The following is a 42,259-nucleotide window of genomic DNA, read 5'->3' as shown; positions in this document are numbered from 1 at the left end:
TACCGCAAATCTGAGCTGTACACACTGGCCTCTTCCCGGCTGAAGCCGGCCCCACTAAAAGCATGCGGTCTGTAGGACTGGCTTTAGCCGGGAAAGTGTCAGGCGACACACCGCGAATCTGGGCTGTACACACGGGCCTTTTCCCGGCTGAAGCCGGTCCCACTAAAAGCATCCGGTCTGTAGGACTGGCTTTAGCCGGGAAGGCGTCAGGCGGCACACCGCAAATCTGAGCTGTACACACTGGCCTCTTCCCGGCTGACGCCGGTCCCACTAAAAGCATGCGGTCTGTAGGACTGGCTTTAGCCGGGAAAGCGTCAGGCGGCATACCGCAAATCTGAGCTGTACACACTGGCCTCTTCCCGGCTGAAGCCGGTCCTACTAAAAGCATGCGCTGTGTCCGTAGGACTGGGTTTAGCCAATCACCACGCCACGGCACTCGCCAAACCCGATGCTCACTTCGCCCTCCTTGCGGCAGCGCGCTTTGAGGATCACCTCATCGCCGGCCTCCAGAAAGGTGCGGGTCTCACCATTGGGCAACTCGACGGCGCGCTTTCCGCCCTCGGTCATCTCCAGCAGGCTGCCGAGCTGGCCGGGCTGCGGGCCTGACAAGGTGCCGGTGCCGAACAGATCCCCCGCTTGCAGCTTGCAGCCGTTGACGCTGTGGTGCGCCACCATCTGCGCGACGGTCCAGTACATGTTCAGCGTGTTGCTCAGGGACAGACGCTGGGGCGCGATGTCCTGCGCTTTCATCTGCGCGGTGAGCAGCAGCACTTCCAGTTCGATGTCCAGCGCGCCGCCGGCCTGATCCTGCTCGTCGAACAGATAGGCCATCGGCTGCGGGTCACCCTCGGGACGCGCCGGTTGGGTCGCGCGGAATGGCGCCAGCGCTTCAGCCGTGACCACCCACGGCGAAATGCTCGTGGCAAAACTCTTCGACAGAAACGGCCCCAGTGGCTGGTATTCCCAGGCTTGCAGGTCGCGAGCCGACCAGTCGTTCAGCAGACAGAAACCGGCGATGTGCTCGCCCGCCTTGTCGATGGCGACAGGCTCGCCCGCCTCGTTGCCCTGCCCGATCCACACGCCCACTTCCAGTTCGTAATCCAGGCGCTTGCTCGGCCCGAAATCCGGCGTCTCGGCACCCGGCTTCAAGGTTTGCCCGTTGGGGCGCCTGACCGGCATGCCGGACACACCCAGCGTCGACGCCCGCCCGTGGTAGGCAATCGGCACGTACTTGTAGTTCGGCAGCAGCGGGTTGTCCGGGCGGAACAGCTTGCCGACGTTCATCGCGTGATGAATGCCGACGTAGAAGTCGGTGTAGTCGCCGACCTGCGCCGGCATGTGCATCTGGCAGTCAGCCATTGGCACCAGCAGACGCTCGCCCATGGCCTGCAAACGCTCACGCTGCAGGGTTTTTTCGTCAAGCAGGTGTAGCAATTCGTGACGCAGCGCCTGCCGGGACGATCCGCCCAAGGCGAAAAAGTCGTTCAACTGCCCGCGGCTGGCGGCCTCCACGGCCACGCGCGCGGCGCCGTTGAACAGGCTGGCTTCAAGGGCCGTTTGCAGGTCCAGAATGAAATCGCCGATGGCGACGCCGCCGCGCTTGCCGAAACCGGGGCGGCTGAACACACCCAGGGGCAGGTTTTGCAGGGGGAAGTCGGGATGGTCGTTGGCGCTGGCAACCCAGCTGCGCGGGTGGTGTGAAGTGCTCATCGTTGGCTGTCCGTGTCGAAAGGCTTGAACGTTCTGGCGATGCCATTCCAGCAGGCATCGTAGTCGCTTTGCAGCTGCGGGCATTCCAGCGCGTGATAGCTGGGGCGCAGGACTTTGCCGGTCTCGAACATGAACGCCATGGTCTGCTGAATCTTGTGCGGCGTGAGCTCGGCGGCGATGGCTTTCTCGGCGCTGGCGTTGTCCGGGCCGTGGGCGCTCATGCAGTTGTGCAGCGACGCGCCGCCGGGCATGAAACCTGCGGCCTTGGCGTCGTAGGCACCATCGATCAGGCCCATGAATTCGTTCATCAGGTTGCGGTGGAACCAGGGCGGTCGGAAGGTGTTTTCCGCCACCATCCAGCGCGGCGGGAAAATCACGAAATCGACGTTCGCCTGGCCGTCGACAGCGCCCGGCGAAGTCAGCACGGTGAAGATCGACGGATCAGGATGGTCGTAACTCACCGTGCCCAAGGTGTTAAACAGGCGCAGGTCGTATTTGTACGGGACGTTGTTGCCGTGCCACGCGACGACATCGAAGGGGGAATGACCCAGCGGGGTCGCCCACAGTTCGCCGAGGAATTTCTGCACCAGCACAGTGGGTTGGACGCTGTCTTCAAACTGCGCGCGGGGCACCTGGAAATCCCGGGGATTGGCCAGGCCGTTACTGCCGATGGGTCCGAGGTCAGGCAGGCGCAGGGCGCAGCCGTGGTTCTCGCAGATGTAGCCCCGCGCTGTGCCGTCGAGCAACTCGACGCTGAATTTCAAACCACGGGGCAGCACGGCGATTTCCTGCGGCTCAAGGTCGAGCAGGCCCAGTTCGGTGGTGATGCGCAGGCGACCCTGCTGGGGGACGATCAGCCACTCGCCGTCGGCGTTGAAGAACGCGCGCTGCATGGAGCGGTTGGCCGTGTAGACATAGATGCTCACGCCCTCGGCCTGCTCGGCAGACGAGGTGCTGGCCAGCGCGTGCAGGCCGTCGATGAAATCGGTCGGTTCGGCGGGGATGTCGAACGCATTCCAGCGCAGGCGATTGGGTGTGACGGGGCCTTGCTGTTGACCGGTAATCTGCCGCTCAAGGCGCTGAAAACGAGGGTGCGCGGCGGACGGTTGAATGCGGTAGAGCCAGGTGCGTCGGGCTTCGGCGCGGGGCACGGTGAACGCGGTCCCGGAGAATTGCTCGGCATAGAGGCCCAGCGGGTGACGCTGCGGCGAGTTCTGCCCGTGGGGCAAACCGCCCGGCATCGCCTCGCTGCTGAATTGATTGCCGAAGCCGCGCTGGTAGCGCAGGGGCTCGGACCGGGGTGCTGTCGACATGGCGACCTCTTATTGTTTTTTTCGTAAGCGCGTTACGCATAACGTAATTTGAGTTTGGGGAAGGGTCAAGCTATAAAGCAGCCTTTCCAGACCGGGGGCCTCCCTTGCCATGACCGACGATTCCACCCCCGCCACCGCGCCGCGCCAGCAGAAAGTCCAGTCGGCTGAGGTCGGCGTCGGCATCCTCAAGGCGCTGGCCGAACTGGCGCCCGCCACGTCACTGTCGAAACTCGCCGAATACGTCGGCATGCCGGCGAGCAAGGTGCATCGCTACCTGCAAGCGCTGGTGGACAGCGGGTTTGCCGAGCAGGACCCGACCAGCAATCACTACCGTCTGGGGCGCTCGGCGTTGCAGGTCGGCCTGGCGGCGTTGAGCCAGCTGGATGTGCTGAAGACATCCGCGCCGGCGCTGATCGCACTGCGCGACGAACTCAACGAAACCTGCTTTCTGGCGGTGTGGGGCAACAAAGGCCCGACGGTCGTCTACGTCGAGCAGTCGCTGGGGGCGGTCACCCTGGTCACGCAGATCGGTTCGGTGCTGCCGCTGCTCAGTTCATCCACCGGGCTGGTGTTCGAGACTTTTCTGTCGCCGACCGAAACCGCCGCGTTGAGAGAGGCGGAATCGGCCTCGTTGAACGCAACGCAGTTGACGGAGATCGATCGGCACCTCCACGAGATCCGCAGCACCGGGGTGCATCAGATTCATGGCTTGTTGATGGCCGGCGTCAACGCGGTGTCGTCGCCGGTGTTTGCCATGGGCAACAAGCTGGTGGGTGTGGTGACGGTGGTGGGCTCGGCGTCGGTGTTTACCGATCAGCGTCAGGCCCTCGCCGCGCAGGAACTGCTGCAGACGGCGCAGGCGATCAGCGTGCGGATGGGTGGGACAATGCCGCAGTTGGAATAATTGGTCAGGATCACAATGGTAGGACCGCGTGCATAGTGGGACCGGCTTTAGCCGGGAAAGCGTCGGCGGTTACACCACAAAATTGATGGTGTCCAAACCGGCCCCTTCCCGGCTGAAGCCGGTCCCACTAACGGACCGTGTGCATCTAGTGGGACCGGCTTTAGCCGGGAAAGCATCAGCGGTTACACCACAAAATTGATGGTGTCCAAACCGGCCCATTCCCGGCTGAAGCCGGTCCCACTAACAGCGCGCGTGCACCTACTTCAATCCACCGCCAACACGCCCCGCCGCACTTGATCCCGCTCGATCGACTCGAACAACGCCTTGAAATTGCCCTCGCCGAAGCCATCGTCGCCCTTGCGCTGGATGAATTCGAAGAACACCGGCCCCATCAGGGTTTCCGAGAAGATCTGCAGCAGCAGACGCTGGCTTCCCCCTTCGGAGTTGCCGTCCAGCAGGATCCCTCGCGCCTTCAGCTCCTGCTCCGGTTCACCGTGGTTGGGCAGCCGGCCATCGAGCATTTCGTAATAGGTTTCCGGCGGCGGGGTCATGAAGCGCATGCCCAGCGCCTTGAGCCGGTCCCAGGTATCGATGAGGTCTTCGGTGAAAAACGCGACGTGCTGAATCCCCTCGCCGTTGAACTTCATCAAAAATTCTTCGATCTGCCCGGCGCCCTTGGACGATTCCTCGTTCAGCGGGATGCGGATCATGCCGTCCGGCGCGGTCATCGCTTTCGAGGTCAGGCCGGTGTACTCGCCCTTGATGTCGAAATAGCGCAGCTCGCGGAAGTTGAACAGCTTCTCGTAGAAGTTCGCCCAATAAGCCATCCGCCCGCGATAGACGTTGTGGGTCAGGTGATCGATGAATTGCAGGCCAGCGCCTTTGGGGTGACGGTCGACGCCTTCGATGTACACGAAGTCGATGTCGTAGATCGAGGTGCCTTCACCGAAACGGTCGATCAGGTACAACGGCGCGCCGCCAATGCCCTTGATCGCTGGCAGGCGCAGCTCCATGGGCCCGGTGCCGATCTCGACAGGCTGCGCGCCGAGTTCCAGTGCGCGCTTGTAGGCCATTTGCGAATCCTTGACCCGGAATGCCATGCCGCACACGGAAGGACCGTGCTCCGCAGCGAAGTAGGACGCTTCGCTGTTGGGCTCGTTGTTGAGGATGATGTTGATTGCGCCCTGGCGGTACAGCGACACATTCTTGGAGCGATGATGGGCGACTTTGGTGAAGCCCATGATCTGGAACACCGGCTCCAGCACGTTCGGGGTGGGCGAGGCGAATTCGATGAATTCAAAGCCCATCAGGCCCATCGGGTTTTCGTAGAGATCAGTCACGGTCTTGCTCCTGCTAAATAGTGAGAGGCACAGCGGCTCGGATCACGATTCAGCGGGGGGCGCGCAGGAAATCCCCCGCACGCTGCGGGCGAGGAAGTCGCCGAAGATCAATTGCAGACCGAAGCTTTTCATGTGGGAAAGATTACTCCGGCTTGTCCGATTGCGCATCGGGATGGGCGGTCTGAAACGCTGGATGCTGCAACGCCAGCGCTTCGACCCGACAAATTCGCGGGTACGGGCTCATGTCGACGTTGAAGCGTCGCGCCGCATACACCTGGGGCAGCAGGTACACATCGGCCAGGCCCACGGCGCCGTAGCAAAATTCAGCGTCGCCAAGCAGGGCTTCCACTGCGGCGAAGCCTTGGCCGATCCAGTGGCCGATCCACGCGGTCACATCGCCTTCGTCGTGGCCCATGCCGCGCAAACGATTGAGCACCGCGACGTTGTGCAGCGGGTGAATGTCGCAACCGATCAGGGCGGCAATCTGCCGATGGCGCGCGCGGTCGAGCAGCGCGTCGGGGAGCAATGCAGGTTCGGGGGAGAATTCTTCGAGGTATTCGATGATCGCCATGGACTGGATGATCACCTCACCGTCGTCCAGCCTTAAAGAGGGAACGCGGCCCTGGGGGTTGATCGCACGGTAATCGGGCTGGTGGTGTTCACCGCCGTCGCGGATCAGGTTGACCGGTATGGCGTCGAACGCGAGACCTTTCAGCGCCAGGGCAATGCGCACCCGGTAGCTTGAGGTCGATCGGTAGTAGGTGAAAAGATCCACGGGAATGGCCTGTTATTGTTGTTTTGGTTTTCACTACGGCGTAAGCGACTTACGCAATGCGTAAACTGCGGCAATGCGGGATGGCTGTCAAGTTCAGCTCCGGACAGGCAAAGCGCTAGCGTGGCTCAGCGTGAGCCTGGCTTAAGCCCAACCCTCCAGCCGCAGGGTGGCGCGCACCAGGCGTTGCTCCTCGCTTTCTATCTCCCGCAGGTTGTCGCAGATGTTCTGGATGTGCGCCACAGCCGCCTTGCGCGCCTGCTCGGGCAAACGCCCGGTCACCGCGTTATAGAGCCGGGCGTGATGGCGGTCGATCTGACGCTTCTGGGCATCACGGTGATACAGGTTGTTGACCGAGGCGAACACCGTGTTCAGCAGCAGATCCGTCAACGAACGCAAGGTCTGCACCAGCACCGGGTTGTGGGACGCTTCGCAGATGGCCAGGTGAAAAGCATGGTCGAGCCGCGCGTGTTCGGACGCCGGCAACGGGTGGTCATGGGCGGCAACCAAGGCGTCGTAGGCGCGGGTGATCAGCACGAAATCCGCGTCGGTGCCGCGCAGCGCCGCCAGCCGCGCGGACTCCCCTTCCAGCAGGCTGCGCACTTCAAACAGGTCGTACAGCGTGCGTGGCTGGGAGGCGAACAAGTGCATCAGCGGCGAATTGGCGGTCAGCCCGAGGCCGCCCATTGGCGCGACGAAGGAGCCCTTGCCTTGTCGGGTTTCGATGATGCCCCTGGCGCGCAGCAACTGCAGGCCTTCGCGCAGGGCGGTGCGCGACACCCCGAGCTTTTCGGTCAGCCGCCGTTCGGAAGGCAACAGCTGACCGACCTTGAGCACTCCGTCGACAATCAGCCGCTCAATGCGCTCGCTGACGACATCGGCGACCTGCTGCGGGCGTTTGTTTTGGGTTTTAGGCTGGGTTTGGTGCTGGGTGGCTTCCATGGTTCAGTTTCCTCAGGGGTGGAACCGGGCCGGCTTGCCGAGGGCGAACCGAACAGCAGGTTCTGCGGCGGACCGGGATCCATCAATCACCGCAAAACCATTGTAGGAGCGCGCTTGCCCGCGAAAGCGTCGGCACATCCAACTCATCTTTGCCTGACAAATCGCTATCGCGGGCAAGCGCGCTCCTACACGAAATCCACGACGTCCATGAAAGCGGCATTCACGTATCACTGGTAGGACCTCCTGCCGACACGAAATGATCGAACAACCTGAACCTCGCTAAACCATTGATAAGCAAACCTATTAACGGATCGATCTCGGATCATACCGCGCGAAACTGGTTCGACCACTGCTCCACCCGGTAGACACTAAGCCCCGCTGAGCCAATGATGCAAGCCAGCCATTCACGTTCCGCCCCGGGACGGGCCTCCAATAAAAACAAGACAGGGTTGCGAACCCATCATGAATATTCTGTACGACGAACGCGTCGACGGCGTTCTGCCGGTTATCGACAAACAACAGCTGCTGCAAGCGCTGCAAACCCGCCTGCCTGATCTGGACATCCTCCACCGCGAGGAAGAACTGCGCCCCTACGAATGCGACGGCCTCTCCGCCTACCGCACGACGCCGATGCTGGTGGTGCTGCCCCAGCGCATCGAGCAGGTGCAGACGCTGCTCAAGGTCTGCCATGAGCGCGGCGTGCCGGTGGTGGCGCGCGGTGCCGGGACCGGACTGTCCGGCGGCGCCCTGCCCCTGGAAAAAGGCGTGCTGCTGGTGATGGCGCGGTTCAACAAAATCCTGCACATCGACCCCGCCGGGCGCTTTGCCCGCGTGCAGCCCGGCGTGCGCAACCTGGCTATCTCCCAGGCCGCCGCGCCCCACGACCTTTATTACGCGCCTGACCCCTCCTCGCAAATTGCCTGCTCCATCGGCGGCAACGTCGCGGAAAACGCCGGCGGTGTGCATTGCCTGAAATACGGCCTCACCGTGCACAACCTGCTCCAGGTCGACATCCTCACGGTCGAGGGCGAGCACATGGTGTTGGGCTCCGACGCGCTGGACTCGCCAGGCTTTGATCTGCTCGCACTGTTTACCGGCTCCGAAGGCATGCTCGGCGTGATCACTGAAGTCACGGTCAAACTGCTGCCCAAACCGCAGGTGGCGAGGGTGTTGCTGGCCGCCTTCGACTCGGTGGAAAAGGCCGGTCGCGCCGTCGGTGACATCATCGCCGAAGGCATCATCCCCGGCGGTCTGGAGATGATGGACAACCTCGCCATTCGCGCCGCCGAAGACTTCATTCATGCCGGCTATCCGGTCGACGCCGAAGCCATCCTGCTGTGCGAACTCGACGGCGTGGAAGCTGACGTTCACGCCGACTGCGACCGGGTTCGCGCCGTGCTGGAAAACGCCGGCGCGACCGAGATTCGTCAGGCGAAGGACGAAGCCGAACGCGTGCGCTTCTGGGCCGGGCGCAAGAACGCTTTCCCGGCAGTCGGTCGGCTGTCGCCGGATTACTACTGCATGGACGGCACCATCCCGCGTCGGGAATTGCCCGGCGTGCTGAAGGGTATTTCCGCGCTGTCGGAAGAATACGGCCTGCGCGTCGCCAACGTTTTCCACGCCGGCGACGGCAACATGCACCCGCTGATTCTCTTCGATGCCAATCAACCCGGTGAGCTCGACCGTGCCGAAGCGCTGGGCGGGAAGATTCTGGAGCTGTGCGTGAAAGTCGGCGGCAGCATCACCGGCGAGCACGGCGTGGGTCGCGAGAAGATCAATCAGATGTGCGCGCAATTCAACAGTGACGAGCTGACGTTGTTTCACGCCGTAAAAGCCGCGTTCGATCCGGCCGGCACCCTCAACCCCGGCAAGAACATCCCGACCCTGCACCGCTGCGCCGAATTCGGTGCCATGCACGTGCACATGGGCAAGCTGCCCTTCCCTGAACTGGAGCGTTTCTGATGGATGCCCAACGTCAGCCGCCCTTCGTGGCCCAGGAACGCGATGCCAGCGATGCGCTGCTGGAACAGGTCAACCGGGCGATTCAACTCGCCCTGCCGCTGCGCATCCAAGGCGCCAACAGCAAGGCATTTCTCGGTCGCGAGGTGGCCGGGGAAGCGCTGGATACACGCATCCACAGCGGCATCGTCACTTACGACCCGACCGAGCTGGTGATCACCGCCAGGGCGGGCACGCCGTTGTCGGTGCTGAACGCTGCGCTGGAGGAAGCCGGGCAGATGCTGCCGTGCGAACCGCCGAGCTATCGCCATGGTGATGCAGGCAATAGCGGCGCAGGCGATGCAACCGTCGGCGGGATGGTTGCAGCGGGCTTGTCCGGCCCGCGCAGGCCTTGGTCAGGCTCGGTGCGGGATTTCGTCTTGGGCACGCGGGTGATCACCGGCCTGGGCAAGCATTTGCGCTTCGGCGGCGAAGTGATGAAAAACGTTGCCGGCTACGACCTTTCTCGGCTGATGGCCGGCAGTTTTGGCTGCCTTGGCCTGATCACCGAAGTCTCGTTGAAAGTCCTGCCCAAGCCGCGACTGTGCACCAGCATTGCGCTCGAAATGGACAGCGCCACCGCCCTCGCCCGCCTGGCGCAATGGGGTCAGCAACCGCTGCCGATCAGCGCCGCCAGCCACGACGGCCGCGTGCTGCGCTTGCGTCTTGAAGGCGGCGAAGGCTCGGTCGCGGCGGCCCATGACCGGCTCGGCGGCGAATCCATCGACCCGGCTTACTGGCGCGCGCTCAACGAACACCGCCTGGATTTCTTCACCGATGGCCGTCCCCTGTGGCGCCTGTCATTGCCCATCAGCACGGCTGCGCTGGACCTGCCGGGAGATCAATTGATCGACTGGGCCGGTGCGCAACGCTGGTTGAAATCCGATGCCAGTGGCAGCGAGATTCGCCGCATCGTCAGCGCCGCGGGTGGTCACGCCACTTGCTACAGCCATGGCCTCGACGACAACCCGTTTCAGCCGTTGGCCACGCCGCTGCTGCGCTACCACCGCCAGCTTAAGGCGCAACTCGATCCGCACGGAATTTTCAATCCGGGCCGAATGTACGCGGAGATCTGACCATGCAGACGACCCTGAGCGAACACGCCAAAAGCCTGCCCCGTGGCGAAGAGGCGCAAAGCATTCTGCGCAGCTGCGTGCACTGCGGTTTCTGCAACGCCACCTGCCCGACCTATCAGCTGCTCGGCGACGAGCTGGATGGCCCGCGTGGGCGCATTTATCTCATCAAACAAGTGCTGGAAGGCAAGGAAGTCACCGAGAAAACCCAGCTGCACCTGGACCGCTGCCTGTCCTGCCGCAACTGTGAAACCACCTGCCCTTCCGGCGTCGACTACCACAACCTGCTGGACATTGGCCGCGAGGTGGTCGACGCCGCCGTGCCCCGCCCACTCGGCCAACGGTTGCTGCGCGACAGCCTGCGCGCCGTGGTCCCCAGCGCCGGGCTGTTCAAATCCCTGACCCAATTGGGCAACGCCTTCAGGCCGCTGCTGCCGGTTGCGCTCAAGACCAAGCTGCCGGGCAACATCCGTCCCGCCAAGGCTCGGCCGACCCGGCAGCATGCACGGCAGGTGTTGATTCTCGAAGGCTGTGTGCAACCCGGTTTGTCGCCCAACACCAACGCCGCCACGGCGAGGGTGCTCGACCGACTGGGCATCAGCGTCAAATCCATTGCCCAGGCCGGTTGCTGCGGCGCCGTGGATTACCACTTGAATGCGCAGGAACAGGGCCTGCAACGTGCCCGCCGGAACATCGACGCGTGGTGGCCGAGTATTCAGGCCGGCGCCGAAGCCATCGTACAGACCGCCAGCGGCTGCGGCGCCTTCGTCAAGGATTACGGCCACCTGCTGCGCAACGACCCGGCTTACGCGCAAAAAGCGGCGACGATCAGCGAACGCACCAAGGACCTGGTTGAAGTGCTGCGCGCCGAACCGCTGGAACAGCTCGGCGGTTGCACGCGCCAGACCCTGGCCTTCCATTGCCCGTGTACGCTGCAGCACGCGCAGAAACTCGGCGGCGCCGTCGAGTCCGTGTTGACCCGGCTGGGCTTCAATCTGACACCGGTGCCCGACAGTCACTTATGCTGCGGGTCGGCCGGCACCTATTCGATCACCCAGCCGGTGCTGGCGAAACAGTTGCGCGACAACAAGATGAACGCGCTGGAGAGCGGCAACCCGGACGTGATCGCGACGGCCAACATTGGCTGTCAGACCCATCTGGCCAGCGCCAACCGCACACCGGTCAAACACTGGATCGAACTCATCGAGGACGCCTTGCCTCCAAGTTGAATGCAGGCGCCCTCGCTCCCTATCAGACCGACACTCATGACACCCTTTGCCCTTCAGGAGAACTGCATGATAACCAAATCCGTACTGACCCAGACCGAAGTCACCCAGATCCTCGCCGCTGCACGCACCGAGGCTCAGAACAACGGCTGGGCAGTATCCATCGCCGTAACGGACGACGGCGGTCACCTGCTGGGCTTCGAGCGCCTTGACGGCTGCGCGCCGATTGGCGGCTACATCGCCATCGAAAAAGCCCGCACCTCGGCGCTGGGTCGTCGCGAATCCAAGGGCTATGAAGAGATGGTCAACGGCGGTCGCACTGCATTCGTCACTGCCCCGCTGCTGACCTCGCTGGAAGGCGGCGTGCCGGTGATCATCGATGGCCAGACCATCGGCGCGGTGGGCGTGTCAGGTGTGAAGGCCGACCAGGATGCGCAAGTGGCCAAGGCCGGGGTCGCGGCAGTGGGCGCCCAATAACGCCAACCGCGATAACCCTGTGGCGCCGCACCTGAGGGTGCTCAAAGGCGCCAATACAGCAATTGAGATGGAGACCCCAGATGACCGAGTTCGTCAATTGCCACAACCTCAAGGTGGCGGCCAACCTCAAGCGCTTTGTCGACGAGGAAGTGATTCCCGGGACAGGCCTGACCCCGGAACTGTTCTGGGCCGATTTTGATTCGCTGGTCCACGACCTCGCCCCCGTCAACCGCGAACTGTTGAAAGAGCGCGACCGCCTGCAGGCGCAGCTCGATAAATGGCATAAATCCAATCCCGGCCCTGTCACCGACATGCCGGCGTACATCGCGTTTCTCGACAGCATCGGCTATCTGAAGCAGGTACCGGCGCAGGTTCAGGTGTCCACCAACAAAGTGGATATCGAAGTCAGCGAACAGGCCGGCCCGCAACTGGTGGTGCCCGCCGCCAACGCCCGTTACGCCCTGAATGCGGCCAATGCGCGCTGGGGTTCGCTGTACGACGCGCTGTATGGCACCGATGCCATTTCCTCGGCCAATGGCGCCGAAATCAAGGCCGGCTACAACCCCCTGCGTGGCGAGAAAGTCATCGCCTTCGCTCGCGCCCTGCTGGATGAAGCCGCGCCCCTGGCGTCGGGTTCCCACGTCGGCGCCAAAGCCTACGCGGTGGACAGCGGCGAATTGCTGGTCACCCTCGCGGACGGCAGCCCGTCGCGCCTTGCCCAGCCCGAGAAATACATCGGCTATCAGGGCGAGCCGCGCCAGCCGAATGCAATCCTGCTGAAAAACAACGGCCTGCACATCGAAATCCAGATCGACCCCGCCAGCCCCATCGGTGGCACTGACCCGGCCGGGATCAAGGACCTGCTGCTGGAGGCCGCGCTGTCGACGATCATCGACTGCGAAGACTCGGTCGCCGCCGTCGATGCCGAGGACAAGCTGGTGATCTACCGCAACTGGCTGGGTCTGATGAAAGGTGACCTGACCGAAGCGCTGGTCAAGAACGGCAAGACCATCACCCGTCGCCTGAACGCCGACCGCCAATACACCGCCGCCGATGGCAGCGCGATCACCCTGCACGGGCGCTCGCTGCTGTTCATCCGCAACGTTGGTCACCTGATGACCAACCCGGCGATCCTCTACGACGGCAACAAGGAAATCCCGGAAGGCATTCTCGACGGTGTCCTCACCAGCCTGATCGCCTTGCACGACCTGCACAACCGCACCAATTCCCGCGCCGGCAGCGTCTACATCGTCAAACCGAAGATGCACGGCCCGGACGAAGTGGCCTTCGCCAACACGCTGTTCAGCCGCATCGAAGACGTGCTGAAAATCCCGCGCAACACCCTGAAGATGGGGATCATGGACGAGGAGCGGCGCACCAGCGTCAACCTCAAGGCGTGCATCGAAGCTGCATCGTCGCGGGTGGCGTTCATCAACACCGGCTTCCTCGACCGCACCGGCGACGAGATGCACAGCTCGATGGAAGCGGGGCCGATGCTGCGCAAGGGCGACATGAAAGCCACGCCGTGGATCAAGGCGTATGAGCGCAATAACGTGCTGGTCGGCCTGGCCTGCGGGCTGCGCGGCCGTGCGCAGATCGGCAAGGGCATGTGGGCGATGCCGGACCTGATGGCCGACATGCTGGAGCAAAAAATCGGGCACCCGAAATCCGGCGCGACCACGGCGTGGGTCCCTTCTCCTACGGCAGCCACCTTGCACGCGCTGCATTACCACAAAGTGGACGTGAAAGCGGTGCAGCAGGAGCTGGAACAGGTCGATCTGGACAGCATCAGCGAAGACATTTTGCTGGACCTGCTGAGCATCCCCGTCGTCGAAAAGGCAGAGTGGAGCGAGGATCAGATCCGCGAAGAAGTGGAAAACAACGCGCAGGGTCTGCTGGGTTATGTGGTGCGTTGGGTGGAGCAAGGCGTTGGCTGCTCAAAGGTGCCGGACATCCACAACGTCGGCCTGATGGAAGACCGGGCGACGCTGCGCATTTCCAGCCAGCACATCGCCAACTGGCTGCGCCACGGTGTGGTCAACGAGGACTACGTCAAGGACACGCTCAAGCGCATGGCCAAAGTGGTCGATCGGCAAAACGCCGGGGATGCGGCTTACACGCCAATGGCCGGCAATTTCGAGAAGTCAGTGGCCTTCCAGGCCGCCAGCGCGCTGGTGTTCAAAGGTCGCGAGCAGCCGAGCGGCTACACCGAACCGCTGTTGCACGAGTTCCGGCTGGCGTTCAAAAAGGAGCATTGATCGAGCGTAAGCGGTGCGGCGATGCAGAGGTGAGAGTGGGCTTGCTCACGAAAGCGCCTAAGTACTCTCCCGCACCACCAGTTCAAACCCCAGATCCACTTGCGCCTCGTGTACCGTGCCGTCCAGCAAGCCGAGCAATAATTGCGCGGCGCGCTGGCCGACCTGTTCGCGCGGGGTGCGAATGGAGGTCAGACGCGGCACCATGTGCGCCGAACCCGGCAGGTCGTTGAAGCCGATCAGCGACACCTGTTCCGGAATGCGAATGCCCCGCCGCAGGGCTTCCAGCGACGCGCCCTGGGCCAGGTCGTCATTGCAGAAAAACACCCCGTCAACATCCGGATGCGCTTCCAGCAATCGGGCAAACAGCTCGCTGCCCAGACCGATGGACGACGGCAGCGGCGACGCCATCTGCAGCGCCTCGTCATACAGCCCTTCCTGCTCCAGTACGCCGCGAAAGCCGACCCCGCGTTGAATCACCCGTGGGTCCAGCTGCGCCGCCACGTACGCCAGTCGCCGCCGACCACGGCTCAACAGATGCCGCGCGGCCTCGGCACCCGCCTGTTGCTGGGAAAACCCCACGCAAGGTTCGGCGCGGGTCGGGTCCAATTCCATCATGTGCACGCACGGTACGCCGCTGGACGCCAGCAACTGCTGCGCCGCCACGCTGCGGTCAAAGCCGGTCAGCAGAATGCCGCGCGGCCGGTGGGAAAGATGACTGCGCAGCAGGTTCTCTTCTTCTATAGGCGAGTAGTGGTAATTACCGATGACCACTTCCAGCCCGCGCGGACGCAGAACCGTCTGAATGGCTTCGAGCGTTTCGATGAACAACTGGTTGGACAGCGACGGCACCAGCACCACCACCGACTGACTTTGCGAGGACGCCAGCGCCCGTGCGGCAGGATTGGCGACATAGCCTAGACTCAGCGCAGCAGCGCGAACCTTTTCTACCAGTTCAGGCGCAACGGTGGCCACGCCACGCAGGGCCCGGGATGCGGTAATCGGCGAGACGGCAGCCAGTTTTGCGACTTCGTTGAGAGTAGGACGACCGGTGGAGCGGGAACCAATGCGTGTCATGCGTTGCCAACTGATTGGAAGAAAGCTGCGGGGGTTGCGATTGTGTGGGATGGGCTCTAAGGTAGCGCTATCTCACGGAGGCCCGCAACTTTTCGATCGTCTAAACGACTGGATTGATGCATCTCATGGATCAGCGAGATACCCATAACAATGACTACACCTGGAAACAGTCTCGCCGGACTTGCACACCATTCGGCGAAGACAGCGCTGTCTCCGGGAAGAGGTTTTTATGACTACTGCTCCACATGCTATTTCCGCCATCGTGGTAATGGGTGTTTCTGGCTGCGGCAAGAGTGCCGTCGGCGAGGCCATCGCTAAAAACAGCGGCGGCCGCCTGATCGAGGGTGATGCGTTCCATCCTCAGGCCAACATCGACAAGATGAGCGCGGGCCACCCGCTCGACGACAACGATCGCGCCGGCTGGCTGAGCCGCCTCGGCGAAGAAGTTGCCGCCGCTCTACAAAACGGCGAAAAGCCCGTTCTGACCTGCTCCTCCCTCAAACTCATCTACCGTGAACGTCTGCGTGCAGCCGTACCCGAGCTGGGCTTCGTGTTTCTGGAGCTGACCAAAGAACTCGCCACCGAACGCTGCTCCCATCGCCCGGGGCACTTCATGCCGGCCAGTCTGGTCGACAGCCAGTTCGCAACCCTCGAGCCTCCGTACAACGAAGACCGCACACTGGTGGTGGACGCGACTAAATCGATCGAGACCATCGGTAAGGAAGCGGCCACATGGTGGAGCGAGTCTGGCTCCGAATCTCAAACCCAATCTGTCACCGCGCACACCGGCTCGTGATCCTCGATCAGGCGTGAGCGGCAAAGGTAGCGCTGTCTCTGATGACGCTGCCCTCGCTTCACAGGGCAGAGAGCAACAGCGTCAAGCAGTAGCTCCAAAAAAACAAAATACAACGGAGAGACACCCCCATGTTCGGTATGACTCAAGACACGTATCTGCTGGTCGATGCGTTGGTGACCATCATTGGCCTTGTGCTTCTGATCACCAACTTCAAAGTCCACCCCTTTATTGCGTTGACGATCGCTGCCGGTTTTCTCGGGCTGACCTCCGGGATGCCGGTGGACAAAGTGATGAAATCGTTCCAGGACGGTTTCGGCGGCGTGCTGGGTTTCGTCGGCATCATCCTCGGCCTGGGCACCATGCTCGGCAAGCTGATGGCCGATTCCGGCGGTGCTGACCAGATCGCCCAGACGTTGATCCGTCGCTTCGGCAAGGACCGCGTGCACTGGGCCATGATGTTTTCGGCGTTTCTGGTGGGCATCCCGCTGTTCTTCGAAATCGGCTTCGTGCTGCTGATCCCGTTGGTGTTCATCGTTGCACGTCGCAGCGGCGTCTCCATCGTCAAGATCGGCATTCCGTTGCTGGCAGGTCTCTCGGCCGTACACGGTCTGGTGCCTCCGCATCCGGGTCCTTTGCTGGCCATCGGCATCTTCAGCGCAGACATCGGCAAGACCATTTTCTACGGTCTGATCGTAGCGTTCCCGACCGCGATCATCGCCGGCCCGATCTACGGTAAATGGATTGCCAAGCGCATTCCGGGCAACCCGTCGAAAGAGCTGATGGACCAGATTGCCAAAGAATCGACCAACGAAAACCTGCCGAGCTTTGCCATCACCCTGGTGACGATCCTGCTGCCGGTGTTCCTGATGCTGCTCAAGACGTTCGCCGACGTCGCGCTGCCAGCCGGTCACATCTTCCGCATCTGGATGGACTTCATCGGTCACCCTATCGCTGCCCTGTTGTTCGCCCTGCTGCTGGCGTTCTACACCTTCGGCTCGGCCCGTGGCTTCAGCCGCGACCACATCATCAAGCTGCTCGACCAGAGCCTGGCGCCCGTGGCCGCGATCGTGCTGATCGTCGGTGCCGGCGGTGGCTTCAAGCAGATGCTGGTGGACAGTGGTGTCGGTAACCTGATCGGCCACATGGCCGTGCAGGCGCAGATCTCACCAATTCTGCTGGCGTGGCTGGTGGCTGCGGTGATCCGTATCGCCACCGGTTCCGCGACCGTCGCCACCATCACCGGTGCCGGGATTGTCGCGCCGGTGGTTGGCATGGTGCCGGGCGTGAACCGCGAACTGCTGGTTCTGGCAACCGGTGCCGGTTCGCTGATCCTGTCCCACGTGAACGACGCGGGTTTCTGGCTGGTCAAGCAGTACTTCAACATGACCGTGGCCGAAACCCTGAAAACCTGGACCGTGATGGAAACCATCCTTTCGGTGGTAGGCATCATCCTGATCATGCTGTTGTCGCTGGTCGTCTGATGGATTGATCGCGGCCTATTGACGCGCGATCACCCTGTTGCATCCATGCCCACCCTCGCGGTGGGCATGTTATTTCAGAACCTCCCGCTCCCCTCGGTTCTTCTCCTGATGCTGACCTTTGGCTCTTCAGGTCTGGTCAATCGCGCCTGATACAAAACCGTTCACACATCCCGTCATCAATTCGATTAAAGTTACGGCGTTTTGCCGGTACTGATTTCAGAAGTCTCCTACACTCCTCTCAGAGAACTCGTACGGGGCAACCTAATGAAAATTTCATCGCCGCCCGGCATGAGTTCTTTGCAATAAAGGCCAAAGGAGTGTGGAATAGGCGCCGCCCGGAATCTGGCTATCGATGCGATAGCCGATTTGCACGGGAGTTTGCCGCCAGCATCAGGCAAGATTCGCATGCCGTTCCACCCAGGAGCGACGCTAACTGTGACGAGACGATGAACCTGGGGAATTAAAATCGTACCAATGGCGTCATACTGATGAACGCATTTGGATGCAATCGGCAATTACCACCACCCAAAGGCTCACGCCAGCCTCCCGGTAGAGGCGCTTCATGAGGCCATCAAGGAAAAGATTATGTTGATACTCACCCGCAAAGTCGGCGAAAGCATAAACATTGGTGACGACATCACCGTCACCATTCTGGGCGTTCAGGGCCTCCAAGTCCGTCTGGGCATCAACGCTCCGAAAGATGTTTCAGTGCACCGCGAAGAAATCTACAAGCGCATCAAGGCCGAGACTGCACCCGAGCAGGATCCGCAATAAACCCACCGGTTTATGCTATGCGATAACTGTCAGCGGCCACCCGGTGCTGACAGATCGGCGACGGCGACTGACCAGACGCCGTTTTTTTTCGCCTGAACTTTGGATCCATCGAAGTCGTCCCGCTGACAACTAAGCGTGAGCGACCACACAGATTCAGCGTATTGGACGATGCACTTCCGGATGCCGGGAAAAGTTGACGGACATCTGGTATCGCCAACTAAAAACGGCCGACCTCCATAAGAGATCGGCCGTTTTAGTTACTAAGCCGTTTAACCCAATCAGCCCGCTGTGTTCAGGTGACTGGCGATGGTGTCTTTTGCCTGCACCCGTTTTTCCTTGAGTTTCTTCAATTCATCGTCGGAGACATCGCCCGCCTGTTCGACGCTGACGATATGGGCGTCCAGCTCATCGTAATGATCGACCAGGGCATTGAGCTTCGGGTCGCTGCCTTTGCGCTTGGCGAGCTCTTCTTTGGTGATGCTCAGGTCCGCGTACAAATCGTGCTTAACCGGCATGGGATGCCTCTCCTCTGATGACTGACGTAGGAATGTTGAGGGTAGCCCAGCCTAAAGGTTCGGCGTTTTTGCCGATGTGAATAACGCGTTTTGACAGGCACGCTCCTGTGCAACGGGCTAGGGTGTCGGTCGACCCCCTTTCATGCCATTTAAAGGATCGACCATGACCTCGCCGTTTTCCCGTTCTCTTCTCGCCAGCGCGCTGGCCTTCGGTATCGCTTTTTCAGCGGCAGCGCCTGCCTTCGCCGAGCCCAACAAACAGGTCCAGGCGGATGCCGAGCAATACAAGGACGAAGCCCTGAAGCTGCTGGAGCAACTGGTCAATATCGATTCGGGCTCCGGCTACGAGCCGGGACTGACCCAAGTGCGTGACATCGTCGTCGCGCAGCTCAAGGCGCTCGGCGCAACCATCGAGATGATCCCCAACACCGCGCCGGACAAGAGCCAGCATGTGGTCGCGACGCTCAAGGGCGGCGGCAAGGCAAAGATCCTGCTGATGGCGCACATGGACACCGTGTTCAAGGAAGGCTCCGCCGCCGCCCGCCCGTTCCACATCAAGGACAGCCGTGCGTACGGGCCAGGGGTGATGGACGACAAGGGCGGTATCGTCGCCGGGATTTACGCGCTGAAGATTCTGAAGAAGCTCGACTTCAAGGACTACGCGCAGATTACCTTCCTGCTGGACGCCAGCGAGGAGACCGGCTCGGCCGCCGCCACCGCGCTGATTCAGAAAGTCGCCAAACAGCACGATGTGACCTTGAATCTGGAGCCGGGACGCCCCGCCGACGGCCTGGTGATCTGGCGCAAAGGCAGCGCCACCGCGGTGGTCGAGGTCAAGGGCAAGGCGTCCCATGCCGGCGTCGCGCCGGAACTGGGGCGCAACGCGGCCATGGAGGTTGCGCATCAGATCCTGCAACTGGGCAAACTGGGCGATGCCGAGAAGAAGACCACGATCAACTTCACCGTGCTCAACGCGGGCGATCGCACCAACGTGATCCCCGATCAGGCCACCGCCAAGGCCGATGTGCGCGCCGCCGTGCCGGAAGAATTCGATCGCATCGAGAAGGATCTGGCGCGGGTGTCGGCTGACAAACTGATCCCGGACACCGAAGTGACCACCCGCCTGGAGCGCGGTTTGCCGCCAATGCCCCAGACGCCGGAAACCGACAAGCTGGTCGATATCGCCCAGGGCATCTACGGCGAGATCGGCCGCAAGCTGACCGTCGAAGGCAGCGGCGGCGCGGCCGATGCGAGCCTCTCGGCCGGGGTCGGCGTGCCAACACTGGACGGCTTCGGCATCGTTGGCGGCAACATTCACACGCCCGAGGAATATGCCGAAGTCGACAGCGTGTCGCCGCGCATTTACCTGCTGACGCGGATGATCATGGAGCTGGCGACGCACACGCCGGCCAAATAACGTACGCCTGCTTCCCGACCTGTTACGTGAGCCGCCGCGCCTCATACGCGCGCAGGTGCAGATACACGTAATCGAGTGCCGACAGTGATTCTCCAGGTGACCTGTCGGCGCCTGGCCGCCGGGCAATCAGCTCACCGAATACGTGCTGCACTTCGATCGGCGCACCGCGCTCGATGTCCCTGAGCATCGAGGCGGTCATCTTCGAGCCGGGAGTGGTCAGCATCTTCTCGAACCGTTGGCGGACTTCACTGCGCAGCGGGTGCCCGGCGTGGTCCGCCACCTGGGCGCACTCATCCAGCAGCTTCAGAATCAGCCCTGCCCCGCCACTGGCGACCACGTCGCCGATGCTCGCACGCATTGATCCGGTAATGCCGGCCCCGGTCGCGATGAAGCACCATTTTTCCCACATCTCCTGAGTAATCTGCTCACTCAGCACAGCATCAAATCCCGCATTGCCTAGCGCCTCGGCAACCTTCTGAATGCGCGGGGTCAGCCCGCCGTCACGTTCGCCGAACGAGAGCTGGTGGGTGTCGTTCAAGTGAAGGATGGCGCCCGAGGCATCGCGATCCAGCGAGATCAGGCATTGGCCGCCGAGCACGTTTGCGGGAGAGAACCGCTCCGCCAGACGATCCAGATGCGCCATGCCATTGAGCAACGGAAGGATCAGCGTCTCCGGCCCCACTGCGGGCGCGAACGATTCCATGGCGCTGTCGAGGTCGTAGGCCTTGCAACTGAGGACGATCAGGTCAAAGGGCGTGTCGAGCATCGCCGCCATGACCTGCGGCGGCGAGGGGTACTCGATGTTACCCAGCGGGCTGCGCACGATCAGCCCGTCACGCTCCAGCTCCTGCGCCCGTCCTTCGCGCACCAGAAAGGTCACGTCTCGCCCGGCATCCAGCAATCGGCCGCCGAAATAGCCGCCGATCGCACCCGCGCCCACCATCAAAATACGCATTGGTCAGTTCCTGTTCGATGCAACGTCGAGGGTCAGGCATGCAGAATAGATGAGCGGTCGGACTCTTGCGAACTGCTTATATGGCGGCCAACATATATTTTGTTCCCGCTGAATCACGGGCAAAAAAAATCCCGGGCTGCCTAACCAAAGGAGCGCCGGGATGCAAGTGTTGCAAGGACAGTCAGGATTGCGCGTTGACCAGCACGGGCCAGAGGAACGGCAGTCGATCTTCGCTGCGACTGGACACCAGCCGTGGCGCCGCAGGGATGGGTTGCACGGCAGGGGTCTGCAAGCGGGTCAGGACCGAATCGATCACCACGCCGCTGGCGTCGTGATGAAACTGCCAGACGCCATAGATGCGGCCGTCAAACGACGCTTCGCTGCCCAATCGCGGATCGACTCCCAGCCCTGCCCCCAGACCGAACAGGTGCAGGCCATGCAGGCGCTGACCGCTGGCATCGAGCGGACAACCCGAAGGATCGGAATCCAGCCCGCCCTTGACCTCCATCAGCGTGATGGCCTCGCCACCGGCATGACTCAATGCTGGCAGCACCGGCTGATAGCCCGTGCACTGCACGACAATGTCGGCTTCCGCCAGCGCCTGACGGGCGCGCTCGCACTGATCGGCCGGGCCCTGATGGGTTTGCAGCAACTGCACGCGCACGCCGGTCTTGCCGATCAGGCCTTTGGACAGGGCTTCACGCCCCACATCCAGCGCCCGGTAGCGCAAACCGCCTGACCGGTTGACCCGACCCGAAACCGGGCAGACATCCCTGGCCGCATCGAACACATAGCCCGCGTCCAGCGCGGCCTGCGGGGTTTCGTAAAACAGGCGGATCGGCGAACGGTGTACCAGCGTGACCTCCTCCAGGCCGGCAAACTCCAGCGCGTCGGCCAGGTTTTCCAGCACCGAGAACGCGCTGTGGGAGCCGCCCACGACGCACACCCGGCCCTTGGCCGCCAGCGTTGTCGCGAAGAGGTGGCGCAGTTGCACGGCATTCATTCTCAACAGGGCATCGGCGCTCTGGATCTGCGCCGAGGGCGGCACCGCAAGGCCTTGATCCGCCAGGCTGTCGAGCAGGTGCTGCGGGTCCTGCCAGCCGCCCAGATTGAGGACGACTGCACGGCTGCGAATACGCCGACTGCGGCCGTCGGACTCGACCCACACCTGGTAATCGTCACCTTCGCGCACGATCTCGGTGATCGTTGTGCTGCTCCATAACTTCACGCCGTAGCGCTCGACGATAAAGTCGAGCACCAGCTTCGAGGCTTCCGCCAGCAGTTCAGCGACGTCCGCCAACTGCGGCGCGCTTTGCGCCTGACGACGGATGCGCCAGTAGGCGGACGAATGTTCGAGGGGTTCGAATACATCACGCAAAGCCGGGTCGCGCAGACAATCAAGGAACACATCGCCCACCGAGTTGGCAGTGATCCGGTAATCGCCCAAACGACCCGTGCCCGGCGTGGGACTTGCGTCGACAATGATTAAACCTTCCTTGGCCAGTTCTGGCATGGCGCCACTTTTCAATGCGTTGAAAAGCAGTCCCATCCCCGCAGGTCCGGCACCTCCTACTACGCAACCGCAAACGGTTTCCAGATGATCTCCTTGCATAACTGTCACTCCACGCTGGGTCGTTACCGTATCGCCACGGGCGTTATAAACCGCCACACTTACGTGCGCGTTCAACCGCTATCGCTGAGGCAATGTCTGGACTTTCAAGTTGGAACATAAATGAACTATTACTGAACTACTTAGCGACTGAACTACTTAATCTGGCAGGCATGACTACCGCCGTGATTTGCGTCACGTTGGCGGCCGTAGAAGGTCGATGATCAACGCGCGGTCGATCCATCGGCGCAGGCTCCGGAACGCCGCTTGCCGGATGGCGCATCTTTTCCGAGCCCGCCCGGGTGCCGACTACTTGCGCTGCCCGGTCTCAGGATTCTCGGAGGACGCTACCGCTAACTCATGCGCGTCTGAAGGGATTAATCCTGGAACGAGAAGTGAGATGCTTGCACTAAGCGCCAGTCATCTAAGTTGAAAACGTAAAGTGATAGTTGCAAAGAACAGCCGAAGTGTCAATTTTCTGAGAAAGCGCAGCATCCAGCTATTTACATACATAAATCATTGATTAATATATATTTATTAAAATTGACGCCATTAATCCGTCACACTCACAAACGCCCATGGATTTATAAAATAAGACGGTTTGGCAATTTAATTTCAGTTAGCAGGTCGCTGACGGATATAAGCGACTTTCTTCGCGAAATGCAGCGTGCTTTAGCGTTACCCTTCGCTTGTAATTTCCTATAACTGTTGACGTTCCACCGTATTTATTGACGTCAGAATTGTTAATCCTGCTGACTCCAATCACTTTCCCGGAAAGCACAGGCATGCACGGCCGTATCCGATGAATGGGGGATTATCGCAAGCCCCGATGAGAACTATTCCGGCCTGCCAAGCCTCCATTGCCATGCCTGAACACTTTCCCATGGACAGAGAGGTGAACGAATGAATGCTGATAAATCCCGTCGGTGCAGCATCGCCGAAATTGATTATTCGCGGGACACGCTATTTGGGCCTATTCCGATGCAGGCAACCTGTCGAGTGCGACTCGCCACCATAGAGCACGACGGCCACAGCTTGCGCGAACTGACGATTATCGGAGACGTCCCGGATTATTTGCCCAAGTCAGCGATCATCCGCGTTGCAATGGATGGCCGCATCGAAGCAGGGCCTGTTCGTGAGCACGACGCGGTTCAAGAGAACGGCGAAGAGCAGTTCAAGCTGCTCTTCGAGAATGAGCACCGTCGCCGGATGCATTGAGAAAGGATGACCCTACCGCGCGCCGTTATGCACGTGGATTGCCTGAGCGACGCCTAGCGGTTTGCCGGATCGAATACCAGGAGCGGCAAGGAGTGACGGGGCAGGAGGTAGAGGCGGCGAGTTGAAAAGAAGCGCCGCTGCCGAGGCTGACGTTCCTTCAGGCGTGGCGGACTCGGCGCTTGCCGTTTGATTCGCCGGCAAAATGGCGGCGCCGTAGCGCAGGCCTTCCACCTGAGGTTTGACTTCCAGCACTGGCTCCGGCGGCAGGAGCTGTTCCCGCTCCAGGGATGTCATGGGCGGTCGGAAGCTGGCATTGCGCGTTTCCAGGTGCTCCAGCATCGTGATGATGGTCGCCGCGCCTACCACCACAACACCCAGCAGGCAACCGACGCCGATCATGATCTTGCGACGACGGCGCAAGGGCGCCGCTCGTTCCTGCTGTTTCAACGCCTCGATCTCGGGTTGCGCGTGCGCCATGCAATTCCTCAATATCCCGCCTGACCGCTTCGGGCCGATGCAGACCAACATAAGGCGGAACGGCGATTATTGCTAGAGCCCTGCGCTCAGCTCGCCAATGCGTGGGGATAATGCCTGGCCTTTTCGAGTTCGGCCTGGAGGTCTCGAATAAGCACGCACAAAGCGTGGCTGTTATCGAGGGAGTCCAGAGCAATATTGGAAACGAACAAGTCGACATGCTCGGTGGCGGGGTCGATGACTTCAACGGTCATCAGGTCTTCCAACACGGTGCAGTTACACCGCAGGGGCAGAAACGCACTTTCTATAATGCTGCGCAGTTCAAGGTTAGAGAGCGTGCAGGCAATCATCGTCAATCCTCCACAGGCAGGACTGGGTGATGCTTTCAGCCACTCGCCTGACTATTAGTAACCACTTCCACGACGTTGGAAATGTTTCCCGTACCCCGTCGGCCATCCGGCAATCAGGGATATCCAAGTTATACGCCCCGCCCCAAAGTGAAGCAAACAACTGCCATCGCCCGCACTGAATTGCGCCAGACGCTGGTTGCCTCTGCAAAATCGATTCACCGAAGCAGAACGCTCCCCATTAATCGTTTAATGGGCGGGGCAAGCGGATTATTCGGCAAGACTAAGCGGGTGAATGTGCTCAGCCATTCGTCGGACATCCCTGGGGCGCCCGACGAGTGACTTCATTTAGCGGTCGCTGGATTAGCTGCGTGGCAACTTGAGGTGAATGAGGGCAACGCGAGCGCCCTTCTTGTCCTGGCGCTCTTCAATTGCGAAGGGTTTGAAACCCAGCTTGGGGTAGAAGAGCAATCCGGGAACGTTATGGTTGAAGCAGGAAGCGGTCAGTTCTGCCGCTTCGTGTTTGCCGAACGCCAGTTCCATCATGCAGCCGATCATGTAACGGCCAACGCCCTTGGAGCGAAAGCGGGGGTCGATGATGACGTTGCCCATGGAGCAACGGCCTCTGAAGTCATAGCGGGAGAAGTTGGCGAATCCCACGACCTGGCCGTCCAGTTCGATGACCGTGTTGTCCGAGCGCTGCTCGATGGATTCGTTCAGCTGCTCCGGGGTCAACGGGAATACGGCTTTGGGGAACATATAAAAGAGCTCGTCAATGCTCTGGGGCATGTCGCATATGAAAGGGACGTCTTTTTCTTCCAGGGGGCGATGGACAAACATGCTGGGTTACCTCTCGAAGAAACAGGAGCCGTGGGCGGACTATAGCTGTCAACCCGCGGGGCTGACGTTATAAGACACCATTCAGGCCTAAATGTGCCGGAATGTTGCAAGTTGGCGGAATTCGCCACAGGAGACGGTCGCAAACCTCTGACAGTCATGGAAATCCCGTCACCGGGCAGAACGCATCCGTTGGCGGGCGACATTCATGCATTTTGCACGGCCCCAAGGGCTTATGAATTTTACAGGCCTTTGATTTCATTGATGTTTTATTCGGATCAGTGGCTGGCACAGGCAGTGCACCGTAATGGGGAGAAGTACAACATCATTCGCACGGAGCAGCACAATGAACGTCTCACCTGATTCTTATCCTGCCGCTGTAGAAGAATCCTCCTCGGTCTCGGGCGTGTCCTGGGGCGCCATCTTTGCTGGCGCTGCTGGCGCCGCCGCGCTGTCCCTTATCCTGGTTCTGCTGGGTTCAGGCCTGGGTTTCTCGGCAATGTCGCCTTGGGCCAACGAAGGCGCCAGCGCGAAGACCATCGGTATTTCCACGGTCGTCTGGCTGGCGCTGACGCAGATCGTGGCCTCCGGTCTTGGCGGTTACCTCGCCGGTCGCCTGCGCGTCAAATGGGCCAACATGCACGGTGACGAAGTGTACTTCCGTGACACCGCGCACGGCTTCCTGTCGTGGGCTGTCGCTACGCTGGTGGCTGCCGTGTTGATCGTGGGTTCGGTCAGCGGCATCGTGGGCAGCGGCGCGAAAGCCGGCGCTACTGCGGTTGCCGGTGTTGCAGGTACTGCCGCCACTACGGCCGGTTCTGCAGCGGGCAATACCAGCAGTGATCAATACGGTTACTACATCGATTCGCTGTTCCGCGATGATCGTCCTGCCGCTGTCAGCGATGACGCTGCTCACGGCGTTGTGGTGCGTATCTTCACCAAGACGATGGCCAACGATGGTCAGCTGGCTCCGGAAGACCGTACCTACCTGGCACAACTGGTCGCTCAGCGTACCAACATGAGTCAGGCCGATGCACAGGCGCGTGTTGATCAGGTTTACGGTCAGGCCAAGCAGGCTGTGGCAGATGCCAAGCTGAAAGCGCAACAGGCTGCCGACGCTGCCGCGAAGGCCGCTGCAACGGCTGCGCTTTGGACTTTCGTTTCGCTGCTGTGCGGTGCGTTCGTGGCAAGCCTTGCTGCCATCTGGGGTGGTCGTCGTCGTGATGCGGTGACGTATGTCGAAACCCGTGCTTATTCCAATACTTCCAGCATTCGCTGATCAAGGAGAGTCATCATGCGTTCACTACTTTTGTGGTTCCTCGGCATTCCAATCCCGATTATTATTTTGATTGCACTGTTTGTGCATTGATTGAGTGATTGATTAAAGATCCGCGCTGTTCTCTTAGAGACAGCGTGGATTTTTTTTCGTCTGCCGGAAAGCGGGTTTGTGAGTCGTAGAGATCAAGAGCGTCTGCCTAACGGCAGACATTTCGCCTTCGGCGAGTTACTTGGAAAAGTCGAAAGTCGCACCACCCCCAAGTAACCAAGGGTGCCTGCTCCTGGTTAGGCCCGACTTCGTCGGGTTCCTTCACTCCGGTCCCGCTCCGTGGGCCCGCGCCGAACGGACATCCATGTCCGCAACGGCGCTCTCGCCGCATCCATGCGGCTCGACCCACTCCACGAGACCTGCGTTCAGCCTGCACCCAAGTCGCGATTGGCGGCGTCTGGGCCTTTTGCGTATGAAGATCAAAAGCAAAAGCTTCCCGGCTAAAGCCGGTCCTACAATTGGGGTTACCGCGCTCTCACTGTCTGATCGTTCCCACGCTCCGCGTGGTAACGCCGCCCCGGACGCTTCGCGTCCCTCAGACGACGCGCATTCGGCCTGGAGAAGTGACGCGGAGCGTCACGGAATGCATTCCCACGCGGAGCGTGGGAACGATCGAAAATGTCAGCGCCTGAACGGGCCTCTTCCCGGCTAAAGCCGGTCCTACTAAGCGCGCTTTTGATTTTCAAACACAAATAGCCCAGACACCGCCAATCGCGACTTGGGTGCAGGCTGAACGCAGGTCTCGGTCCGTGGGCCGAGCGGCATGGATGCCGCGAGAGCCGCCCCCCGCCATGGATGGCGGATGGCGGATGGCGGCGGGCCCACGGAGCGAGACCGGAGTGAAGGAACCCTGACGAAGGAAGGGCCCAACCAGGAGCAGGCACTTTTGCTTACTTTTGGTGCTTTTCAAAAGTAAGTCGCCGAAGGCGAAACGTCTGCCCCTAGGCAGACGCTTGTGATCTTGATCTTAAGCCCATTCAGCAACGCCATTGATCAAGGCATCCCCAGCCAGTTCGGCAGCGCGAGGGAGATGTATGGCACGTAGGTCACCAGCAGCAGGAACACCAGCAGGATCGACAGCCATGGCAGCGCCGCGCGAATGGTCTCGCCCAATGTCAGGCCGGTCACCGCTGACGTCACGAACAGGTTGAGCCCCACCGGAGGGTGAACCAGTCCGATCTCCATGTTGACGACCATGACGATACCCAGGTGAATCGGGTCGATGCCGAGTTTCATCGCGATCGGGAAGAAGATCGGCGCCAGGATCAGGATAATTGCCGAAGGCTCCATGAAGCTGCCCGCGACCAGCAGCACGATGTTCACCATGATCAGGAAGCCGATCGGGGTGAGGCCTTCGGAGATGACCCAGGCGGTAATCTGCTGCGGAATCTGCTCCGTCGTCAGGACGTGGGCGAACAGCATGGCGTTGGCGATGATGAACATCAGCATGATCGACAGCCGGCCGGATTCGAGCAGCACTTTCGGGCAGTCCTTGAAGCTCATGTCCTTATAGACGAACAGCGCGATGAACGCCGAGTAGACCGCCGCCACTGCCGCCGCTTCGGTCGGGGTGAACATGCCGCTGTAGATCCCGCCGAGGATGATGACCAGCAGCATCAAACCCCAGAACGCGCGTTGCGCCGTGTGCAGCCATTGGCGGAAGGTCACCCGTGGCTGGGCCGGGAGTTTCTTGACCCGGGCGACGATGTAGATCACCACCATCAGGATCACGCCGAGCAGGATCCCGGGCACCACACCGGCAATGAACAGCTTGCCGACAGAAGTTTCCGTCGCGGCGGCGTAAACCACCATCACGATGGAAGGCGGAATCAGAATCCCCAGCGTACCGGCATTGCAGATGATCCCGGCGCCGAATGCCTTCGGGTAACCGGAGCGCACCATGCCGGCGACGGCGATGGAACCCACGGCTGCAACGGTCGCGGGCGATGAACCGGACAACGCCGCGAACAGCATGCACGCCAACACCGCCGCAATCGCCAGGCCGCCGCGAATGTGGCCGACGCAGGCATTGGCGAAATCGATCAACCGCTGCGCGACCCCGCCGGTGGTCATGAAGGCGCCGGACAACAGGAAGAACGGAATCGCCAGAAAGGTGTAGCTGTCGGAGGTTTCGAACAGTTTGATCGCCAGCGAACTCAACGAATCCGGGCTAAACAGCAGGATCGAAACAGCGCCGGACAACCCCAGGGAAATGGCAATGGGCACGCCCAGGAACATGAAAACGAATAACAGCAGGAACAGGCAGATAACGGTCATCGGTGCTGCTCCTCGGCAGGGTTGGCGAGTTTGCTCGCTTCAGCCGCTTCGTCGGCCAGACCCAGACCGGTCTGCCGGTGCGTCCAGATGCGGTAGAGGATTTCCAGGTAGCGCGCGATGACCAGGCCAAAGCCGATCGGCACGATGACGGCGATGTAGGCGACCTTGATGCCGAACCGATCGAGGTCCTCGGCACCGATGCCGGCCATGAACAGCGCTGCCACCCACTTGTAACTGGCGACGAGGAAAAGGCCGGCGTATGCCAGGCAGCAGGCGCAGGCCAGCATCGCGAGGATTCGCTGGACCGGCTTGCTGGTTTTCTTGACCAGCGCGTCGACGCCCAGGTGGCCCGCCGTGCGCACGCCGTAGGAAATCCCGAAGAAGATCAGCCAGCCAAACAGGGCTTTGGTCAGCGCCACGCTCCAGGTCATGCCCTGGGCGTAACCCATCAGGTGGTCACCGATGCCGGCGAAAAAGTCGCTGCTGACCGCCCATTGGTCGCTGAGGGAATAAAACAGGGTGTAGATGTTGTTCAACGCCACGTAGACGAACGTCACGAGGGTCATGGCAGCCAGCAGGAAGGCAATGATGCCCTCCTCCAGATGCTCCCAGAATCGCGTCAGCGGGTGCATAAGCATTCTCCGAACGAAGCCGAACGTAGCCGGGTATAGAGACGGCCGTGGAGGCGCGCCGCCCGTAAATCGGGTGCCCGCCGGGCCGTCACGGTCTGTTATCGAGAAACGATTGAAGGGCTCAAGGCGCCTTGTTCGAATCGTCGGCGGCCTTGATCAGGTCGGCACCGATTTCTTCGGAGAACTTGTCCCAAACCGGCTTCATGGCTTCGCGCCATTTCGCGCGCTGCTCGGGGGTGAGCGTCACGATTTCGCTGGTTTTGGCGTCGATGATTTTCTGCTTGGCCGTCTGGTTCAGTGCTTCGGCCTGCTTGTTCACCTCGACGGTGACCTGATCCATGATCTTTTGCAGTTCATCACGCACGTCTGCAGGCAGGCCGTTCCAGAACTTGGAGTTGGTGATCACCATGTAGTCGATCAGGCCATGGTTGGACTCGGTGAAGAACGGCTGCACCTCGTTGACCTTCTGGCTCTCGTAGTTGGACCAGGTGTTTTCGGTGCCGTTGACGGTGCCGGTCTGCAGGCCTTGATAGACCTCGGCGAAGCTCATCTTGCGCGGGTTGGCGCGCAGGGCGACGAATTGAGCTTCCAGCACACTGGATGCTTGCACGCGGAATTTCAGGCCACGGGCATCTTTCGGTTCAACCAGCTTTTTGTTGGCAGACAGTTGCTTGAGGCCGTTGTGCCAATACGCCAGACCGTGAATGCCTTTGTCGTCCATCGAGGTCAGCAATGCCTTGCCCTGCGGCCCCTGCTGAAAGCGGTCGACGGCAGCGAGGTCGTTGAACAGGAACGGCAGGTCGAAAATCTGCACTTTCTTGGTGTACTGCTCGAATTTGGCCAGGGACGGCGCGAGCATCTGCACGTCGCCGAGCAGCAGGGCTTCCATTTCCTTGCCATCGCCGAACAGCGAGGAGTTCGGGTAGACCTCGACTTTGACCTTGTCTTTCAAGGCCGGGTCAGCGGCAACCATCTTCTGGAAGAGCAACGCGCCCTGCCCCTTCGGCGTGTTTTCCGCCACCACGTGGGCGAACTTGATCGTGATCGGGTCAGCGGCCTGTGCAAGGCTGGCCACAGACACTGCGGCCGCGCAGAAAAGCGCTTTGGTCAGCTTCAACATCGATATCACCTTTTTATTTTTGTAGGAGCTTATGTTGGCAGGAGCAGGTAGACCGCATCAGCATAGTGCAACTCCACCATGACGAAGCCCCAGTGTTTAGAGAATCTGCTTTTGTGAAAGCCGGCGTTCGGGGTTGCCGAACGCGATCAACCTTCAAGCCGCGCTCCGACGGCGACTGGGCTCACCCCGCCGCCAGCGCGAGCAAACGCCGGGCCCGCAGCAACACCGGCGCGTCGACCATTTGCCCGTCCAGCTGAAACGCCCCCGCCCCATTAGCCGCCGCGCTGGCGTTGATCACCTTTTGTGCCCAGCTCAGGTCATCAGCGCTGGGCGCCAAGGCAGCATGGATCACGGGCACTTGGGCGGGATGGATGCACAACGCGCCGCCATAACCCATATCGTAGGCGTGGCGAATGGCGCGGTGCAGGCCTTGAGGGTCGCCGATGGCCGGGTGCACACCGTCCAGCGGTGGCAGTAAATCCGCGGCCCGTGAATGCAGTTGCACCGACATCCGCGCCTGATCGAGAAACATCTGCGCGGCGTGGGTGCCGCTGTTGAGATTCAAGTCCAGCGCCAGATCGAGCCCGCCAAACGACAAACGCTCGACACCCTCGGCATGGGCGATCTGCTCCAGGGCCAGCAGGCCTTTGGCGCTCTCAATGATCGGCAGGACCGGTTTGCCTGTCTGCCAGACCGCCGCCACGTGAGCTGCGCTTTCGACTTTCGGCAGCAGAACCCCGGCGACGCCAGCGTGCTGCCGGCAGAACGCCAAGTCATCGGTATGTTCGACATGAATCGGCGCATTGACCCGCACCCATACGGAGGCCTGGGGGTGGTCGTTCAAAAAGGCCGCAAGATTGTCCCGCGCCTGCCGCTTGAGCGGTTCTTCAACCGCGTCTTCGAAATCGACGATCACCGCGTCGGCGCCCGCCGCCAGCGCTTTGGCGAAACGATCGGGGCGACTGCCGGGGACGAACAGTGCGGAGCGGATGATGGTTTGCGGCATGGTTGAAGCTCCTGAAAAAGGGTGTCATCCCAACTCTTTGGGCGCTTGATCGCAACGACTGCATTTCATCCGCTGAAGACGTGGCAGATGCTGCAGCCACTTCGCGGGCAAGCGCGCTCCTACAGTTGCAAGCCGTGACGACGGGCCCGCGCGGCAAGGGAGAGGCTCAGACCACGCCGCCCGCCGCCATCCGCGCCTGGTCTTCAGCCGAAAACCCGAGCTCGCCGAGAATGCTGCCGGTGTGCTGGCCCAGGCCCGGCACCCCGTCCATGCGCGGCGTAAATGCAGTGTTGTGGCCCGGCGGCAGCAGCGACGGCAGCGGGCCGGACGGGCTGTCGACTTCGCGCCAGCGGTCACGCGCCTTGAGCTGCGGATGGTCCCAGACGCCTTGCATGTCGTTGACCCGGGCGTTGGCAATCTGCGCGTCTTCCAAACGGGCAACCACGTCATCGACGCTCAATGAAGCGAAGCCGTCGACGATGATCTGCCGCAGCGCCTCACGGTTTTCCGAACGCTTGAAGTTCGCGGAAAAGCGTTCGTCGGTGGCCAACGCCGGATCGAGCAGGACCTTGTCGCAGAACAGCGCCCATTCCCGCTCGTTCTGCAGGCCCAGCATGATCGTGCCGCCCCCGCCCGTGGGAAACGGACCGTAAGGATAGATCGTCGAGTGGGACGCACCGGCCCGTGGCGGTGGCGGCGCGCCGTTGTAGGCGTAATACATCGGGTAGCCCATCCACTCCACCAGGCTTTCCAGCATGCTGACGTCGATGCGGCTGCCCTCCCCGGTCTTGTCGCGCAGCATCAGCGCCGACAGAATCCCGGTGTAGGCGTACATGCCGGCAGCGATGTCGGCGATGGAGCAACCGGCTTTGGCCATCTCGTTTTCGCCAGGGCCACCGGTGACCGACAAGAAGCCGCCTTCGCTCTGGATCAGCAGGTCGTAGGCCTTTTTCTTCTCATAGGGCCCGCCTTCGCCATAGCCCGAAATGTCACAGACGATCAGGCGCGGGAAGCGCGCGTGCAAGGCTTCGAATGACAGACCCATGCGAGCAGCGGCGCCGGGCGCCAGGTTCTGCACCAGCACATCGGCATTGGCGAGCAGCGACTCGAGGATGTCGCCGGCCTCCTCCTGCTTGAGGTCCAGGGTCAGGCTTTCCTTGGAGCGGTTGGTCCAGACGAAATGCGAGGCCAGGCCGTCGACGCGCTGGTCATAGCCACGGGCGAAATCGCCGACGCCGGGGCGCTCGATCTTGATCACGCGGGCGCCCAGATCCGCCAGTTGCCGTGTGCAGAACGGCGCCGCGATGGCGTGCTCGAGACTGACGACGGTGATGCCGTCCAGAGGACGCGGGGGTTGTTGAGTCATGTTCGTAAACCTCATAGCCCATGGCGGGCGAGAACCTTGTAGGAGCGCGCTTGCCCGCGATTGCGGTGTGCCAGTCACCGGCGATGTCTCTGACACACCGCAATCGCGGGCAAGCGCGCTCCTACAAGGGGAATGCGTTTGCTGTTAGATCAGGTCGGTCAGATCCTGCGCATCGCGCAACTGCCAGACCCGTTGAATCAATGCCGTGCCCTGCGCCACCGTGCGTGCGCCGGAGAACGCGAGCAGGCGCTGAACCTTGTCCTCCAGCTCAGGCCGCGACAGGGTGTTGCCCGGATCGCCTTTAGGCTCATCGATGCCGGCGCTGAGGGTGCGGCCATCGGTGGTGGTCACGATCACCCGACCCAGCCAGCGCGCCGGATAAGCGCCGTCGACTTCCGGGTCCAATTCCATCGTGACCTTTTCGCGGAAAGCGGCGACGTCGGCATCGGTCAGCGCCAGGTCGCGGAACTCGATCAACTGCGCACTGCCATGTACCGCAATTAGCCCGAGCACCGCGCCCATGGAAAACTTCGCCTGATGCACGGTCTGCGGTACATCGACCCGGCCGAGCACATCGATGGCACCCTGATGAACGCGGGTGACGACTTTGGCGATCTGGTCATGGCGCAGGCCTTCGCGCTGCATCAGGTGGAGCAAGGCGTCAGCCGCCGGATGGGTGTGGCGACACGAAGCGTGAAACTTGAACGACGTCTCGACCAGCGCCCACCGGCTACCCAGACGGTCGGACAGCTTGGCGGGATCACTGTCGCTGGACATCCCCGCCGCCATGCCCTGATCGCCCTCGAGAATATTCCGTGCGCCGGTCAGGCCGTCTTCGGTGAGGTACGCTGCCAGCAGTCCATCGGCCGCAGCCTTGGCGGTGTGCAGCTGTTTGGAATCGGCTGCGTCACGGAGAAATTCCCACAGCCCGGCGGCCTGGGTGCCCGCCGTGCCCAGCAGACTGATGAACTGCTCTTTGTCGAAGTTCAGCAGCTTGCCGACGCCGACCGCAGCAGCGAGGGTGCCAACCGTCGCGGTGGTGTGGAAGATGCGGTAGTGGGAGCGGCCCATGAATTCGCCGATGCGAATACCGGCTTCGTAACCGGCGACCGACGCCAGTAATAAATCCTGGCCGGTTTTGCCGAGGTCCTGAGCCGCTGCGAGCACGGCCGAGAACACCACCGTCGCCGGGTGCAGCACCGAGCTGTTGTGCAGATCGTCCTGCTCGACCAGGTGCGAAGACGCGCCGTTGACCAGCGCGGCGAAGTACGCCGAGGTGCCGCGACCGCTGACCAGAATCTTCGCCTTGCCCTCTCGCGGGCCCATGCGTTCGGCGTAGCGCTCGAACAACGGAATCGGCCGCGCGCCCTGGCTGGCCAGCGCCGAACCGATCCAGTCGAGGAACAGGTCTTCGGTACGGTCCAGCACGACGCCGGGAATCTGCTCGTAGGTCAGCTCGGCGAGGAAACCCGCCAATGCCTGGGTGTGGCTCATTTCGGCGTCCTCAGAAGCTGCGCGGCAGGTCGAGCAGGTGCTCGGCGACGTAGGAAAGAATCAGGTTGGTGGAGATCGGCGCGACCTGATACAGACGGGTTTCGCGGAATTTGCGCTCCACGTCGTATTCGCAGGCGAAGCCAAAACCGCCATGGGTTTGCAGGCACGCATTGGCCGCTTCCCATGACGCTTTTGCCGCCAGGTATTTGGCCATGTTGGCGCTGGCACCGGCGTTCTTGCCGCTGTCGTATTCCTCGCAGGCACGCCAGCGCATCAGGTCCGCCGCTTCGATTTCGATGTGCGCTTCGGCGATGGGGAACTGCACGCCCTGGTTCTGCCCGATCGGGCGGCCGAACACCACGCGATCACGGGCGTAAGCCGCGGACTTCTCGATGAACCAGCGGCCGTCGCCAATGCACTCGGCGGCGATCAGAGCGCGCTCGGCGTTGAGGCCGTCGAGGATGTAGCGGAACCCTTTGCCTTCCTCGCCGATCAAGCTGTCGGCGGGCAGTTCGAGGTTGTCGAAGAACAGCTCGTTGGTCTCGTGGTTGACCATGTTGGCGATGGGCTGAACGGTCAGGCCGTTGCCGATGGCGTCGCGCAGGTCGACCAGAAAGATCGACATGCCTTCGGACTTCTTCGTCACCTCGGCCAGCGGCGTGGTACGCGCCAGCAGGATCATCAGGTCGGAATGCTGCACGCGGGAGATCCAGACCTTCTGTCCGTTGATCACGTATTTGTCGCCCCGCTTCACCGCCGTGGTCTTGATCTTGGTGGTGTCGGTGCCGGTGCTGGGCTCGGTCACGCCCATGGATTGCAGGCGCAGTTCGCCGCTGGCGAGTTTGGGCAAGTAGTAGCTTTTCTGCGCGTCGCTGCCGTGACGCAACAGGGTGAACATGTTGTACATCTGGCCGTGAACGGTGCCGGAATTGCCGCCGCAGGCGTTCACTTCTTCGAGGATCACCGAGGCTTCCGCCAGGCCCAGCCCGGAGCCACCGTACTCTTCGGGGATCATCGCCGACAGCCAGCCTTCATCAGTCAGCGCCTTGACGAAGGTTTCCGGGAAGCCTTTCTGTTCATCGATCTTGCGCCAGTATTCGGCCGGAAACTGAGCACACAGCGCGCGCACGCCGTCGCGGATGGCATTGAGGCCTTCGTTTTCGTAAGGGTTCATGGTGTCCACTCGCATCGGCGGGCGCCCATGGATCGGCGCCTGGCTTTATAAAAGAAGGGTTCAGTCAAAAACGACTTCGGCGCTCTGGGCGACGCCGGCGTCGTTGCCGGCCCACAGCTGCGCCTTGCCCGGCTCGACGACTCGTCCGCCAACGCGGAACGCCGCAGGCACGTTCAACGGGCGCACGCCGCGATAGGCGAAATGCCGCACGCGCTTATCGGGGTTGGCACGAATGAAGGCGCGCAGATTGAACGTGGCGATCATCGGCCCGTGCACGACAAGCCCGGAGTAGCCCTCGGTGTCAGTGACATAGGGGTAGTCGTAGTGGATGCGATGGCCGTTGAAGGTCACGGCCGAATAGCGAAACAGCAGCGTCGGCGTCGGTTCGATGACCTCGCTCCAGTCGCCCTGCTCCGGCGCATCACCGCTATTGAGTTTCGGCGGATTCGGCTCGCGGTAGACGATGTCCTGCTCTTCACGCACGCACAGCTCGCCGTGTTGCGAGTAGTCATGGCGCACCGTCACGAACACCAGCGAGCCGGTGCGGCCGTGCTTTTCTTCGATGTGCAGGAGGGTCGACAGGCGATGGGCGTCGGCGCCGACTTTCAGCGGCTGAATGAACTCGACGCGGCCACCGGCCCACATGCGATTGCGATTCTCCGCCGGGGGCAGAAAGCCGCCGCGGGCCGGATGGCCGTCACCGCCAAGCTGCGCTTCGAACACCGGCTCCTGAAAAAAACACCATTGCCACAGTGGCGGCAACGGATCGCCCACAGCGGGCGTGGGCTCGCCAAAGGTAGCCGCGATGCGCTTGATCAGGTTGATGCTCAGATGATCCTGGGCTTCTTCGGTCCGGCCAATCCAGTTCGTAAAATCCACGGATGACTCTGCAGCGCTCATGGGCGGGAACCCTCGGGGTTTGTTGTTATGGCCCGATCATGGAAGTGCGCCGGCATTCTGTGAATTTGCATTTGCGTATAGCGGCGTTCGGGTATGCTGAACGCCTTCTGCATCGTCCGGACACCCCCATGCATTTCGACCTGGCTGACTTGCGCCTCTTCATTCATATCGGCGAATCACCGAGCCTGACCCAGGGGGCACGCCGGGCGTTTCTCTCCCCCGCTGCCGCCAGCGCGCGGATCAAGGCGCTGGAAGGCCAACTCGGCACGCGCCTGCTGTACCGCGACAGCCGTGGCGTCGAACTGACCCCCGCCGGCCAGCGCCTGCTCAAACACGCGCGGCTGATCATGAACCAGGTGGACTACCTGAAGAGCGAGTTCACGAGCTACGGCACCGATTCGGCCGGGCACATCCGCATCTTCGCCAACACCACTGCCGTTACCGAGTTCCTGCCCGAAGTGCTGGCGGGCTTTCTGGCGAAACGGCCCGGTGTCACGGTGGATCTGCAAGAGCGCCTGTCCCGGGACATCGTGCGCGGCGTGCTCGACGGCAGCACCGACATGGGCATCATCGCCGGGCCGGTGGAAGCGGCGGGTTTGCAGGTCATCCACTTCAGCACCGACCGGCTGGTACTGATCGTGCCGGTGGGCCATGAGCTGGCGACCGAGAAAAAAGTCACGTTCAAGCAGACCCTGGCGTTCCAGCACATCGGCCTGCACGAAGGCAGCACGTTACTGAGTTTTCTGCGCGATCACGTTGAGCGGCTGGGGCAGAACCTGTCGCTGCGGATTCAGGTGTCGAGCTTCGAAGCCATTTGCCGGATGGTCGAAGCGGGGGTGGGCATCGGGGTCATCCCGGAGTCGGCAGCGTCGCGGCACAGCCGGACGATGCAGCTGGTGACCATCGAGCTCGACGAGCCTTGGGCGGTGCGCGAACGGAGCATTCTGGTCCGCGAACTGGACGCCCTGCCGGGGGTGGTCAGGGCGTTGATTTCGGTGTTGTTGCCTGCGCCCGAAGCTGAAACCGAGCCCGCGACGCCCAAGGCATAATCAGATCCAGACGTCGTTCTGCGCCGTGCGCTCGTTGGTGTCGCTGCCTGTGTTAATCACGCCGCTTGGCTCGATCAGCATCAGCTTCACCTCCTGCGCCGCGAACGGTTTGTGCTCAACGCCCCTGGGCACGACATACAGCTCGCCCGCGTTGAGCTCGACGAAACCGTCGCGAAAATCGATGCGCAAACAGCCTTCGATCACAATGAAGGTTTCGTCGGTGTCAGCGTGGCTGTGCCACAGAAACTCCCCCTCCAGCCGCGCCAGCTTGAACTGGTAGTCGTTCATCTGCGCGATGACTTTTGGCTGCCACTGCTCGGTGAACAGGCTGTATTTCTGGGCGAAGTTGATGGGGGCGTGCTGAGTGGTGGACGTGGACACGAGGGCGGCTCCGAAGGGGTTGAAGAGCCGCAAATCTAGAGCGTGGGGGTGGGTGGGGTCTTGTACGTTATTGCACGGTCCGGGCGCGCTGGTTTTGCGGTGTGGCGAGTGACGCCTTCCCGGCTAAAGCCGGTCCCACTGAGACACCGCGCACTCATAGTGGGACCGGCTTCAGCCGGGAAGAGGCCCTTGCGTACGCCATCCATTGTGCGGTGTGACACCTGACGCCTTCCCGGCTAAAGCCGGTCCTACTGAGACACCGCGCACTAATAGTGGGACCGGCTTCAGCCGGGAAGAGGCCCTTGCGTACGCCATCAAGTTTGCGGTGTGGCGTCTGACGCTTTCCCGGCTGAAGCCGGTCCCACTAAGGGCCTGCCCCCAACATCTTCAACCACCGCCCCGGCGGATAGCCGAAGGTCTTCACGAAATGCCGCGTCATGTGGCTCTGGTCGGAGAACCCCGCCATCACCGACGCATCGCTCAGGGACACGCCCAGGGATATCGAGTGCCGGACGAGGTCCAGCCGGCGCAGGGTCAGGTAGCGGTAAGGCGTAGTGCCGAACAGCACGCGAAAATCCCGCGACAGGCGCCAGCGATCGGTGTCGCTGGCCTGTTCCAGATCGGTGAGACTCACGCCCTGTTCCAGACTGGCCATGAGCATTTCCCGCGCACGTTGCGCGCCGGCGTAGTTGACACTCTGGCGGCCCTTGCGCACACCAGCGGCCGCTTGCAGGGCGATGGCGAGGTCGTAGATCGCGTCGTTCAGTTCGAGAGGATCCAGCGCGTTATTGAGGTCGGAAAGCAACGCCTGAGTCGCCCTGAACAGGCGCGGGTCATTCGACGCCCCGCCCTTGATGAACGGCAGCGGCTTGCCGCCGAGCACCTGCTGAATCATCGCCGGTTCCAGATAGAACATCCGGTAGCGAAAGCCGTCTTCGGTCCCGGCGTGGCCGTCATGGGCCTCGTCGGGGTGCAGCACCATCGTCTGCCCCGGCAGGTTGTTGACCCGTTCCTTGCCGTACTGAAAGCTCTGCACCCCCGACATCGTGTGGCCGATGGCGTAGGTGTCGTGGCGGTGCATCTCGAAACCGTGGCCGTGAAAATACGCCTCGATTCGCTCGATCTGCGGCAGTGGCGCGGCACGCAGCACCCAGTCCCGCGCGGAGTGGGTCAGGTGGGCGTCTTCGTCTGCATGTGTGTCCATCGGCAGCGCTCGCGGCAGTTGACGGCAGGTGCTTTGAGAGGACACCGGCCGCCGTCGTGAAAAAAAGCTAACCGGGCTGCTTGAGCAACGCCGCCGATGCGTTGGACGCATGCACCGCCGGTGGCTTCTCGCTGAGCAGGTTCTGGATCGCCTGGCTGTACGCCTCGCGCCCCAGATTCATGCTGTTGTTGTGGTTGCCGCCCGGCACCATCAGCAGGTTCTTCGGCTCCTGCGCCGCGTCGAACAACGCTTCGCTGAAACGCGGCGCGACAAACTGATCCGCCGTGCCATGCACGATCAACACCGGCATATGCACGTCGGCGATCTTGTCGATGGAGTCGAATTTCTGCGAAACCAGCCAGCGCACCGGCAACGAGGTGCGTTTGCTGGCGACGGAGGACGCGACGTCGGCGAGGTTGGTGAAAGTCGATTCGATGATCAGGCCCCGCGCCTGAATCGGTCCGTCGCCTTTCTGCGCGTCCCGGCCCAGTTCGGCGGCGAGGTCGACGGCCACTGCGCCACCGAGCGAATGCCCGTAGATCAGGCGCTTTTGCGGGTCGGGTTGAATTTGCTTCAAACGCTCCCAGGCGATGCGCGCGTCTTCATAGACCGACGCTTCCGACGGCAACTGGCCTTTGCTCTGGCCGAAGCCGCGGTAGTCGATGGCGAGGATGGAAAACCCCAGGGCGCGCAGTTGTTCAATGCGAAACAGCTGGCCCGTGAGGTTCCAGCGCGAGCCGTGCAGATAAAGGATGGCCGGGGCGTCCTTCTTGTTCGAAGGCCACCACCAGGCATGGATGTTCTGGGAGATGCCGAACGACGGCGCCTTCAGCTCAAGCTCTTGCACATCGGACGGCAGGCCGTGGTACCAGCTCGCCGTGCCGGGCTCGATCATGAAGACCAGTTCACGCTCCTTGTGCTGCAACGCCGCGCAACCGACCGGCAGACCGACGACGATCAGCAGCATGCACAGCCAGAAAAACCAGCGGGCCTTGAGCCGCGCCAGGGAGAATGTTCGCATTGAGAAAGGTGTCCGGTGCAGAAGTGAATGCACCGGCAGTTTGCCATTCATTGGCGGGGTGGGTCCTTTTCTTTTCGGCGAAAGGCCTTCTGTCGAAAGGCCTTATGTCGAAAGGCCGCCGCCTGATCGGGGACGGTGTCACGCCGTGGGCTGCACCGAACCCTGCCCCCGCAGCAGGATCAGTAACCCGAACCCGACGCCGCCGCGCCACTGACGATGGCGATCCCGGAACTGGTGCCCAGTCGCGTCGCGCCCGCTTCGATCATCGCGACGGCCGTTGCGTAATCGCGCACACCGCCGGAGGCTTTCACGCCAACACTCTGCCCCACGACTTTACGCATCAGGGCGACGTCTTCCAGGGTCGCGCCGCTGCGGCTGAAACCGGTGGAGGTCTTGACGAAGGCCACGTTGAGGTCGCGGCAGATCTCGGCGGCGCGGGTTTTCTGCGCGTCGTCCAGCAGGCAGGTTTCGAAAATGACTTTCAGCGGCACCGCGCCACAAGCGTCTTTGACCGAGGCGATGTCGTCGCGCACCTCGTCGAACAGGCCGTCTTTCAGCCCGCCGATGTTCAGCACCATGTCGATCTCGCCCGCGCCGGCCGCGATGGCCTGCTTCGCCTCAAAGGCCTTGGTGTCGCTCAACCCGGCGCCCAGCGGAAAGCCGACCACGGCGCAGACCTTGACGGCCTGGCCTTCCAGCAACGAGGCGGCATAGGGCACCTGGCCAGAGTTCACGCACACCGAATAGAATCCGTGCTCCTGCGCCTCGCGGCACAGGGTTGCGATCTGCTCGCGGCTGGCGTCGGCGGCCAGCAAGGTGTGGTCGATGTACTGCGCGAGTGCTGCGGGTTCGATCTTCATGGCCAATCGTTTCCTGATAGTGAAGCGGTCACAAGCGACACGCTTTAAGCTTCATGCCTGAGCGCATCATTTTATGTTGTAAATATAACAATGAATGTTATTTTTTTACCATATCCATTCGACAATCGGAATGCCCGTGGACAGTAAAAAATCCGACCGTATCAAGTTGATCCAGCAAGCCCTGCAAGATCAGAAGGCCATTCACCTGAAGGAAATGGCCGCCCTGCTGGACGTTTCGGAGATGACCCTGCGTCGCGACCTGATCCGGCACCCCGACAAATTCCACCTGTTGGGTGGGCATATCACCCTGGCGTTTGATCCGTCCGAGGCCAGTGATTACAAGGTCACTGAACAAGGCACCCGCCACGTCGAAGAAAAGCGCCGGGTCGGCAAGCTCGCCGCCGCGTTCATTCAACCCGGCGACACGGTGTTTTTCGACTGCGGCACGACGATCCCTTTCGTCATCGACTTCATCCCGGACGAGCTGGAATTCACCGCCGTGTGCAACTCGCTTAACGTGTTGCTCAAGCTGCAGCAGAAGCCCAACTGCTCCATCGTGCTGTGCGGCGGCACCTTTCATCGCAAGAATCAGGTGTTCGAACACCACAGCGAAGCGACCATTCTGGATGGCATCCGCCTGACTTGGGCGTTCGTGTCAGCGGCCGGGGTCAGCGACGAGCTGGGCGTGACGTGCTTCAACTTCAACGAAGTGGAGGTCAAGCAAAAGGTCCTGCGGCAAGCCCGGCACTGCATGTTGCTGGCCGACCACTCCAAGTTCGATGCAGTGCGCACGGCGCATTTCGCCACGTTGCAGGACTTTCATGTGGTGGTCAGCGACAAGAAACTGCCGAAGGCCTATCGCGACCTGATTGAGGGGTACGGGGCGCGTTGGGTGGTGTGATCAGCCTCCCACTCAGTTGCGCTGCCCCGACTTCTAC

At 61.6% G+C, this 42,259-nt stretch carries 38 protein-coding genes; 14 read left to right on the top strand and 24 right to left on the bottom strand.

Going from position 1 to position 42,259, the window contains the following annotated elements:
* Window positions 1–411 precede the first annotated feature (411 nt).
* Both fahA and hmgA read right to left on the bottom strand, forming a co-directional pair.
* Entirely contained in the window at window positions 412–1,710 is a 1,299-nt protein-coding gene (gene fahA / locus L4G42_RS23805; RefSeq protein WP_237253796.1) for a fumarylacetoacetase, read from the bottom strand.
* Window positions 1,707–3,023, bottom strand: coding sequence for a homogentisate 1,2-dioxygenase (hmgA, locus tag L4G42_RS23800; RefSeq protein ID WP_237253797.1), 1,317 nt, complete (start codon window positions 3,021–3,023; stop codon window positions 1,707–1,709). Before hmgA ends, fahA begins: the two co-directional genes overlap by 4 nt.
* Before the next feature lie 109 nt (window positions 3,024–3,132).
* On the opposite strand from hmgA, the gene L4G42_RS23795 reads away from it, so the two are divergent.
* The gene (locus L4G42_RS23795) at window positions 3,133–3,927 is read left to right on the top strand and encodes an IclR family transcriptional regulator (protein WP_237253798.1); all 795 of its coding nucleotides are present in this window, start codon (window positions 3,133–3,135) and stop codon (window positions 3,925–3,927) included.
* A gap of 263 nt (window positions 3,928–4,190) precedes the next feature.
* Here L4G42_RS23795 and hppD read toward each other — a convergent pair whose 3' ends face one another.
* The 3 genes from hppD to glcC form a co-directional block, all read right to left on the bottom strand.
* The gene (gene hppD, locus L4G42_RS23790) at window positions 4,191–5,267 is read right to left on the bottom strand and encodes a 4-hydroxyphenylpyruvate dioxygenase (RefSeq protein ID WP_237253799.1); all 1,077 of its coding nucleotides are present in this window, start codon (window positions 5,265–5,267) and stop codon (window positions 4,191–4,193) included.
* A 142-nt stretch (window positions 5,268–5,409) separates the two neighbouring features.
* On the bottom strand, window positions 5,410–6,042 hold the full coding sequence (maiA, locus tag L4G42_RS23785; RefSeq protein ID WP_237253800.1) for a maleylacetoacetate isomerase: 633 nt from the start codon (window positions 6,040–6,042) through the stop codon (window positions 5,410–5,412).
* A gap of 141 nt (window positions 6,043–6,183) precedes the next feature.
* Window positions 6,184–6,981, bottom strand: coding sequence for a transcriptional regulator GlcC (gene glcC, locus L4G42_RS23780; RefSeq protein WP_237259968.1), 798 nt, complete (start codon window positions 6,979–6,981; stop codon window positions 6,184–6,186).
* Between the two features lie 462 nt (window positions 6,982–7,443).
* Here glcC and glcD point away from each other — a divergent pair, with 462 nt between their 5' ends.
* The 5 genes from glcD (at window position 7,444) to L4G42_RS23755 (ending at window position 14,013) form a co-directional block, all read left to right on the top strand.
* Complete coding sequence (glcD, locus tag L4G42_RS23775; protein ID WP_237253802.1) at window positions 7,444–8,943, top strand: glycolate oxidase subunit GlcD; 1,500 nt, start codon at window positions 7,444–7,446, stop codon at window positions 8,941–8,943.
* A complete protein-coding gene (gene glcE, locus L4G42_RS23770) occupies window positions 8,943–10,055 on the top strand; it encodes a glycolate oxidase subunit GlcE (protein ID WP_237253803.1) in 1,113 nt (370 codons plus the stop codon). Before glcD ends, glcE begins: the two co-directional genes overlap by 1 nt.
* Window positions 10,056–10,057: 2 nt before the next feature.
* Window positions 10,058–11,281, top strand: a complete 1,224-nt coding sequence (gene glcF, locus L4G42_RS23765; RefSeq protein WP_237253804.1) for a glycolate oxidase subunit GlcF — start codon at window positions 10,058–10,060, stop codon at window positions 11,279–11,281.
* 66 nt (window positions 11,282–11,347) lie between these two features.
* Complete coding sequence (locus L4G42_RS23760; RefSeq protein ID WP_237253805.1) at window positions 11,348–11,755, top strand: heme-binding protein; 408 nt, start codon at window positions 11,348–11,350, stop codon at window positions 11,753–11,755.
* Between the two features lie 80 nt (window positions 11,756–11,835).
* A complete protein-coding gene (locus tag L4G42_RS23755) occupies window positions 11,836–14,013 on the top strand; it encodes a malate synthase G (RefSeq protein ID WP_237259969.1) in 2,178 nt (725 codons plus the stop codon).
* Between the two features lie 57 nt (window positions 14,014–14,070).
* Here L4G42_RS23755 and gntR read toward each other — a convergent pair whose 3' ends face one another.
* On the bottom strand, window positions 14,071–15,087 hold the full coding sequence (gene gntR / locus L4G42_RS23750; protein ID WP_237253807.1) for an HTH-type transcriptional regulator GntR: 1,017 nt from the start codon (window positions 15,085–15,087) through the stop codon (window positions 14,071–14,073).
* Window positions 15,088–15,355: 268 nt separating this feature from the next.
* On the opposite strand from gntR, the gene L4G42_RS23745 reads away from it, so the two are divergent.
* From L4G42_RS23745 to csrA, 3 genes are all read left to right on the top strand, one after another.
* Window positions 15,356–15,883 carry a gluconokinase gene (locus L4G42_RS23745; protein ID WP_237253877.1) on the top strand — a complete coding sequence of 176 codons (528 nt, stop codon included), beginning with the start codon at window positions 15,356–15,358 and terminating at the stop codon, window positions 15,881–15,883.
* A gap of 128 nt (window positions 15,884–16,011) precedes the next feature.
* Window positions 16,012–17,364: a GntP family permease gene (locus tag L4G42_RS23740; RefSeq protein ID WP_237261253.1), complete on the top strand. Its 1,353-nt coding sequence runs from the start codon at window positions 16,012–16,014 to the stop codon at window positions 17,362–17,364.
* Window positions 17,365–17,949: 585 nt separating this feature from the next.
* Window positions 17,950–18,138, top strand: a complete 189-nt coding sequence (gene csrA / locus L4G42_RS23735) for a carbon storage regulator CsrA (protein ID WP_237253809.1) — start codon at window positions 17,950–17,952, stop codon at window positions 18,136–18,138.
* A gap of 278 nt (window positions 18,139–18,416) precedes the next feature.
* Here csrA and L4G42_RS23730 read toward each other — a convergent pair whose 3' ends face one another.
* Window positions 18,417–18,653 (bottom strand): DUF465 domain-containing protein, encoded by a 237-nt coding sequence (locus L4G42_RS23730; protein ID WP_237253810.1) that lies wholly within the window; start codon window positions 18,651–18,653, stop codon window positions 18,417–18,419.
* A gap of 163 nt (window positions 18,654–18,816) precedes the next feature.
* Here L4G42_RS23730 and L4G42_RS23725 point away from each other — a divergent pair, with 163 nt between their 5' ends.
* The gene (locus L4G42_RS23725) at window positions 18,817–20,070 is read left to right on the top strand and encodes a M20/M25/M40 family metallo-hydrolase (protein WP_237253811.1); all 1,254 of its coding nucleotides are present in this window, start codon (window positions 18,817–18,819) and stop codon (window positions 20,068–20,070) included.
* Between the two features lie 22 nt (window positions 20,071–20,092).
* Here L4G42_RS23725 and L4G42_RS23720 read toward each other — a convergent pair whose 3' ends face one another.
* Together L4G42_RS23720 and L4G42_RS23715 are read right to left on the bottom strand one after the other, a co-directional pair.
* A complete protein-coding gene (locus L4G42_RS23720) occupies window positions 20,093–21,025 on the bottom strand; it encodes a ketopantoate reductase family protein (protein ID WP_237253812.1) in 933 nt (310 codons plus the stop codon).
* A gap of 181 nt (window positions 21,026–21,206) precedes the next feature.
* Entirely contained in the window at window positions 21,207–22,574 is a 1,368-nt protein-coding gene (locus tag L4G42_RS23715; protein ID WP_419789404.1) for a pyridine nucleotide-disulfide oxidoreductase, read from the bottom strand.
* 963 nt (window positions 22,575–23,537) lie between these two features.
* Here L4G42_RS23715 and L4G42_RS23710 point away from each other — a divergent pair.
* Window positions 23,538–23,852, top strand: a complete 315-nt coding sequence (locus tag L4G42_RS23710) for a hypothetical protein (protein WP_237253814.1) — start codon at window positions 23,538–23,540, stop codon at window positions 23,850–23,852.
* Between the two features lie 12 nt (window positions 23,853–23,864).
* Here the strand turns inward: L4G42_RS23710 and L4G42_RS23705 are convergent, their stop codons facing one another.
* The 3 genes from L4G42_RS23705 to L4G42_RS23695 all read right to left on the bottom strand — a co-directional run bounded on the left by L4G42_RS23705 (window position 23,865) and on the right by L4G42_RS23695 (window position 25,513).
* A complete protein-coding gene (locus L4G42_RS23705; RefSeq protein WP_237261252.1) occupies window positions 23,865–24,329 on the bottom strand; it encodes a hypothetical protein in 465 nt (154 codons plus the stop codon).
* 86 nt (window positions 24,330–24,415) lie between these two features.
* Window positions 24,416–24,676, bottom strand: a complete 261-nt coding sequence (locus L4G42_RS23700; RefSeq protein ID WP_237253816.1) for a DUF1652 domain-containing protein — start codon at window positions 24,674–24,676, stop codon at window positions 24,416–24,418.
* 360 nt (window positions 24,677–25,036) lie between these two features.
* Window positions 25,037–25,513 (bottom strand): GNAT family N-acetyltransferase, encoded by a 477-nt coding sequence (locus tag L4G42_RS23695; RefSeq protein ID WP_237253817.1) that lies wholly within the window; start codon window positions 25,511–25,513, stop codon window positions 25,037–25,039.
* A gap of 343 nt (window positions 25,514–25,856) precedes the next feature.
* On the opposite strand from L4G42_RS23695, the gene L4G42_RS23690 reads away from it, so the two are divergent.
* Window positions 25,857–26,789, top strand: coding sequence for a hypothetical protein (locus L4G42_RS23690; RefSeq protein WP_237253818.1), 933 nt, complete (start codon window positions 25,857–25,859; stop codon window positions 26,787–26,789).
* A gap of 1,041 nt (window positions 26,790–27,830) precedes the next feature.
* Here L4G42_RS23690 and dctM read toward each other — a convergent pair.
* From dctM to L4G42_RS23650, 8 genes are all read right to left on the bottom strand, one after another.
* Window positions 27,831–29,114 carry a C4-dicarboxylate TRAP transporter large permease protein DctM gene (gene dctM, locus L4G42_RS23685; RefSeq protein WP_065989499.1) on the bottom strand — a complete coding sequence of 428 codons (1,284 nt, stop codon included), beginning with the start codon at window positions 29,112–29,114 and terminating at the stop codon, window positions 27,831–27,833.
* Window positions 29,111–29,746, bottom strand: coding sequence for a TRAP transporter small permease (locus tag L4G42_RS23680; protein ID WP_237253819.1), 636 nt, complete (start codon window positions 29,744–29,746; stop codon window positions 29,111–29,113). Before L4G42_RS23680 ends, dctM begins: the two co-directional genes overlap by 4 nt.
* 121 nt (window positions 29,747–29,867) lie before the next feature.
* A complete protein-coding gene (locus tag L4G42_RS23675; protein ID WP_237253820.1) occupies window positions 29,868–30,866 on the bottom strand; it encodes a TRAP transporter substrate-binding protein in 999 nt (332 codons plus the stop codon).
* Window positions 30,867–31,047: 181 nt separating this feature from the next.
* Window positions 31,048–31,872, bottom strand: coding sequence for an HpcH/HpaI aldolase/citrate lyase family protein (locus L4G42_RS23670; protein ID WP_237253821.1), 825 nt, complete (start codon window positions 31,870–31,872; stop codon window positions 31,048–31,050).
* Window positions 31,873–32,038: 166 nt separating this feature from the next.
* Window positions 32,039–33,238 carry a CaiB/BaiF CoA transferase family protein gene (locus tag L4G42_RS23665; RefSeq protein WP_237253822.1) on the bottom strand — a complete coding sequence of 400 codons (1,200 nt, stop codon included), beginning with the start codon at window positions 33,236–33,238 and terminating at the stop codon, window positions 32,039–32,041.
* 144 nt (window positions 33,239–33,382) lie between these two features.
* Complete coding sequence (locus tag L4G42_RS23660; protein WP_237253823.1) at window positions 33,383–34,732, bottom strand: MmgE/PrpD family protein; 1,350 nt, start codon at window positions 34,730–34,732, stop codon at window positions 33,383–33,385.
* A 10-nt stretch (window positions 34,733–34,742) separates the two neighbouring features.
* Window positions 34,743–35,906 carry an acyl-CoA dehydrogenase family protein gene (locus tag L4G42_RS23655; RefSeq protein ID WP_237253824.1) on the bottom strand — a complete coding sequence of 388 codons (1,164 nt, stop codon included), beginning with the start codon at window positions 35,904–35,906 and terminating at the stop codon, window positions 34,743–34,745.
* A gap of 60 nt (window positions 35,907–35,966) precedes the next feature.
* Window positions 35,967–36,806 (bottom strand): HTD2 family dehydratase, encoded by an 840-nt coding sequence (locus L4G42_RS23650; protein ID WP_237259971.1) that lies wholly within the window; start codon window positions 36,804–36,806, stop codon window positions 35,967–35,969.
* A 128-nt stretch (window positions 36,807–36,934) separates the two neighbouring features.
* Between L4G42_RS23650 and L4G42_RS23645 the strand changes: the two genes are divergently transcribed.
* Entirely contained in the window at window positions 36,935–37,855 is a 921-nt protein-coding gene (locus tag L4G42_RS23645) for a LysR family transcriptional regulator (RefSeq protein ID WP_237253826.1), read from the top strand.
* On the opposite strand, the gene L4G42_RS23640 is transcribed toward L4G42_RS23645, so the two are convergent.
* From L4G42_RS23640 to deoC, 4 genes are all read right to left on the bottom strand, one after another.
* On the bottom strand, window positions 37,856–38,236 hold the full coding sequence (locus L4G42_RS23640) for a cupin domain-containing protein (RefSeq protein ID WP_237259972.1): 381 nt from the start codon (window positions 38,234–38,236) through the stop codon (window positions 37,856–37,858).
* A gap of 364 nt (window positions 38,237–38,600) precedes the next feature.
* Window positions 38,601–39,440 (bottom strand): AraC family transcriptional regulator, encoded by an 840-nt coding sequence (locus L4G42_RS23635; RefSeq protein WP_237253828.1) that lies wholly within the window; start codon window positions 39,438–39,440, stop codon window positions 38,601–38,603.
* Between the two features lie 67 nt (window positions 39,441–39,507).
* A complete protein-coding gene (locus L4G42_RS23630) occupies window positions 39,508–40,461 on the bottom strand; it encodes an alpha/beta hydrolase (protein WP_237253829.1) in 954 nt (317 codons plus the stop codon).
* A gap of 179 nt (window positions 40,462–40,640) precedes the next feature.
* On the bottom strand, window positions 40,641–41,321 hold the full coding sequence (deoC, locus tag L4G42_RS23625) for a deoxyribose-phosphate aldolase (protein ID WP_237253830.1): 681 nt from the start codon (window positions 41,319–41,321) through the stop codon (window positions 40,641–40,643).
* 130 nt (window positions 41,322–41,451) lie between these two features.
* Between deoC and deoR the strand changes: the two genes are divergently transcribed.
* A complete protein-coding gene (gene deoR, locus L4G42_RS23620) occupies window positions 41,452–42,222 on the top strand; it encodes a DNA-binding transcriptional repressor DeoR (RefSeq protein WP_237253831.1) in 771 nt (256 codons plus the stop codon).
* Window positions 42,223–42,259: the final 37 nt, after the last annotated feature.

This window comes from Pseudomonas petrae (assembly GCF_021728295.1).
Lineage (GTDB): Bacteria > Pseudomonadota > Gammaproteobacteria > Pseudomonadales > Pseudomonadaceae > Aquipseudomonas > Aquipseudomonas petrae.
Note: the sequence above shows the minus strand (reverse complement) of the source record. Positions and strands in the feature narration are given on the sequence as shown.

Coding starts and splice junctions, on each gene's coding strand:
- fahA (WP_237253796.1), bottom strand. CDS start 1,710: ATGAGCACTTCACACCACCCGCGCAGCTGGGTTGCCAGCGCCAACGAC.
- hmgA (WP_237253797.1), bottom strand. CDS start 3,023: ATGTCGACAGCACCCCGGTCCGAGCCCCTGCGCTACCAGCGCGGCTTC.
- L4G42_RS23795 (WP_237253798.1), top strand. CDS start 3,133: ATGACCGACGATTCCACCCCCGCCACCGCGCCGCGCCAGCAGAAAGTC.
- glcC (WP_237259968.1), bottom strand. CDS start 6,981: ATGGAAGCCACCCAGCACCAAACCCAGCCTAAAACCCAAAACAAACGC.
- glcD (WP_237253802.1), top strand. CDS start 7,444: ATGAATATTCTGTACGACGAACGCGTCGACGGCGTTCTGCCGGTTATC.
- glcE (WP_237253803.1), top strand. CDS start 8,943: ATGGATGCCCAACGTCAGCCGCCCTTCGTGGCCCAGGAACGCGATGCC.
- glcF (WP_237253804.1), top strand. CDS start 10,058: ATGCAGACGACCCTGAGCGAACACGCCAAAAGCCTGCCCCGTGGCGAA.
- L4G42_RS23760 (WP_237253805.1), top strand. CDS start 11,348: ATGATAACCAAATCCGTACTGACCCAGACCGAAGTCACCCAGATCCTC.
- L4G42_RS23755 (WP_237259969.1), top strand. CDS start 11,836: ATGACCGAGTTCGTCAATTGCCACAACCTCAAGGTGGCGGCCAACCTC.
- gntR (WP_237253807.1), bottom strand. CDS start 15,087: ATGACACGCATTGGTTCCCGCTCCACCGGTCGTCCTACTCTCAACGAA.
- L4G42_RS23745 (WP_237253877.1), top strand. CDS start 15,356: ATGGGTGTTTCTGGCTGCGGCAAGAGTGCCGTCGGCGAGGCCATCGCT.
- L4G42_RS23740 (WP_237261253.1), top strand. CDS start 16,012: ATGTTCGGTATGACTCAAGACACGTATCTGCTGGTCGATGCGTTGGTG.
- csrA (WP_237253809.1), top strand. CDS start 17,950: ATGTTGATACTCACCCGCAAAGTCGGCGAAAGCATAAACATTGGTGAC.
- L4G42_RS23730 (WP_237253810.1), bottom strand. CDS start 18,653: ATGCCGGTTAAGCACGATTTGTACGCGGACCTGAGCATCACCAAAGAA.
- L4G42_RS23725 (WP_237253811.1), top strand. CDS start 18,817: ATGACCTCGCCGTTTTCCCGTTCTCTTCTCGCCAGCGCGCTGGCCTTC.
- L4G42_RS23720 (WP_237253812.1), bottom strand. CDS start 21,025: ATGCGTATTTTGATGGTGGGCGCGGGTGCGATCGGCGGCTATTTCGGC.
- L4G42_RS23715 (WP_419789404.1), bottom strand. CDS start 22,574: ATGGGACTGCTTTTCAACGCATTGAAAAGTGGCGCCATGCCAGAACTG.
- L4G42_RS23710 (WP_237253814.1), top strand. CDS start 23,538: ATGAATGCTGATAAATCCCGTCGGTGCAGCATCGCCGAAATTGATTAT.
- L4G42_RS23705 (WP_237261252.1), bottom strand. CDS start 24,329: ATGGCGCACGCGCAACCCGAGATCGAGGCGTTGAAACAGCAGGAACGA.
- L4G42_RS23700 (WP_237253816.1), bottom strand. CDS start 24,676: ATGATTGCCTGCACGCTCTCTAACCTTGAACTGCGCAGCATTATAGAA.
- L4G42_RS23695 (WP_237253817.1), bottom strand. CDS start 25,513: ATGTTTGTCCATCGCCCCCTGGAAGAAAAAGACGTCCCTTTCATATGC.
- L4G42_RS23690 (WP_237253818.1), top strand. CDS start 25,857: ATGAACGTCTCACCTGATTCTTATCCTGCCGCTGTAGAAGAATCCTCC.
- dctM (WP_065989499.1), bottom strand. CDS start 29,114: ATGACCGTTATCTGCCTGTTCCTGCTGTTATTCGTTTTCATGTTCCTG.
- L4G42_RS23680 (WP_237253819.1), bottom strand. CDS start 29,746: ATGCACCCGCTGACGCGATTCTGGGAGCATCTGGAGGAGGGCATCATT.
- L4G42_RS23675 (WP_237253820.1), bottom strand. CDS start 30,866: ATGTTGAAGCTGACCAAAGCGCTTTTCTGCGCGGCCGCAGTGTCTGTG.
- L4G42_RS23670 (WP_237253821.1), bottom strand. CDS start 31,872: ATGCCGCAAACCATCATCCGCTCCGCACTGTTCGTCCCCGGCAGTCGC.
- L4G42_RS23665 (WP_237253822.1), bottom strand. CDS start 33,238: ATGACTCAACAACCCCCGCGTCCTCTGGACGGCATCACCGTCGTCAGT.
- L4G42_RS23660 (WP_237253823.1), bottom strand. CDS start 34,732: ATGAGCCACACCCAGGCATTGGCGGGTTTCCTCGCCGAGCTGACCTAC.
- L4G42_RS23655 (WP_237253824.1), bottom strand. CDS start 35,906: ATGAACCCTTACGAAAACGAAGGCCTCAATGCCATCCGCGACGGCGTG.
- L4G42_RS23650 (WP_237259971.1), bottom strand. CDS start 36,806: ATGAGCGCTGCAGAGTCATCCGTGGATTTTACGAACTGGATTGGCCGG.
- L4G42_RS23645 (WP_237253826.1), top strand. CDS start 36,935: ATGCATTTCGACCTGGCTGACTTGCGCCTCTTCATTCATATCGGCGAA.
- L4G42_RS23635 (WP_237253828.1), bottom strand. CDS start 39,440: ATGGACACACATGCAGACGAAGACGCCCACCTGACCCACTCCGCGCGG.
- L4G42_RS23630 (WP_237253829.1), bottom strand. CDS start 40,461: ATGCGAACATTCTCCCTGGCGCGGCTCAAGGCCCGCTGGTTTTTCTGG.
- deoC (WP_237253830.1), bottom strand. CDS start 41,321: ATGAAGATCGAACCCGCAGCACTCGCGCAGTACATCGACCACACCTTG.
- deoR (WP_237253831.1), top strand. CDS start 41,452: ATGCCCGTGGACAGTAAAAAATCCGACCGTATCAAGTTGATCCAGCAA.